This is a genomic window from Lachnospiraceae bacterium oral taxon 096 (assembly GCA_018141845.1).
Lineage (GTDB): Bacteria > Bacillota > Clostridia > Lachnospirales > Lachnospiraceae > F0428.
In genome coordinates, this window is the sequence record CP073340.1 from 1106374 (window position 1) to 1164044 (window position 57671).

At 38.7% G+C, this 57671-nt stretch carries 47 protein-coding genes, 1 tRNA gene and 2 pseudogenes (2 of these 50 only partly in view); 41 read left to right on the plus strand and 9 right to left on the minus strand.

Features of this window, described 5'->3' with window-relative positions:
• The 14 genes from rfbA to J5A74_05595 form a co-directional block, all read left to right on the plus strand.
• A protein-coding gene (gene rfbA / locus J5A74_05530; GenBank protein ID QUI96747.1) for a glucose-1-phosphate thymidylyltransferase RfbA crosses the window boundary here: on the plus strand, positions 1 to 131 show its 3' end. Its footprint begins 772 nt before the window's first position; 131 of the gene's 903 nt are visible here — the last part of the coding sequence; its start codon lies off the left edge, out of view; it ends in the stop codon at positions 129 to 131.
• Positions 132 to 135: 4 nt separating this feature from the next.
• Positions 136 to 480, plus strand: coding sequence for a transporter (locus J5A74_05535; protein QUI96748.1), 345 nt, complete (start codon positions 136 to 138; stop codon positions 478 to 480).
• Complete coding sequence (locus tag J5A74_05540; GenBank protein ID QUI96749.1) at positions 470 to 814, plus strand: EamA family transporter; 345 nt, start codon at positions 470 to 472, stop codon at positions 812 to 814. Before J5A74_05535 ends, J5A74_05540 begins: the two co-directional genes overlap by 11 nt.
• Before the next feature lie 30 nt (positions 815 to 844).
• Positions 845 to 1768: a glycosyltransferase family 2 protein gene (locus J5A74_05545; protein QUI96750.1), complete on the plus strand. Its 924-nt coding sequence runs from the start codon at positions 845 to 847 to the stop codon at positions 1766 to 1768.
• Positions 1769 to 1784: 16 nt separating this feature from the next.
• Positions 1785 to 2522, plus strand: coding sequence for a hypothetical protein (locus J5A74_05550; GenBank protein QUI96751.1), 738 nt, complete (start codon positions 1785 to 1787; stop codon positions 2520 to 2522).
• Positions 2523 to 2542: 20 nt separating this feature from the next.
• The gene (locus J5A74_05555; protein QUI96752.1) at positions 2543 to 3961 is read left to right on the plus strand and encodes an MBOAT family protein; all 1419 of its coding nucleotides are present in this window, start codon (positions 2543 to 2545) and stop codon (positions 3959 to 3961) included.
• Between the two features lie 10 nt (positions 3962 to 3971).
• Positions 3972 to 5153, plus strand: coding sequence for a hypothetical protein (locus J5A74_05560; protein QUI96753.1), 1182 nt, complete (start codon positions 3972 to 3974; stop codon positions 5151 to 5153).
• 17 nt (positions 5154 to 5170) lie between these two features.
• A complete protein-coding gene (locus J5A74_05565) occupies positions 5171 to 6895 on the plus strand; it encodes an HAD-IIIC family phosphatase (GenBank protein QUI96754.1) in 1725 nt (574 codons plus the stop codon).
• Between the two features lies 1 nt (position 6896).
• Positions 6897 to 7139, plus strand: a complete 243-nt coding sequence (locus J5A74_05570; protein QUI96755.1) for an acyl carrier protein — start codon at positions 6897 to 6899, stop codon at positions 7137 to 7139.
• A gap of 191 nt (positions 7140 to 7330) precedes the next feature.
• The gene (locus J5A74_05575; GenBank protein QUI96756.1) at positions 7331 to 8671 is read left to right on the plus strand and encodes a hypothetical protein; all 1341 of its coding nucleotides are present in this window, start codon (positions 7331 to 7333) and stop codon (positions 8669 to 8671) included.
• Positions 8672 to 8693: 22 nt separating this feature from the next.
• Entirely contained in the window at positions 8694 to 9788 is a 1095-nt protein-coding gene (gene glf / locus J5A74_05580) for a UDP-galactopyranose mutase (protein QUI96757.1), read from the plus strand.
• Between the two features lie 138 nt (positions 9789 to 9926).
• Positions 9927 to 10847, plus strand: a complete 921-nt coding sequence (locus tag J5A74_05585; GenBank protein QUI96758.1) for a nucleotidyltransferase — start codon at positions 9927 to 9929, stop codon at positions 10845 to 10847.
• Positions 10848 to 11060: 213 nt separating this feature from the next.
• Entirely contained in the window at positions 11061 to 12242 is a 1182-nt protein-coding gene (locus J5A74_05590) for a glycosyltransferase (GenBank protein ID QUI96759.1), read from the plus strand.
• Positions 12235 to 13125 (plus strand): TIGR01212 family radical SAM protein, encoded by an 891-nt coding sequence (locus J5A74_05595; GenBank protein QUI96760.1) that lies wholly within the window; start codon positions 12235 to 12237, stop codon positions 13123 to 13125. Before J5A74_05590 ends, J5A74_05595 begins: the two co-directional genes overlap by 8 nt.
• Positions 13126 to 13169: 44 nt before the next feature.
• Here J5A74_05595 and J5A74_05600 read toward each other — a convergent pair whose 3' ends face one another.
• The 4 genes from J5A74_05600 to J5A74_05615 form a co-directional block, all read right to left on the minus strand.
• Positions 13170 to 14195 carry an acyltransferase family protein gene (locus J5A74_05600; protein ID QUI96761.1) on the minus strand — a complete coding sequence of 342 codons (1026 nt, stop codon included), beginning with the start codon at positions 14193 to 14195 and terminating at the stop codon, positions 13170 to 13172.
• A gap of 65 nt (positions 14196 to 14260) precedes the next feature.
• Positions 14261 to 16009 carry a glycoside hydrolase gene (locus tag J5A74_05605; protein ID QUI96762.1) on the minus strand — a complete coding sequence of 583 codons (1749 nt, stop codon included), beginning with the start codon at positions 16007 to 16009 and terminating at the stop codon, positions 14261 to 14263.
• Positions 16010 to 16026: 17 nt separating this feature from the next.
• The gene (locus J5A74_05610) at positions 16027 to 17205 is read right to left on the minus strand and encodes a cell wall-binding protein (GenBank protein QUI94916.1); all 1179 of its coding nucleotides are present in this window, start codon (positions 17203 to 17205) and stop codon (positions 16027 to 16029) included.
• Positions 17206 to 17278: 73 nt separating this feature from the next.
• Positions 17279 to 19072, minus strand: a complete 1794-nt coding sequence (locus J5A74_05615) for an NTP transferase domain-containing protein (GenBank protein ID QUI94917.1) — start codon at positions 19070 to 19072, stop codon at positions 17279 to 17281.
• A 310-nt stretch (positions 19073 to 19382) separates the two neighbouring features.
• Here J5A74_05615 and J5A74_05620 point away from each other — a divergent pair, with 310 nt between their 5' ends.
• The 9 genes and pseudogenes from J5A74_05620 (at position 19383) to holA (ending at position 29654) form a co-directional block, all read left to right on the plus strand.
• Entirely contained in the window at positions 19383 to 21008 is a 1626-nt protein-coding gene (locus tag J5A74_05620) for a cell wall-binding protein (protein QUI94918.1), read from the plus strand.
• Between the two features lie 80 nt (positions 21009 to 21088).
• Entirely contained in the window at positions 21089 to 21259 is a 171-nt protein-coding gene (locus J5A74_05625; GenBank protein QUI94919.1) for a hypothetical protein, read from the plus strand.
• Positions 21260 to 22117 carry a DegV family protein gene (locus J5A74_05630; protein QUI94920.1) on the plus strand — a complete coding sequence of 286 codons (858 nt, stop codon included), beginning with the start codon at positions 21260 to 21262 and terminating at the stop codon, positions 22115 to 22117.
• A gap of 22 nt (positions 22118 to 22139) precedes the next feature.
• On the plus strand, positions 22140 to 23633 hold the full coding sequence (locus tag J5A74_05635) for a sensor histidine kinase (GenBank protein ID QUI94921.1): 1494 nt from the start codon (positions 22140 to 22142) through the stop codon (positions 23631 to 23633).
• Positions 23617 to 24540: a GerMN domain-containing protein gene (locus J5A74_05640; protein QUI94922.1), complete on the plus strand. Its 924-nt coding sequence runs from the start codon at positions 23617 to 23619 to the stop codon at positions 24538 to 24540. The genes J5A74_05635 and J5A74_05640 overlap by 17 nt, the downstream gene beginning before the upstream one ends.
• A 30-nt stretch (positions 24541 to 24570) precedes the next feature.
• The gene (locus J5A74_05645) at positions 24571 to 26835 is read left to right on the plus strand and encodes a DNA internalization-related competence protein ComEC/Rec2 (GenBank protein QUI94923.1); all 2265 of its coding nucleotides are present in this window, start codon (positions 24571 to 24573) and stop codon (positions 26833 to 26835) included.
• A gap of 134 nt (positions 26836 to 26969) precedes the next feature.
• A pseudogene (gene tnpA, locus J5A74_05650) lies at positions 26970 to 27392 on the plus strand (IS200/IS605 family transposase).
• Complete coding sequence (gene tnpB / locus J5A74_05655) at positions 27392 to 28489, plus strand: IS200/IS605 family element transposase accessory protein TnpB (GenBank protein ID QUI94924.1); 1098 nt, start codon at positions 27392 to 27394, stop codon at positions 28487 to 28489. Before tnpA ends, tnpB begins: the two are co-directional and overlap by 1 nt.
• A 190-nt stretch (positions 28490 to 28679) precedes the next feature.
• Positions 28680 to 29654 (plus strand): DNA polymerase III subunit delta, encoded by a 975-nt coding sequence (gene holA, locus J5A74_05660; GenBank protein ID QUI94925.1) that lies wholly within the window; start codon positions 28680 to 28682, stop codon positions 29652 to 29654.
• Positions 29655 to 29702: 48 nt separating this feature from the next.
• Here the strand turns inward: holA and rpsT are convergent, their stop codons facing one another.
• Positions 29703 to 29966 carry a 30S ribosomal protein S20 gene (gene rpsT, locus J5A74_05665; protein ID QUI94926.1) on the minus strand — a complete coding sequence of 88 codons (264 nt, stop codon included), beginning with the start codon at positions 29964 to 29966 and terminating at the stop codon, positions 29703 to 29705.
• Between the two features lie 206 nt (positions 29967 to 30172).
• Here rpsT and lepA point away from each other — a divergent pair, with 206 nt between their 5' ends.
• Both lepA and J5A74_05675 read left to right on the plus strand, forming a co-directional pair.
• Complete coding sequence (gene lepA, locus J5A74_05670; GenBank protein QUI94927.1) at positions 30173 to 31981, plus strand: translation elongation factor 4; 1809 nt, start codon at positions 30173 to 30175, stop codon at positions 31979 to 31981.
• A gap of 20 nt (positions 31982 to 32001) precedes the next feature.
• Entirely contained in the window at positions 32002 to 33174 is a 1173-nt protein-coding gene (locus J5A74_05675) for an oxygen-independent coproporphyrinogen III oxidase (protein QUI96835.1), read from the plus strand.
• Here the strand turns inward: J5A74_05675 and J5A74_05680 are convergent.
• On the minus strand, positions 33149 to 34420 hold the full coding sequence (locus J5A74_05680; protein ID QUI94928.1) for a GHKL domain-containing protein: 1272 nt from the start codon (positions 34418 to 34420) through the stop codon (positions 33149 to 33151). The genes J5A74_05675 and J5A74_05680 overlap by 26 nt on opposite strands.
• Positions 34413 to 35090 (minus strand): response regulator transcription factor, encoded by a 678-nt coding sequence (locus J5A74_05685; protein QUI94929.1) that lies wholly within the window; start codon positions 35088 to 35090, stop codon positions 34413 to 34415. The genes J5A74_05680 and J5A74_05685 overlap by 8 nt, the downstream gene beginning before the upstream one ends.
• A gap of 118 nt (positions 35091 to 35208) precedes the next feature.
• Between J5A74_05685 and J5A74_05690 the strand changes: the two genes are divergently transcribed.
• The 5 genes from J5A74_05690 (at position 35209) to J5A74_05710 (ending at position 41022) form a co-directional block, all read left to right on the plus strand.
• The gene (locus J5A74_05690; protein QUI94930.1) at positions 35209 to 36921 is read left to right on the plus strand and encodes a carbohydrate-binding domain-containing protein; all 1713 of its coding nucleotides are present in this window, start codon (positions 35209 to 35211) and stop codon (positions 36919 to 36921) included.
• A gap of 79 nt (positions 36922 to 37000) precedes the next feature.
• The gene (locus J5A74_05695; protein ID QUI96836.1) at positions 37001 to 37924 is read left to right on the plus strand and encodes a tRNA-dihydrouridine synthase family protein; all 924 of its coding nucleotides are present in this window, start codon (positions 37001 to 37003) and stop codon (positions 37922 to 37924) included.
• A gap of 84 nt (positions 37925 to 38008) precedes the next feature.
• A complete protein-coding gene (locus J5A74_05700; GenBank protein QUI94931.1) occupies positions 38009 to 38653 on the plus strand; it encodes a TetR family transcriptional regulator in 645 nt (214 codons plus the stop codon).
• 3 nt (positions 38654 to 38656) lie between these two features.
• Entirely contained in the window at positions 38657 to 39817 is a 1161-nt protein-coding gene (locus J5A74_05705; GenBank protein ID QUI94932.1) for a TolC family protein, read from the plus strand.
• 8 nt (positions 39818 to 39825) lie between these two features.
• Positions 39826 to 41022 (plus strand): TolC family protein, encoded by a 1197-nt coding sequence (locus tag J5A74_05710; protein QUI94933.1) that lies wholly within the window; start codon positions 39826 to 39828, stop codon positions 41020 to 41022.
• 56 nt (positions 41023 to 41078) lie between these two features.
• On the opposite strand, the pseudogene J5A74_05715 reads toward J5A74_05710, so the two are convergent.
• Positions 41079 to 41556, minus strand: a pseudogene (locus tag J5A74_05715) (DUF2798 domain-containing protein).
• A gap of 176 nt (positions 41557 to 41732) precedes the next feature.
• Here J5A74_05715 and proC point away from each other — a divergent pair.
• The 8 genes from proC (at position 41733) to metA (ending at position 49919) form a co-directional block, all read left to right on the plus strand.
• Positions 41733 to 42530 (plus strand): pyrroline-5-carboxylate reductase, encoded by a 798-nt coding sequence (gene proC / locus J5A74_05720; GenBank protein QUI94934.1) that lies wholly within the window; start codon positions 41733 to 41735, stop codon positions 42528 to 42530.
• 11 nt (positions 42531 to 42541) lie between these two features.
• Positions 42542 to 43090, plus strand: coding sequence for an NUDIX hydrolase (locus J5A74_05725; protein QUI94935.1), 549 nt, complete (start codon positions 42542 to 42544; stop codon positions 43088 to 43090).
• Complete coding sequence (gene uvrB, locus J5A74_05730) at positions 43080 to 45074, plus strand: excinuclease ABC subunit UvrB (GenBank protein ID QUI94936.1); 1995 nt, start codon at positions 43080 to 43082, stop codon at positions 45072 to 45074. The genes J5A74_05725 and uvrB overlap by 11 nt, the downstream gene beginning before the upstream one ends.
• Before the next feature lie 34 nt (positions 45075 to 45108).
• Positions 45109 to 45182 (plus strand) — tRNA-Arg (locus J5A74_05735).
• 72 nt (positions 45183 to 45254) lie between these two features.
• A complete protein-coding gene (gene queA / locus J5A74_05740; protein ID QUI94937.1) occupies positions 45255 to 46322 on the plus strand; it encodes a tRNA preQ1(34) S-adenosylmethionine ribosyltransferase-isomerase QueA in 1068 nt (355 codons plus the stop codon).
• Positions 46309 to 47028, plus strand: a complete 720-nt coding sequence (locus tag J5A74_05745) for a pseudouridine synthase (protein QUI94938.1) — start codon at positions 46309 to 46311, stop codon at positions 47026 to 47028. The genes queA and J5A74_05745 overlap by 14 nt, the downstream gene beginning before the upstream one ends.
• A 4-nt stretch (positions 47029 to 47032) precedes the next feature.
• Positions 47033 to 48988 (plus strand): NAD-dependent DNA ligase LigA, encoded by a 1956-nt coding sequence (gene ligA / locus J5A74_05750; GenBank protein QUI94939.1) that lies wholly within the window; start codon positions 47033 to 47035, stop codon positions 48986 to 48988.
• Positions 48989 to 49007: 19 nt separating this feature from the next.
• Positions 49008 to 49919, plus strand: a complete 912-nt coding sequence (gene metA / locus J5A74_05755) for a homoserine O-succinyltransferase (GenBank protein QUI94940.1) — start codon at positions 49008 to 49010, stop codon at positions 49917 to 49919.
• 121 nt (positions 49920 to 50040) lie between these two features.
• Here metA and J5A74_05760 read toward each other — a convergent pair whose 3' ends face one another.
• A complete protein-coding gene (locus J5A74_05760) occupies positions 50041 to 54294 on the minus strand; it encodes a 2-hydroxyacyl-CoA dehydratase (GenBank protein QUI94941.1) in 4254 nt (1417 codons plus the stop codon).
• A gap of 167 nt (positions 54295 to 54461) precedes the next feature.
• Between J5A74_05760 and J5A74_05765 the strand changes: the two genes are divergently transcribed.
• From J5A74_05765 to recA, 3 genes are all read left to right on the plus strand, one after another.
• Complete coding sequence (locus J5A74_05765) at positions 54462 to 55265, plus strand: hypothetical protein (GenBank protein ID QUI94942.1); 804 nt, start codon at positions 54462 to 54464, stop codon at positions 55263 to 55265.
• A 93-nt stretch (positions 55266 to 55358) separates the two neighbouring features.
• Positions 55359 to 56795: a pyruvate kinase gene (pyk, locus tag J5A74_05770; GenBank protein ID QUI94943.1), complete on the plus strand. Its 1437-nt coding sequence runs from the start codon at positions 55359 to 55361 to the stop codon at positions 56793 to 56795.
• Between the two features lie 454 nt (positions 56796 to 57249).
• Positions 57250 to 57671: the start of a recombinase RecA gene (recA, locus tag J5A74_05775; protein ID QUI94944.1), read on the plus strand. Its footprint extends 619 nt past the window's final position; the window shows 422 of its 1041 coding nt (coding positions 1-422); its start codon is at positions 57250 to 57252; its stop codon lies off the right edge, out of view.

The following is a 57671-nucleotide window of genomic DNA, read 5'->3' on the forward strand; positions in this document are numbered from 1 at the left end:
ATCGCCATGGTTGGATTAGTCGTGAAGAATTAGAGATTGCTGCAAGGCGATATGGAAAATCACCATATGGAAAGTATTTGCAAAAAGTTGCTGATGGTAAAGTTTTAAGTTCTAGTATGAGGGGAGAATAGATAGTTGCAAAAATTAAAAGTGTTTGTGCAGCTACATATATTACTCTTTATCTATTCTCTAGGTGCGGTTTGCTCAAAAATTGCAGGAACACAAAGTTTTTTATCGGTAAAGTTTATTATTTTTTATGGCTTGGTTCTTATCGATTTGTTTGCCTATGCATTATTTTGGCAACAAATTTTGAAAAAGTTGCCATTAGTCACAGCTTATGCAAATAAAGCCATCACAGTTGTTTGGGGATTGTTATGGGGAATGTTAGTTTTTAAAGAAAAGATTACGGTATTTAATGTAGTTGGGGCATTGGTTATTATTTTTGGAATATATATGGTGGTGGCAGCAGATGAACATTGATATTCGATATATAGGGCTATTTTTATTTTCAGTATTCATCTCTTCGGTATCACAGGTGATTTTAAAAAAGAGTGCCAATCGAACATATGCAAGTAAATTACAGGAGTATTTAAATATTCCTGTAATGCTTGCGTATGCTTTGTTTTTTGGCTCGTCACTGTTAACGGTACTTGCGTATAAGTTTGTGCCGCTGTCAATGGGACCAATATTGGAAGCAAGTGGATATGTATATGTTGCAGTATTGGGAGCTCTATTTTTAAATGAAAAATTGAGCACAAAAAAAGTAATAGGTATGGCGGCAATTATTTTAGGAATTGTTCTCTTTAACATATAAATTTATAGGGAATAGAGAGGAGAAGGAAAAATGAAAATTTCATTTGTTATTCCTTGTTATCGTTCTCAGAAAACTTTGGCAGGTGTTATTCGTGAAGTTCAGGAAACGATGGCTACTCTTAATGGGTATACATATGAGATCATCTTAGTAAATGATGCGTCACCAGATGACACATTTAGTGAGATTAGAAGATTGTGCAAGGAAAATGATAATATTATTGGCATTGATATGGCAAAGAATTTTGGTCAACATTCTGCATTGATGGCTGGATTTCATGAGGTTAGTGGTGAAGTTGTCGTTTGCCTTGATGATGATGGACAGACACCGGCAAATGAAGTTGGAAAGTTGCTAGATAAGATTAATGAAGGATATGATGTGGTGTATGCAGAGTATTCCAACAAAAAGCATTCAAAGTTTAGAAATTTGGGTAGTCATCTCAACAGTGTTATGACAGAGCATCTTTTGGAAAAGCCTAAAGACTTATATATATCAAGTTATTTTGCAGCACGGAAATTTATTATTGATGAGATCTTAAGATATGACAATGCATATCCGTATGTTACAGGATTAGTACTTAGAACCACAAGAAAAATATGTAATGTAGAGGTAAGACATCGAGAGAGGGAAGTTGGGGAGTCGGGTTATTCGTTGAGTAAGCTATTGGGGCTTTGGCTCAATGGGTTTACCTCTTTTTCTGTGAAACCATTGCGTTTAGCAACATTTAGTGGATTGTTTGCAGCATTTTTAGGTCTTTTATTTATTATTGTCACAGTAATTCGAAGGCTAGTTGATCAAAGTATTCCTATTGGATGGAGTTCGACAATTTCAATTATTTTATTAATGGGCGGAATGATTTTGTTTGTTTTAGGAATTATTGGTGAATATATTGGACGTATTTACATCTGTATCAATCATTCTCCACAATATGTAATTCGTGAGAAGATTAAACATTAGGAAGAGGGTGGGGAATATGGAAAAAATTGAGCAACCATGGGAGAAGAAAAATCTAGGTGTCCACAGTGTTGAATTTCGTTTTGATGGAACAGAAAGCATAGAGAAAATAGGAAGAGAGATTCTGGGAGAGATAAATTTTGATTACCAATTGTGCAGGGTGCCTGTTGGACGAATGGATATTGTGTATCTTCTACAAGATCATGGTTTTCGATTTGCAGAGACAAGTTTTGAGTTATCTGCAGATTTAAAAAATCTTGCTTTGCCAAAGGCATATGAAAGATATGAAGAGTATATTTGCTATCGTAAAATTGAAGATGGGGAAGAAGAGAAGGTATATGAGGCAATCCGTCAGGGAATATTTGACACGGATAAGGTGTATTTAGATCCTTTTTTTAAAAAAGAGCAATCAGGCATTCGTTTTGCTAATTGGTGCCAACAGGAAATTGAGTCGGGAAAATCTACTTGCTATATTGTAGAAAATAATGGTATGGAGATTGGATTCTTTCTCTTAAAAGAAATTTCGAATAAAGTTTCTGATTCATTACTGGCAGGATTGTATGATGCTAAAAAGAGTCTTGGACTTGGATTTTCTGTTTTGTATTATCCAATGCTAAAGGCAAAGGAAGATGGAAAGAAGAGAATTATTGCAGCAGTATCTTCTAATAATCCAGCATCCTTAAGAATGCATTTGGAGTTGGGATATAAAGTTAAAAATATGAGTTATGTATTGGTTAAGCATATTAAAAAGGAATAAGAAGTTTTTGGGGGAAGATAATGGCAATCACAAGTACCATTTTTCTATTTGTGTTCTTACCAGTTGCTTTAGGAGTTTTCTACATTGCAGATGATAGGGCTAAAGAATATATTTTAGTGGCATTGAGTTTATTTTTTTATGCTGTTGGGTCCTTAAAATATTTTGAATTATTTGTAGTAGCTGTATGCATTACTGTAGTGTTAGGAAGACTGATTGCAAGAGCAAAAGAGAAGAAATTGAAAAAGGTTCTAGTTACAGTAGGAGTACTGGTTAATCTTTCGATTTTAATCTATTATAAGTATATGGATTTTGCAATTTCTACAATTAATGATTTAGCTGGCTCTACATTAGCACTAAGAAATTTAGCTTTACCATTAGGAATTTCTTTTTTTACATTTAAAGCAATTTCTTATTTATGTGATGTATATAGTGAAAAGGTGAAATTAGATCATGAACCAGTGAGAGATGTACTGTATCTATCGTTTTTCGGACAAGTTCTATCTGGACCATTAGCAAGGTTTGGAGATTTCAAGAATACTTTTATAGGGACTGAAGAAAAGAATCACCTATTTAGTGATGGAGTGTTTCGCTTTTTAATTGGATTTAATAAAAAAGTTTTATTAGCAAATGTATTAGCTAATATTACAAATGAAGTTTATTCTACAGATTTTTCATTATTTACACCAGCTTTTGCATGGTTAGGGGCTATTTGCTATTCATTACAACTTTTTTTTGATTTTGCAGGATATTCTGATATGGCGATTGGACTCTCAGAAATGTTTGGCTATCATTGTATGGAAAATTTTAATTATCCATATATGACAGAATCTGTAGCAAAGTTTTGGAGAAGATGGCATATTTCATTGAGCCAGTGGTTTAGAGACTATATTTATATTCCATTAGGCGGATCTCGAACAAAGAGCAAAGGTCGAGTGTATATTAATATGTTGGCTGTATGGTTAGCAACAGGGATATGGCATGGAGCAGCATGGAATTTTGTTGTTTGGGGATTAGGATTTTTCATTTTAATTGCATTTGAGAAAGTGACAGGTTTTCCAGATACCTTTAAATCAAAGGGAATGAAGATTGCATATCGCATTTTCACCTTGTTCTTTATCAATTTCGAATGGGTAATATTTAGGGCAAAAGATTTAAAGACAGCTGTAATTTATATACAAAATATGTTTATGTTCCAAAAACATACGATTTCTGACTTAAGAACTATGTTTATAATTAAAGATTACTTTTGGATTATTTTATTTGCTATTGTATTATCATTCCCAGTAGTGCCAAATTTGAGAAAAAGGTTTGAGGGAAAAGAGGAACTTTGTAGGATTTATGATGCAGTTATTGGAATTTTAGTCATTGTGTTATTTATATGGGCGATTACATTTGCAGTTGTTGGACAAAATAATCCGTTTGCTTATGCAAATTTCTAGGAGAAAGATAATGGAAAAATGGAATACAAAAAAGGCCATGTCTAGTCTATTTGTACTTGGACTGGGGATAGCATTTATTCGTTCAGGTGGCTATAGTACAATACAAAAAATTGCAGATGCAGCTGTTCACAAGGATGTCAATATTAATGCTATAGATTCTGATTTTACAAGCAATTTGTGGATACAGCATGAACTTATTGATATTAATGGAATTATGGAAAAGTTAATGGGAATGCGTGGATATTACAGCAACATGGGTATGTATGTTGCAAAAGGAAACTACATTGTTTCTTCATCTCCGGAAACTTCTACAGATTATGAATATAATCAAATAAGTGCGTTAGCTGATTTTTTGAAAGAGCATGATATTCATTTGCTTTATGTTAATGAGCCAACAAAGTATGTGGATGATAATTTCTTTAAGGAAAATTTTGGTGTTGATTCTTTTAGCAATCGGAATATGGACAAATTTCTTGGAAGAATTAGAGAAAAAGGCATACCGACGATTGACTTGAGAGAAAATATTAGAGAAGAAGGATTGAATATCAAAGATTTCTTTTATAGAACAGATCATCATTGGACTACAAAGGCAACGCTATGGGCAGTGAAAATTATAGCGGATGGTCTTAATAAATATTGTGGCTATTCTATTGACACTTCTATATATAATGTAGATAATTATGACATGGTTGAGTATAAAAAGGCTTGGTTGGGAGAACAAGGGAGAAAAGTTTCTGGAGCATATGTTGGACTAGATGATTTTACAGAAATTAAACCAAAGTTTGAGACGAGTTATACTTTTAAATTTCCAGATGGAAATAAAGATGGAACATTTGATATGTTTGTAAATGAAGCTTTATATGATAAAAAATCGAATGTTTACTCGGTAGGAAGTTGGCATTATTCTTATAATCGTCTTAATTGCATTAATCATAATGTTAATTATGGAAAGGTTTTGCTCCTTGGAGATTCCTACGAACAGACGACAGAGCCCTTTTTATCTTTAGGGATAAAGGAAGTCGATAGTCTAGTTATGCGTGAAGTTGATGACTCATTTGATTTGAAGCAGTATATATTGGATAATCATTATGATACTGTAATTATTGCTTATGCACAATTCATGGTGGGGGCACATGATGATTCAACATCCGCAAATTATAAGATGTTTTCTTTTGATAAAAGCATTCAATAGGCAGAAAGGAAGGAATTATGTATTCGTTTAATGAACTGAGAAAAGCAGCGAAGCAGGTTGTGGAAGGTAAAGAAGTGAGAGTGGCCATCCTTGGAAATTGTGCGACACAGTTTTTTGCAAAGTCACTTCTAGGTTATGCGAAGCTTTCAGGAATTAATGCCAATGTGTTTGATGCAGATTATAATCAAATTGAGGCACAACTTTTAGATGTGGATTCAGAATTATATCATTTTTCACCTGATACAATCGTATTGTGGCTGGCAACAGAGAAATTGTATGAAGAGTTCTTAGATATGCCATTGTCAAATAGGGCACATTTTGCTGATATTTACATTGAAAAAATTAGAGGATATTGGGAACTTATTGAGAAAAATTCAAAAGCCAAAGTTATCCAAATGAATTTTACTGAGATTGACGACAAGGTTTTGGGAGAATATTCAGCAAAAGTGGACATTAGCTTTATTTATCAGATAAGAAAGTTGAATTTTTTACTGGAAGAGGCTATGAGAAGTGATGCAAATGTTTATCCTGTAGACTTGTTGGCAATACAAATTCGGATTGGAGCAAAGAATTTCTTTGACGCACCGATGTATTATAGTGCAAAATTGAGTGCTTCGATGAATGCACTGCCTTATATTACAAAGGCAGTTGTTGATGTGCAGAAGTCTATTCTTGGAAAAATAAAGAAGTGTATTATTCTTGATTTAGACAATACTCTTTGGGGCGGTGTCATTGGAGATGATGGAATTGGCGGAATTGAAATTGGTGAATTGGGCAAAGGGCATGTGTTCACGAATTTTCAGCGTTGGTTAAAGCAATTAAAAGAAGCAGGAATTATTTTGGCAGTATGCAGTAAGAACACAGAGTCTGTAGCAAAAGAGCCATTTGAAAAAAATGAAGAGATGGTTTTGCATTTAGATGATATTTCTGTGTTTGTTGCAAACTGGGAGGACAAGGCAACCAATATTAAGTTGATTCAGGAGACTTTGAATATTGGTATGGATTCTATTGTATTTGTGGATGATAATCCATTTGAGAGAAATCTAGTTCGCCAAATGATTAAGGATATTGAGGTGCCAGAGTTACCAGAAGATCCAGCACTTTATTTAGGCTATCTTCAGGAGTGTAATTACTTTGATTGTGCATCCTATGTGGGAGTAAAGTCAGATAGAACAAAGCTTTATCAGGCCGAATTTCAAAGAAAACAGTTACAGGTTCAGTATCAGTCAATAGATGATTATTTAAAGAGCTTGGAAATGATTGGCAAGGCTGAAAAGTTTATGCCAGAAAATTATGCTCGAATTGCACAGTTGACTCAACGCTCAAATCAATTTAATTTGAGAACAATGAGATATTCAGAAGCTGATATTCAGGCCATTGCAGAGAATGAAAAATTTTTGACGATGTCTTTGCATTTAAAGGATAAGTTTGGAGATCATGGTTTAGTTTCTGTGGTGATTTTAGAAAAGAAAAATGAACAAGAAGTTTTTGTAGATACTTGGTTGATGAGCTGTCGTGTGTTGAAACGAGGTATGGAGGAGTATGTTGTTAACAAGATTGTTAAGTTAGCAAGAGCGCATGGATTTAAGAAAATTACTGCAGAATACATTCCTACTCCAAAGAACGCTATGGTAGAGAAGATTTATGAAAAGATGGGATTTACTAATGTGGGAGAAAATAATTACGCATTAGATGTGGACAGCTATAAAGATCAAGTAAGTTATATTAATGAGGAGGAGTAAGATGACAAGAGAAGAAGCTTTTGAAAGGGTAGTGGATATTTGTAGGGATGTATTTGAAAATGATGATTTGGAATTAAATGATGAGTCAAATGCAAATACAGTGGATGAGTGGGACAGCTTGACTCATTTGAACTTAATTAACGATATTGAGGAAGAGTTTAAGATGAAGTTCACCCTTGATGAATTTTCAAATAGTGCAAATCTTGGAGAATTGGTAGATGCCTTGATGAAGCATCTTAACTAATTTTGTGGAATGATTATAGTTATCAATAAATACTCTAGCTATGGTTATAGTCGGGGTATTTATTGGTTTTAGGGAGTTTGGATAAAATGAAAGCTAAGGGTTATTCAAGGAAGGCGATAGTTGTATTTTGCTTATTAGTTTTTGCGTTCTTTTTCTCACTACAAGATGTGACTTCAATCTTTAGTCACAGAGTGAATTATAGTGACAGTGGGGTGTATCAATATATTGGAAGTTCTTTGTTGCGTGGTGAAGTGCTTTACAGAGATAATTTTGATCACTTTGGACCAGTACTATATATAATTAATGCGCTGGGGTTTGCTATTGCTAAGATTCATGGAGTATGGCTGATTGATTTTTTGGCTATGTTTATTATTGAATTATTGGGATATAAAATTACAGAACATTTTTTAAAGGAAAAGTTGGCACTAATTGTGAGCGTGAGTGTGCTGTCTGGTTTGAGTTGGGCATTTTGGATTGGAAATACACCTGATTATCTTGGCTTAGCCTTTATCTTAGGATTTGTCTATTGTAGTATAGATTTATATATTGAAAAAGAGCTAAGTAAGACGAGACTTGCTCTTTTGGGGCTTTTGTTTACATTGGTTTTTTGGACAAAACAGGCACTTGTTTTTGGAATATTTCTATTTTACATTTGGGGAGTAATCCAATATTGGAAAAAAAATAAAAAATTAATGTTGACTCAAATTTTTATTCCTGGTGGAGTTTGGGCTGTGTTGTCAGGAATAATTTTGGTGTGGCTAAAGGGTGTACATGGAGCCTATGATATGATCCAACAGTACTTTAAGTTTACTTGGCAGGGATTTAAGGTGGATGTATTGCATAGTCATATTTTTGGAACATTTTGGTTCTTTTTTAATCGTCCAGATATTCTTTTACTTTTCTATTTTATAATCGTTTATATTGTTATAGAAGTGTTCTCGAGAGAGAGTAAGGAATCTAAGGAGAAAGATTTACTAAAGACAGTATTAGTGATTTTAGTTTTGCAAATGTTTTTTGTTGCATTACCTGGAAGAAAATATGTGCAATATAGTAGTGTTTACTATGTATGGCTTTTACTTGCTTATACATTAATTGTTCAACGAGTAGTGAAAGGATCAATTAAAATTGTAGCAGCGGTGCTCGTATTTATTTTGCTTGTTCCAAATGGAGTCATTGCCTACCGCAGTCAAGTGTCAAACTGGAAAGATGTAGGAAAAAGTCAAGAGGTCGTCGCTTTTATTCGTGATAATACAGCTGAGGGAAGCAAAATTGCTGTTGCTTCTCCAGATCATGCAGGGTATTATTTGGCATCAAAGAGAAACTCTGCTACGAAGTATCCATATATTCATCCATCAATGTTTGACCATGAAGATGGAATTTGGAAGGAATATCGAAAGGAATTGGAAGAAAAGAATGTGGAGGCCATTGTGTGGTTTGATCAGCAAGATATCCATCGCTATTTACCCAATATTGAAAATAATTATCAGTTCGCATATACTGGTGATGGAGTGACAATTTATTTAAGAAAATAATATGTAAGAAGAAGGAGACAACATGTACGATTATTTAGTCGTTGGTGCAGGATTGTTTGGAGCAATCTTTGCAAGAGAGGCAAAATTAAAGGGAAAATCAGTATTGGTCATTGACAAAAGACCAAATGTCGCTGGAAATGTTTATACAGAAGAAATTGAGGGAATTAATGTACATCAATATGGAGCACATATTTTCCATACAAATAATCAGAGAGTGTGGGACTACATCAATCAATTTGCTCAATTTAATCGCTTTACCAATGCACCAGTAGCAAATTATAAGGGAGAGATTTATTCCTTGCCTTTTAATATGTACACATTTAATAAGATGTGGGGCGTGGTGACTCCACAAGAAGCTGAGGCAAAGATTGAAGAGCAGAGAAAAGCAGCAGGTATTACTGAGCCAAAGAATCTTGAGGAACAGGCAATTAGCTTGGTGGGAACAGATATCTATGAAAAGCTCATTAAGGGTTATACAATGAAACAATGGGGTAGAGATTGCAAGGATCTGCCAGCATTTATTATTAAGAGATTACCTGTTCGATTGACTTATGACAACAACTACTTTAATGCACTTTATCAGGGAATTCCAATGGGCGGCTATACAAAGATGGTCGAGAACATCCTAGAGGGTGTGGAAGTTAGATTAAATGTGGACTACTTAGAGCACAGAGAGGAATTGGATGTATTGGCTAAAAAGGTGATCTACACAGGTCCAATTGATGCCTACTTCGATTATCAATTGGGAGCACTTGAGTATCGAAGTGTGAGATTTGAGACGGAAGTATTGGATATGCCAAACTTTCAGGGCAACGCGGCTGTCAATTATACGGACGCAGAATCACCTTATACAAGAATTATTGAGCACAAGTGGTTTGAGTTTGGTACACAGCCAAAGACAGTGATTAGTAAGGAATATAGCTCGGAGTGGAAGCTTGGAGATGAGCCATATTATCCAGTTAATGATGAGAAAAATTCAAAGCTATATCAGCAATATAGAGATTTGGCTGAGAAGGAACAAAAGGTTCTATTTGGCGGAAGACTTGGAGAGTATAGATATTATGATATGGATGCAGTGATTGATTCAGCACTGCGTTTTTGTGAGAAAAACTTATAAAATTCATAAGATGGCGTAATTCTTAAGAATTTATTGTTTTGCCACAAAAACTGACAAAATGTGAGGCAAAGGTGTTATAATAGTAGGACACTTTTAGACGCAAATGTGAATGATAGAGAGATATGGAGGCATAATAGTATGGAGAAAACAGCATTAGTAATTATGGCAGCTGGAATTGGAAGTCGCTTTGGGGGCGGTATTAAGCAATTGGCACAGGTAGGACCAAGTGGAGAGATCATTATGGATTACTCCATTCATGATGCATTGGAGGCAGGATTTAATAAGGTCGTATTTATTATTCGAAAGGATCTTGAAAAGGACTTTAAGGAGATTATTGGCAATCGAATTTCAAAAATTGTTGAGGTCGAGTATGCCTATCAGGAACTTGATGACATCCCAGAAAAGTTTAAGGGAAAATGGGATAGAAAGAAGCCTTGGGGAACAGGTCAGGCCATTCTTGCAGCAAAAAATGTCATTCATGAGCCATTTGTCGTTATCAACGCAGACGACTACTATGGCAAGGAGTGCTTTGTAAAGTTACATGATTATCTAGTTAATCAGATGGATGTCAATGAAAATCCAATGGATCTTTGTATGGCAGGTTTTAAGTTGGCGAATACACTCAGTGACAATGGCGGTGTGACTAGGGGAGTTTGCCACATCAAGGACAATAAGCTCTCTGAAGTGACGGAGACCTATGAAATTCAAATGGTGGATGGAAAGTTGAGTGCAAAAGATGATGATGGTCAGGATGTTGAGGTAGAACTTGACAGTGCTGTTTCGATGAATATGTGGGGCTTACATCCAAAGTTTATTGAGGTGCTCGACAAAGGATTTGAGGTCTTTCTTGAGAAGTTGCCAGAAAGCGATATCAAGAAAGAATATCTCTTGCCTAGAATTATTGACCGCATGTTAAAGTCAGGGGAAGCTACTGTTGAGGTGCTTCGCACAGATGACAAGTGGTTTGGTGTGACTTATCAGGAGGACAAGCAGATTGTAATTGACTCCATTCGAGAGCTGATCAGTAATGGAGTTTATAAGGAAAAGTTGTTTAGTTAGGTGATAAGAGATATCTATATAGATAGAGATAATAAAAATATTTATATAGGGTGTTTTTAGGGAGTACTAAGGGGACGGATATATCTACACATCTGTCGTTTACTTTAAATAGACAATAGATATAGATAGGAGACAGCTTGATGCATTGTATGTATCAAGCTGTTGTGTAACATAGGAGTAAGAAAAACAATTGTAATTTTGGGGAGATTTGTAATGAAAAATTGTTTAGTTATTCTTCCAAGACAGATTTTTCCTATTGTTAGTGGATATTCTAATAAAAATTATAATCTTTTAATGGCGCTTGCAAAAAAATATAAAGTTAGAGTAATTATTATAACTACGGATGATATTATAGAGGAAGAGAAAAAGTTTTATATAGAGCAAAATATCAATTTCACTAGTGTTAAGCTTTCTAGATGGAAGATGATTTTTCATATATTGATTGCATTTTGTAAGAGAGAACCACTGCAAATAGGTTACTATTATGATAAAAGTGTTCAACAAGTAGTAGATCAATATGCAAAAAAATCTGATATTTGTATTGCTGCTTTGGTAAGAACTTGGAAATATCTAGAAAAATATTGTGTTCAAAAAGAAAAGATTGTTGTTTTTGATATGGTAGATTCTATTGCTTTGAATTATAAGAATTCAAAGGAGAAAGTGGGATCATTTTTTTGGAAATTTATCTATGGGATAGAAGAAAATAGATTATTAGTTTATGAGAACAAGGCTATTCAATTGAGCCAAGTGACTTATTTATTTAATGCAAAGGAATATCATTATTGGAAAGATTCGGGAAATGTTTCCTTGTTGCCTCACGGTGTAGAAGACAAGCTTTTTACTTATGAAAAAGTAGATCGTAAATATTTTGGATCAGTTGCTTTTATTGGAAAAATGAACTATCAACCTAATATAGATGCTATGCTTTGGTACATTCGACATATTCATGTAAACATTGGAACTAGGGTTCCCCTAGTTATTGTTGGTGCTTATCCGACTAAAGAACTAGAGGAGGAAGCAAAAAAAATTGGAAATGTAACGGTGACAGGTTTTGTAGAAGATCCGTATATTTATTTGAATTCTGCATTAGCAGTGATTGCACCTATGCAGACAGGTGGAGGAATTCAGAATAAAGTATTAGAGGGTATGGCTCTTGGAAAAGTAACTATTGTAACGAGTTTGGCAGCTGACTCTATGGTAGGAATAGAAGATGGAAAGCATTTATTGATAGCGAATTCACCTGAAGAATTTCAAAAAAAAATTTTGGAAGTAGCGGATTCACCAGATAAATTTAGACAAATTGGAATGAATGCTAAAGATCTGATTAAGTTAAAATATACTTGGGGGACATATGCAAAAAAATATATTGAAGGTATTGAAGAAGTAGATGGATGAAAGAATAAGTGTCAATACTTGGCTGAAGCATCACTATGGCGTGAAGGTGTATAAATTGGCACTTTCTACGGGATGCACCTGTCCAAATCGGGATGGCACCCTCTCTACGGGAGGTTGTATCTTTTGTGATGGCGCAGGGGCATTTGCACAGAGGGGCGATATTAAAGAGCAAATCAAAGAGGCAAGGGACCTCGTGTCAAAGAAGGTAAAGCCAGGAACAAAGTACATCGCCTATTTTCAATCCTTTACCAATACTTATGGCAAGCCGCCAGAAGAATTAGAAAAGATGTATAGGGAAGCGATTGAGCCAGAGGATGTTGCGGCCATTTCGATTGCGACAAGACCAGATTGTTTGTCAGAGGAAATAATGGAAGTGCTTGTTCGCATTCATCGTGTTAAGCCTGTATGGATTGAGCTTGGCTTGCAGACCATACACGAGCAGACGGCAATATACATCAATCGCCAATATTCTCTAAGTGTATTTGATGATGCAATGAAAAGATTAAAGGCCAGAGGAATGACGGTGATTGTCCATCAGATGCTTGGTCTTCCGGGGGAGACAAAGAAAATGATGGTGGAGACATCAAGATATATTGGAAAAAGTGGAGCAGATGGAGTTAAATTACATCTATTACATATTTTGGCGGGAACAAAGATGGCCAGAGAGTGGAAAAAAGGAAAAGTTTCGGTATTATCACTTGAGGAATATATTGATATTTTAATTGATTGTCTTTATGTATTGCCAAAAGAAGTGATTCTTCATCGCTTGACTGGAGATGGGCAGAAAAAGGATCTTTTGGCACCACTTTGGAGTGGAGATAAGAAGAGAGTCATGAATACAGTGAAAAAGGCATTAGAAGAGGCAGGGATTATCATTGTGTAATCTCTGCCTCTTTGCTGTTCTCTTTTAGTTTTATTTTATATATTCTATGGTCGCTTTCCAGAGAGAATGCGATAGAATCGTGGGCAGATATGCCTACAAATTTCTGCACAGAGATTGGCTAAAAGAAAGATATAAATAGGCATACCCAGATATAAAATTCCAGCAAAGAGCTGAGTGTGAGGCAAAAATCTTGCTCCAATTTTATTAATTATGCGAATGAATGAAAAGTGAATGGCATAGATGAAGAATGAACGCTGAAATAGGTTGGGAAGAGTATGGGAGGATGGACAAAATAGGCTGAGCCATATTCCAAATGCACCAAAAAAGCGAGAGAGAACAATACAGAGTACACTGGAAAGAGCCTCTGATAAGTAAAAGGTAAATATGCCTAAAAAAATGAAAAATAGACCAAAGACGAAGCGAGATATCGAAATTTTTTCTTCAATAAATTCTTGGGCATGAAGTGCCCCATATCCTGCCACAGTGTAGTACCAGATGGCATCTTCATTGATATAAATAATATTAATTTTATAGTAAATGACGAAACTCAATAGAATAATAAAACATATTCCCACAATGCGATTTTTAATTCCTATATAGAGCAGTGGAGAAATCCCAATCAATAATAGGAGTTGAAAGACAAACCAAAAGACATAGTTGTAGCGGTAGTGCAATAAAATACTTGGCAATTCATGGATAGAAAAAGAGATTTTTCCCTTTCCCACAATTTCAGTCCAAAAGGGAAGACGGCTGGCAATAAAGTAGCCGAGGTAGTAGAGTCCATTCCATACAATATAGGGAATAAAGACAGAAAAAAAGCGTCGCTTCCACTTCAATGGCAATTTTTTTATTGTGAAATCTCGAAAAAATAGATATCCAGAGACCATAAAAAAGCCAGCGACTGCCATTTGTCCAATAGAAGCAATGGTTTCCTCAAGTCTAGCAATTGTGCTGGTGTGGTCATTGATACCTATAAATAGCTCAACATTGAGTGCGTGATTATAGATGACAATAAAACTAAGCAATGTCATCATCAAATATATCTTTGTGTGAAAATATGTCTTGTCCATGTTAGTATCATAGCACTATGTGAGAAAAAAAACAAGGAGACGGAAAAACCGTCTCCGATAATAATTTATTTTTTAATACCTGGACCATGAGAAGCATCATCTGTGTAGGCACCACCATTATATCCTGTTGCGGCACTGGTTGAAGTGATGATATCTGAACCAGGACCAGAGATAACAGAGGTTGAAGATTCGCTTTCTGTGTTGGTCTGTGCACTGCTTGTGTCATCCGTTGCCTGTTCCGTACTTGCTTGTGTACTACTTTCTTGCGAATTGTTGTCCTCAGTAGTAGTTGATGTTGTCGTACTTTGCGTGCTAGTTGTGTCATTAGTTTGAGCAGTCGCAGTATCAACTTGGAAGGCATTATCTGCACCACCAGTTGTGGTAGTATCATCAATGTGAATGCTGGCCGACTTAACATGCCCACCACCTGTGCTAACCAAAAGGGCATTTCCGCTGTAGCCAGAAAGTGCACCGCTTGCATTGGCATAGTATTGAGCACCATTTAGGGTGACCATAGTATTACTTAACATATGTCCGTCATTGGCAAGATAATAGACTTTGCCATTGGACTTGATGGTACCAGTCAGCATTTTTCCTGAGTTGTCCATAAAGTACCAAAGACCGCCGACCATATACCAGCCACTGCGCATGGCACCTGAGGCATCGAGATAGTACCAATTTCTACCATCTTTGATCCAACCAGTTTTCATTGCACCACTGGAAGATAGATAGTAGTAATTTTTTCCATCGTTGACCCAACCGGTTTTCATCTTTCCATTTTTTAGCATATAGTACCAAAGATTTTTGTCTTTGACCCAACCAGTGACCATCGCACCACTGGCGTTCGCATAGTACCAAGAATTTGCATCTTTAATCCAACCAGTTTTCATCACACCACTGGAATCTAGATAATACTTTTTGTTTCCAGTGGCAATCCAGCCGGTGAGCTTTGTTCCACTAGAGCCAAGATAGTACCACTTATTCTGATCAAATACCCAAGTGTTTTTTTGTGGTTGATAATTCTTGTAGTAGTATTGCTTTCCACCAATATTTCTCCAAGTGGTAGCCAAAGTCTTTCCCTCAAAACTCTTGTATTGAAAATCGATGTCGACATCCCCTTGAATACCCGCAACCTTTGCTGTACTGCTGGCTTGCCACATCACAGGGGTGGCAAAGGTGTGCTTGATATTGTAGCGAGCAACCCAAATGGGATATTTTTTGGGAATATTGCTGTCGAATTTATTGGAAATCCAGTAGTCATTGGCATAGATAATCGGATAATAGCCTGCGGCTTTAATCTTATTGCAAAAGGTGTCGATAATCTGAGTCAGTTGACTTTTGGAGAGACTGCCCTGTGTGGCATCATCCTCAATATCGTAGGCGATGGGGTAGGAAATAGGATAGTCCTTGACCAAGTTGAGCACAAAATCCGCCTCTTTTGCGGCTTCTGTGGTATTGGTTGCACGGGAGTAAATATAGGCTCCGAGTTTTACACCATTTTGTGCTGCATTTTTTGCGTTGGCATGAAATTGCTCGTCAAGTCCGGTCTTTGCCTTAGTGCCAATCATAACAAATTGAATGTCATCCTTTGAAGCCTTTGTCCAATCAATCGTGCCCTGCCATTTGGAAACATCAATGCCTCTGGCAATAACTCCATTTAAGGAAGAGCCGTCATACATTAAATAACTGCCATCATTTTGCTTTTTCCATGCATTGGCGGGATCGACGGCGGCCTGCGAGGAGATTGTTGTGGGAAAAGATAAGATAGCGGCAAGAACCATTGCACTTAAGCAAAATTTATTTTTTTTGTACATGGTATTCCTTTCTGCTTTTATCTTGGACCATCTGTGCGTCCCTCTTGTAGTCCGCCATCACGATTTACATTGCTTGGCTTTGATGAGGCAACAGGTTTTGATGGACTGGCTTTTGTTGTTTCCTTTGCCACTGTAGTTGCAGCAGTTGATGATTGAGCCACTGCAGTTGATGATTGATCTACTGCTGTTGATGTTGCGGAGGCAAGATTCGTTGGCCCTTGGTTGCCAATGACATTGCCAGGATTTGACTTAGCATCAGCCTTGGTCTGGGCAGTAGAAGAACCACTGGTTGTCTCTGCAGTAGTCGTCTGTGCAGCACTTGTAAATGGCTCTGGCACAGTAGCAGCAGATGAACTTGCCTTTCCGCCAGTGTAAACACCATTTTTATCAAAGGTGTAACTCTCGTTTCCAATCTTGACGGTCGTATTGATGGCCATTTTTCCGTCACTATCTTCTCTTAAGTAGTAGAATTTGTTGCCTGACTTTACCCAGCCTTTCATCAAGAAGCCACTAGAATTAAAGTAGTACCAACCATCACCAACTTTTTTCCATCCCTTAGTCATTCGTCCAAGATGTTTGTCACTTTCATCGAGATAGTAGCGATTGGTGCCGACATTGATCCAGCCTGTCTTCATCACGCCAGCATTGTCCATAAAGTAGTAATTGCCATCAATTTCCTTCCAATCGGTGACCATTTTTCCGTCTTTGGCAAAGTAGTACCACTTATTATCAATTTTTTTCCAGCCAAAAGTACAGCGACCGTCAGCCTTAAAGTAGTACCAATGATTGTCCATATTTCGCCAACCAACAGCCATTGCACCATTGCTTCGCATATAGTAGTAGTTGCCATCAATTTTTAGCCAGCCAGAAGAGACCATTACGCCATCTGAAAGATTGTAATACCAAGTATTTCCATCTTTAATCCAACCAAGATTCATCAAACCACTGCTCTTAAAGTAATACCATTTTTTATTGATGTCCTTCCAACCGATGGACATATTTCCAGTGTCAAGATCCATATAGTAGTAGCCATCTCTTGTCTGTATCCAGCCCTTATGTTTTGTTCCATTTGTGTCGTAATATACCCAAGACTTGTCCTCATTGACCCAGCCACTCGCTGCGAATGCATTCCATGTAGGGGCAATGGTCAAGATACCGGTAAGTGCAAGTGTTGCCATTTGCTTTAACTGTCTCATCTATACCTCCTAAAATTTCATTGCTATCAGTATGTATAGAGAGATTATAACATAATGTGTGTGAAAAAAGTTCTTACATTTTCAAGACATCGTTATGATAATGGAAATAATCCTTGGCATAGCGATACATCACCAGTGTGTAGTCACTAAAATTTTCTCCTTGATGGGACTTATAAATAGCCCAAAGTGTCCATAAAAATCCGCCAAGGGCCATATAGGCATAGAGTGTGGCATATTCCTCACGATTTGGCTCTCGCTCGAGGTAGACACGAAGAAGTTCATCGGATTGTTTTCTATTAAAATAGGAATAAATACAACACATCGCAATGTCAATGAGTGGGTCAGCTTGACCAGCATATTCCCAGTCAATGAGCTTGACTTCTTCGATATCACCTTTCTTTACAAAGAGAAAATTGTCACAAACACTGTCAACATGACTGAGCACCGATGGTCTTGGGCTGTTGGAAATATCCTGAATAAGTTGCATCATATTCTTTTTAATTTTTTTGTAATCTTCAAATGGAATTTCTTGACCATAGCTTGTGCAAAGATTTTCATAAAATAAAATTCTTTCCTCAATATCAAAGGAATGATTGGATTGCAATTTTGCACGGTGTAATTTGCGAAGGAGTGCCATAGCCTTTTTTTGATCTTCAATGTCGGAAAAGTTTGCTGTTCTTGATTGTTCGTAGTAAACAGAAATCTTATATCCTGTGACTTCATTGAAGTAGACAATTTCTTCTGTAATCTGCAGTGGTGCTACGGTGGCATAGTTGTTGTGCTCGGCTCTTCGGTCGATGAGCATATCGGTTCCAGGCCCAGGAATGCGACAGATGTAGCGTTTGTCTTTCACTCGAAATAAAAATGATTGATTGGTCATACCTGCTTTGAGACAGCAAATATCGGTGATTTCTGATTGTGAAACATGAAAAACTTTGCTAATGAGATTCATGGCCATATTGTCAGAGTGATCCTGATAAAATGGATCAAAGGCGCGCAATTCTTCCAAGCTTTCAAACTCGTAGACTTGATCTTTTGGCTGGCGATTGATATAGATTTCTGGTTTTCCCGTCTTTACCCAGTCTAAAAGCGTGTGCTCCCAGTAGTGCTCCTTTGTCGATGGGCGGGCATAGTCGGCACCAAGTTTTGGCAAAAATTGGGCGAGAAACTCTTTTGTAAAATATACAGGGCCATACATGGCATAGCTGTCACTTCCACCAATTTGAATATCACAAATTCTTCCTTTCTTTGTGGTCGATAGACACCATTCTTCGGTAGTTCCTTCCATGTAAGAGGCAGAGTACCAGCTAGTCGGTTCATAGGTGTGATACATATTTTCTCTCATCCAGTTGTCACAGGAGAGGATATAGACATTTTTTCCCTCAATGGCCGAGCGAGCATTCCAAAGTGTAGCCAAGGTATTTTTTGTGGCATATTCAGGATTGTAAAGAAGTTTTACACCATAGGCATCGATAAGATATTCAAATTTTTCCTTTAGATAGCCAACAGCGATGGTGATATCGGTGATGCCCACGGCGTGGAGTTGTTGAATTTGTCGCTCAATCATTCGCTCACCAAAGACTTTTAAAAGACCCTTTGGTGTTTCATAGGTTAGGGGGACAAAGCGAGAACCAAATCCAGCAGCAAGAAAAAGGGCAGCATCCACACGGTAATTTTCTAAGAAGTCGAGTCCCTTTTGGGTGAGGGGATAGCCATAATCTTCTTTTGTAATATAGCCAAGGTCAAGGGCCTTAGCCATAGTAGTGTTAATTGTGCCCAGGGAAAGAGAAAGTTTTTTCGCAAGATCTCTTTGGGATTGTGCAGGTTGTTCGTAAAGATTACGACAAATTAATACTAAGCGTTGCATAAAATTCCTCCATTAAAAAAATGATGATTATATGTTTATTTTAAAACTTTTAAAAAGTAGTTTTGAACATTATATCACAAAAAAACTTTATTTTACAGTGATAAAGTAAAAGTTTTGTAAGAAAATGTCTATAGAAAAGATATAGAATTTTGGTAAAAAATAGTTTATACTAGGCACAAGTTCGAGGGAAAGAAGAAGGAGATTGTAAAATTTGGTTGATAAATCTACTTTTTAGTAGTATGATACCCTTGAACGCAATTAGGGTTTAACTAAAGCGGATTTCAAAATTTAAAAGGAGAGTGCATTTATTATGAGAAAGCAGACTAAAATCGCTGCAGTAGTTTCAGCAGCAGCACTTCTTGCACTTGGTGCATCTATGACTTCTTTCGCTGCCACAGGTTGGCAAGAGGAGAACGGAACATGGGTTTACTATGACAGAAGTGGAAATCAGGTAACAAATACATGGGCAAAATCAGGAGATAACTGGTTCTACCTCAATGATAACGGCGAGATGGCTGTAGACACATTGATCGAGGATGACAATGATCGTTACTATGTAGATGCTAACGGTGCTATGGTTACTAACCAGTGGGTTGCTCTTGACAATCAGGATGCAGGTGATGATGCTAACCAGCCAAACGCTTGGTGGTATTATTTCGGATCAAACGGTAAGGCATATAAGACAACTTCAACAGGAAGAGTATCTCTTAAGACAATCAATGGTAAGAAGTATACATTCAATGAAGATGGTCAGATGCTCTACGGTTGGGTAAACGACAACGGTGAGATGGTTAACTCAACAGATGAGGCTTCAGAGTTCCAGGATGGTCAGTATTACTTCGGTGATGAGACAGACGGAGCTATGGCTACAGGTTGGAGAGAGATCTCAATCTATGATGACAACTCTGTAGATGAGCAGCCAGGAGATGGTTTCTGGGATGAGAACCAGACAAGATGGTTCTACTTCAAGTCCTCAGGTAAGAAGACTACAGACGAGAAGGGCAAGACAATCAATGGCAAGAAGTATGGCTTTGATCAGTATGGTCGTATGTTAGCTGATTGGCATACATTTGCTACAACTTCAGACGCTACTGTTGCTAATGGCGGTTTACAGGGTAATAAGACATACTCTGAGACATTTAAGTACTTCTCAACACCAGAGGATGGTGCTAGAAAGACTAAGGGATGGTTCAAGGTTGTTCCAGGTTACTTCTTAAATAAGTCAGACTATGATGATGGTTCAAACTCATGGTTCTATGCAGATGGCGACGGAAACATCGTAGCAAATGAGATTAAGACAATCAATGGCAAGAAGTATGCATTTGATGAGTATGGTCAGATGGTAACAGGTCTTCACTTCTTCCAGATGAGCGGAACAAAGGACATCGTTTCAATCCTTGACAAAAAGGACTACGATACAAATGACGAGTACGACAAGTTCTACAATAATCATGCAGCAGATATTGCTAATGGTACAATCGCAGCTTACTACTTCGGTAACAGCGATGACGGATCTATGAAGACAGGTGCTCAGAATGTTGATCTTGATGGCGAGTCATACAAGTTCCAGTTCAAGACATCTTCATCTACAAAGGGTCAGGGTACAGTTGGTGTAGACAACCACAAGTTGTACATAGCTGGTAAGCTTGCAAAGGCTTCAAATGATGATAAGGTAACAATCTTCCAGTACAAGACTGATGGTACAATCATACCTTGGGATACAGCAGACTTCATCAGACACTTCGGAGCAATTGATACTGCTCACACAAATGACAACCACACAACATATGCAATCACAACAACAGCTGCTGATGGCGACTTCTACGCAATCAACACAACTGGTGGTATGATTAAGAGTGGTTCTAAGAAGGATGGAGACGACTACAAGATCCATACATCAAACTACAAGGTTGATTCAATCGAGATTGACAACTAATATATAGATTAGAGAGATAAATTCTAATTGCGGGCAGGAGGGCGTGAGCTCTCCTGTTTTTGCATAGGAAGGAGATAGAAATGGGAAATGTGCTGAGAATTGTTGTGCTGGTTGCCTTGGCAGGGGTGGCCTGTTTGATTTATGCAAAGCATGCCTATAGCAATAAGGATGAGGATATGAAGCCGATGAGTGAGAGAGAGGCGTTTGAAAAATTAAAGGATAAAGTAAAGGACGAGAAAAAGGATAAATAGATGAAAATAGCAGTAGTGACAGATAGTAACTGCGGACTTGTTCCAGCACAGGGGGAGAAATATGGCGTTTATATTTTGCCAATGCCATTTCAGATTGGAGAAAAGGAGTATTTAGAGGGAGTGAGCTTAGAGCGAGCAACTTTCTTTGAAAAACAAAAGGGAGGAGAAAATATTACGACCTCTCAGCCATCTCTGTCGATGTTAATGGAACTATGGGATAAGCTATTAGCGGAGTACGAGGCGATTATTCACATTCCAATGTCTTCGAGTCTTTCTTCCGCTTGCCAAAATGCAATTGCTCTAGCAAGGGATGAAAATTATGTAGGGAAGGTCTTTGTAGTTGACAATCATCGAATTTCCTATTCCCAGTGGGCATCCGCATTAGATGCAAAGAAATTAATTGAGAGGGGAGTTTCACCACAAGAAATCGTTCGGATTTTGGAAAAGGAAAGTCTAGAGGCAACAATTTACTTGACTGTGGATACATTGAAGTATCTTAAAAAGGGTGGGCGAATCACTGCGGCGGCAGCAGCGATTGGCACGCTCTTAAGAATTAAACCTGTGTTGACTATACAGGGGGCAAAGATTGATTCTTTTAGTAAAGTGCGCACAATGCGACAGGCCAAGGAAGTTATGTTTGAAGCAGTGCAAAAAGATGTGCAAAGTCGATGGGTGTCAGAAAAAGAGGTGGATTGGTTTGTGGCACACAGCGATTGTCTTGAACTTGCACAGGAATTTTCAGAAGAAGTCAGTGAAAAGTTAGGGAAAAAGAAGGTGATTGTATTTGATCTTGCACTTTCTGTTGCCACTCATGTTGGACCTGGAACTCTTGTGCTCGGAGCAGTAAAGAGAATATAACAGAAGATGGCAGGGTGAAACAATGGAAAAAAAGAGGGGATTTTCTCTGCCAGCGATTCATTTTCGACCATTATTGATTATCATTCTAGTGGTGATGAGTTTTGTACCTGGAGTGATTTATGGTCGTGTGCTATTGGGAAGCTTTGGAAAGGCAGAGATTGAGGAAAGAAAAATTTCATTACAAAGTCAGGCATTGATTTTGTCAAATAATTTAATGCGTTCGGCCTATTTCGCTTCTGGGGAGGAAAACGAGGGGCTTGATCGCTCCATTGATAATTTTGCAGATATCTACAATGGTCGAATTGTCATTGTGAATAAGGATTTTCGCATTGTCAAGGATACCTTTAATATTGCAGAGGGCAAGATTAATGTTGCTGAGGAAGTGTTGCGCTGTTTTCGAGGAGAAAATACAAGTAAATATATCGAAGGAAAGAATTACATCATACAGACAACCCCAATTTATGCGGGACCAGATAACAAGGATATTGAAGGGGTTATCTTAGTGACCTCTTCGACAGAGGGAGAATTTAATATTTTAAACAATACGAGCGAACAAATGTTGATGTTAGAAATTACAATATTTGCAGCAGTATTTGGTCTTAGTATTATTATTGCGGCGATGTTGACTCGACCATTTAAAAATTTAAGGGAAGATTTACAAAAAATTTCTGAGGGAGATATGGATCAGGAATTGCATATCAACCAATATACAGTGACAAGGGATATTTCTGATACTATCAATGCGACTTATGCTAAACTTCGGGCATTGGATCAATCGAGAGATGAATTTGTGGCCAATGTCTCTCACGAGCTAAAGACACCGATTACCTCCATTCGAGTTTTAGCTGATTCCATCAACAGCATGGAAGAGGCACCTGTGGAGTTGTATCAGGAATTTATGAAGGATATTTCAGACGAAATTGATCGAGAGGCAAAGATTATTGATGATCTTTTGTCTTTAGTCAAGCTTGATAAGGCCGCAGATACGCTGAATACAGAGCAGGTGGATATTAACGCATTGCTCGAACAAATTTTAAAGAGGATTAAACCGATTGCTCTAAAGAGAAATATTGAGGTTACATTAGAATCGATTCGGGATGTGGTGGCTGAAGTCGATGAAACAAAGTTATCCTTGGCACTCAATAACTTAGTAGAAAATGCAGTAAAATATAACAATGAAAAGGGTTGGGTCAAAGTTGTATTGGATGCAGACCATAAGTTTTTCTATGTCAAGGTGAGTGATTCAGGTGTGGGCATTCCGGAGGAATTTCAGGATATGGTCTTTGAACGCTTTTATCGAGTGGACAAAGCGAGATCGAGGGAGACTGGAGGAACAGGACTGGGTCTTGCCATTACAAAGAATATTATTTTGCGTCACAAAGGCATTATTAAAGTGACCAGCAAAGAGGGAGAGGGCAGTACTTTTTCTATTCGTATCCCTCTAAAGTATATTAAAGAAGAAAAGCCAAATGTGATGGGCAAACAGAGGGGAGAAAAGAATGAAAAAAAGAAGTAAATGGATATTTTATGTGCTTTTTATTCTCTTTTTTGTCTTTATTGGCTGTGCGAAGAAGGAAAAAGTAAAAAACGAATTGCCAAATGATGAATTCCGAATTTATTATCTCAATTCTTCGCAGACAGCACTCACTTCTATTGTATACAAACCTGAGGCGACAAAAAAAGAAGATTTAGTAGAAGAATCTCTGACACAACTATTGAATGTGCCAGAGGGCCAACAGGACTTGGCGAGCGTCCTTCCACAAAAGGAAATTTATCAAAGGTATAAGCTAGATGGAAAGACATTAACTTTATACTTTAGTGATGAGTATGCCAAAATGGATAAGACTAGGGAGATTTTATGTCGTGCAGGGCTAGCGAAGACGCTGACACAGATAGATGGAATTCAATTTATTAGCATCTATGTGGGAGATCAACAAATTACAGCAAAAAATGATGTGACTACTTTTTCAGGAGATGATTTTTTAGATAGTGTTTCTAATGTCAATTCCTATGAAAGGGCAAAGTTAAAACTCTATTTTTCTGATGAAAAGGGCGAAAAATTGGTGGAAGAAACGCATGAAGTGTTTTATAATATTAATACACCAATGGAAAAGGTAGTGATCAATGAATTGATGCATGGTCCAACCAATGCAAAGAATAAAAAGACCATTGCCGCAGACACAAAATTGATTAATACTTCCATCAATGATGGAATTTGTTATGTCAACTTTGACACAAATTTCTTGACAGCCATCCCAAATCAAAAAGATTATGTCACAATTTATTCCATTGTCAATTCGCTCTCTGAGATATCGGGAGTTTCAAAGGTACAGATTTCAGTGAATGGTTCACAAAATTATAAATATCAAGATGATATTGACTTGAGTACCCTATTTGAGCGAAATATGGAATATATCAATTAACCCAACATATATAGATATATAGAGGAACAAATGAAGAGACCTTGGTTACTTATTGCAGCATCAATTGTGCTTGGAGAGCTGATGTGTTTTGGAATAGGTAAGTGGGTGAGCATAGTGGCGATCATAGCTTTGATCGTCTCTTTTGCGTACAAAAAATGGAGAGGATATAGTATTTTTTGCCTCACATTTTTGCTTGGTGTGTGCTCGATGAGTTGTGTGAAGCACTCTCACACAGAAAAAATTTTGGGAGAGCAAAAAATTTATCTTCGAGTACATAAAATTGAAGAGAAAGAGGAAAAAATTCTTTTTTATGGTCGCCATGTATTAGTTTATGCGGACAAGAGGAAGGTGGGGGAAGATATTTGTATTGGAAATTTAATTTCCTGTAGGGGAGAATTTTCTCCGCCACAGCCAGCATCCAATCCAGGAAGCTTTTGTGCCGATCTCTACTATAAATCTATAGGAATTGAAAAAATTGCCTTTATAGAGGAGGTAGAAATTGTTGACCATTGGGTAAATTGGCCGAAACAATACCTTTTTGATATCAAACGACAAATGATAAAGAAGATGCAAAGCTTTGCTTCTGAGGAGGTTTCAGGCTTTTTGGAGGCTGCTCTACTGGGGGAAAAGTCCGATCTTTCTCCCCAGATGTATCAGCTTTACAGAAAAAATGGGATTGCTCATCTTCTCGCCATTAGTGGGCTACATATCTCTATTCTTGGAATGAGTTTGTATCAATTACTGCGAAAGAGATTGAGGTGGAATTTCCTTTGCAGTGGTCTTTGTGCCTCATTGATTCTCTATCTATATTCGGAATTTACTGGGGCGAGTGTGAGTGTTCTTCGGGCAAGTAGTATGTTGGCGTTATTCTTTGTTTCGCAGTATCTTGGGCGAAGCTATGATTTACTGAGTGCGATGGCCTTCTCTGCTTCTTGGATACTTTTATTTTCTCCCTATCAACTTTTTCAATGTGGATTTTTATTATCTTTTTTGGCAATATTGGCCATTGGAGGGCCAGCAATGAGTATCCATCGATTGCTTCAGGACAGCAAAAAGAAGGAGATGGCACAGGCTTTGGTTGTAAGCCTTTCTATACAAATTGTGACAATGCCAGTGATTGCCTATTTCTTTTTTTCCATTCCACTGTATGGAGTGCTCATTAATTTATTGGTGATTCCTTTGATGGGCATGATTATCTGGTCGGGGATTTTTTCTCTGTGTCTTTCAGCATTTTGTATCCCACTGGCCAAATTTATGATCTATCCTGCTTCAGCAACTCTATTTTTTTATCAATGGATTTGCAATTTATGCGAAAAATTGCCAGGACACAGCCTTCTTGTTGGACGACCATCTATGGCAAGGATTTTGATTAGTTATGGAATTATGTTTTTTTTGGAGTGCTTCATGATCTTTTTCCATCAAAAAAAGAAGGTGTTTGCTCCTTGGAAAGTTCTTAGTGTAGAAGCTATGATGATGCTCTTTTTTCTCTTATTTTTGCGTCATCCCTATCCAAAGCACACACAGGTGACCTTTCTTGATGTGGGACAGGGCGATGGGATATTTTTGCAAGTGGGAGGGGAAAATATCTTTGTGGATGCTGGCAGCAGTTCAAACAAAAAGCTAGGTGAATATGTTCTCTGTCCATTTTTAGGGGCAAATGCAGTGCATCACCTTGATGCAGTGTTCTTGACACATGCGGATATTGACCATATTAATGGTATTTTGTGGCTGATCGAAAATAGTGATATTGCAGTGGAAAAAATTTATTTGCCTGAACCTGCGAGGGAGGACGAGCATTATGACAAAATTAAGGCACTGGCAAAAGATCGGCAGATTCCCATTTTATATTGTGCAGCAGGGGATGAGTTTTTGATTGGAAGGGGAAAATTTACCTGTCTGTCGCCGAAAAGAGGAGAAAAAATTGAAAATGTTAATGCACAGAGCATTGTGTTGTGGTATCAAGAAAAAGATTTTTCTATGATGTTGATGGGGGATGCCAGAATAGAGGAGGAAGAGGAAATTTTACATTCCAAGGAGATTTGCCCAGTTTATGTCTTAAAGGCGGGGCATCATGGTTCAAAGACCTCGACAGGTGATCATTGGCTTAGGGCATTAAGACCGAATACTGTAATTTTGTCTTATGGAAAGAAAAATCGCTATGGTCATCCCAGCAAGGAAGTGCTCAAGCGACTGGAGGAGGCAGGAACCCGAGTTTTTTCTACGCAAAAAAGTGGGGCAATACGATTGGAGACAGATGGAAAAAGAATGAAGATTCGAGGATACAAAAGGGAGTAAATTTATCCAACGTGTCGTAAAACCCTTTGCTTTAGCTATGGGGATATAAGACACTTCCATCCAATTTACGCAAGTAATTGAAGAGGGAACAAAATACTCTTGCATTAGATTTAAAAATTGTATATCATACAAATATGAATACTATATATAAATCTAATAACAATATCATCTATTCTTGCAAATATCATGTTGTGTGGTGTCCTAAGTATAGACACAAAATTTTAACAAATGGAATCGATACCCGATGAAAGGAACTTCTTCTTGAGTATGCTGCAAATATTTCTGTAGACATCATGGAAATGGAAATCATGTCAGACCATGTACACCTACTCATGGAGGTAGCTCCTCAGTTCGGTATTCACAAAGCGGTTAAATCATTAAAAGGATATACTTCAAAAGTTTTGAGAAGTGAATATCCATCATGAAAAACAAGAATACCGTCATTGTGGACCAACCGCTATTTTGTATCAACTATTGGTGGTGCTTTGCTTGATGTGATCAAGCAGTATATCGAAAATCAGAAAACATCGCAAAGACAAAAGGATAAACTTGGATAATGCAAAAAGGAATCAAATTTAGAATTTACCCAAACAAGGAACAGCAAAATTTAATCAATCAGACTTTTGGCTGTTGTAGACTGATCTACAACAAAGGACTTGCTATGCGCAATGAAGCCTATGATAGCGGCAATAAAATTGGCTATGTTCAGACTTCGGCTATGCTGACGGAACTCAAAAAGTGTGAAGACTTTGCTTTTCTTAAAGTGGTAGATTCTATTGCATTACAACAGTCTTTGCGTGACCTCGACAGAGGTTTTGTAAACTTTTTTCAGAAACGTGCAGCACACCCAACATTCAAAAGTAAACATAACAGACATCAGTCGTACAGGACGGTAAACCAAGGTAATCATATCCGTATTGCAGGAAAATACATCAAACTCCCTAAACTTGGCTATATCAAAATACGTCAGTCGATGGAAGTAGGAAAAATTAACAATGTAACGATTCAATGTACTCCTACAGGAAAGTATTTTGCAGTGCTTAATGTGGAATTTGAACCACAGCCAAGCCCCAACAATGCTGGCTCTATAGGCATTGATGTTGGTATTAAAGATTTTTACTCTGACAGCAACGGAAAGGTCGTGTCCAACCCAAAATATCTTGAAAAATCAATGCGTAAACTCATTCGTGAACAACGTATGCTGTCGAGAAAACAAAAAGGCTCTAACAACCGCAATAAGCAGCGTGTCAAAGTTGCCTTAGTCCACGAAAAGATTACAAATCAGAGAAACGATTTTTTACAAAAACAGTCTACCCTGCTGATTCGTGAAAACCAAACCATCTGCATTGAAGATTTGAAAGTAAAGAACATGATGCGTAATCATAAACTGGCACAGCACATCGGTTCTGCATCCTGGAGGAAGTTCTTTGATATGCTCAAGTATAAGTCTGCCTGGTATGGAAATGATCTAATCAAAGTGCCAACGATGTATCCAAGCAGTCAGACTTGTTCTTGCTGTGGGTACAAGAATTCGCTGGTAAAAAATCTAGCAGTCCGAGTATGGGAATGTCCAGACTGCCATACCATACATAACAGGGATACCAACGCAAGCATAAATATTTTAAATAAAGGACTGCAAATGCAGTCGGCATAAGCCTATAGAAAACTGCACCGTAGGGCATACGGAAACAGTATAATCTAGCTTGTGGACACTGTGTAAGACATTGCGATACCGCATGGTATCACACAATGCAGTAGTGGTTGAAGCAAGAATCCCTCTGCTTTAGCTGTGGGGAGTGTCAAGTTAAGATGACAGGAGAAAGGAACAAGGTAGAGGAAGAATTGTGATTGAGGAAGAGTTAAAATCTGGGCAATTAAAGAATAGTTACCTTTTGTTTGGAGAGGAAAACTACTTAAAAATTTATTACAAAAACCGCTTAAAATCAGCAATTATTGGCGAGGATGAAGTGAATTTTTCTTATTTTGAGGGAAAAGGTATTGATGTAGATGAAGTGATAGCGATAGCAGAAACTCTGCCATTTTTTGCAGAAAAGCGATGTGTTATCATGGAAAACAGTGAGTGGTTTTTGAATGGAAATGAAAAAATGGGAGGGTATATAGAAAATCTTCCAGAGACAACCTGTCTCATCTTTATTGAGGGAGAGAAAATTGACAAGAGAAAGAAATTGTACAAAAAGCTGTCCTTGCTTGGCACAATCTGTGAATGCAAGCGGATGGAGCCAAGAAAGTTGCGAGATTGGACAAGAGCACTGATGGGGCGGATGGGAAAAAATATTCGTGCGGCAGATTTAGATTTATTTTTGAGTTATGTGGGCAATGATTTACAACATATTACAACAGAGGTTGAAAAGCTGGTGGCTTATATTGGGGAAGCACAGGTCATTGAGCGAAGTGATATTGAGGATATTACGACTGTCGGTGTGGAAAATAAGATTTTTGATATGCTCAGTGCTATTGTACAAAAAAAGATTGGGGTGGCAATGCACTACTATGAGGATTTGCTTATTCTGAGGGAACCTCCAATGCGAATTTTGAGCTTGTTAAGTAAACAATTTAATCAACTTTTGCAGGTGAGACAGATGCAGGGAATGGACAAATATAGCATTGGAAATGCAATGAATTTACAGCCCTATATTGCAGAGAAATTGATGAGACAGGCAAGTGCATTTTCAAAAGAAGAGTTACAGAGAATACTCAATGGCTGCCTAGATATGGAGATGCGAGTAAAGACGGGGTTAATGCCCGAACAGATTGCAGTCGAATTATTGATTATGAGCAAAGAGCAAATCAAAGGATAAAAAAAGGCCACAGGTCATGACGGTAACCTGTGGCAAAAAATATTACTTCTACTGAATGCTATTTACAGACTTAGAAAGTCTAGAAACCTTGCGAGCAGCAGTATTCTTGTGATAAACACCCTTGCTTGCTGCCTTGGTGAGCTCAACGATAGCAGCCTTTAAAGTTGCCTGTGCGCTCTCCTTATCCTTAGCAATGACAGCGGCATCAACCTTCTTTACTGCAGTCTTTACCTTAGACTTGATTGCTTTATTTCTCTCTGTTCTCTCTGCTGCGATGAGCACTCTTTTCTTTGCGGATTTGATATTAGCCAACCCTCTACACCTCCAAAATAATTTCTTTGTTTTATAGTTATAATAATTAAAGTGTTAGCATCGAAGTCTGGACACGGACAGTTCAATGTAAACATACTTAAGTATTTTATGCTAAATATGCGGTATTGTCAAGGAGTAAATATTGCAAGTATGATAGAAAAATGGTATTCTATAAAAGTTAATAGTTTAAATAAAGAGGTATACACATGATCGACCAGAGTAAAATTAGAAATTTTTGCATTATTGCACACATTGACCACGGTAAATCTACTCTTGCCGACCGAATTATAGAAAAGACGGGACTTTTGACCAGTCGTGAGATGCAAGAGCAAGTCCTTGACAACATGGATTTGGAGAGAGAGCGAGGCATCACGATTAAAAGTCAGGCAGTCAGAACAGTCTATCGGGCAGAGGATGGAGAAGAATATATTTTTAACTTGATTGATACCCCAGGACATGTCGACTTTAACTATGAGGTATCAAGGGCACTGGCGGCCTGCGATGGTGCAATTCTTGTTGTGGATGCTGCACAGGGGATTGAGGCACAGACATTGGCCAATGTCTATTTGGCTCTAGACCATGATTTGGAAGTATTTCCAGTGATCAATAAGATTGATTTGCCGAGTGCAGATCCTGACCATGTTGCAGAAGAAATTGAGGATGTCATTGGGATTGAGGCAGAGGATGCACCGAGAATTTCAGCCAAGGTGGGACTAAATATTGAAGATGTCTTGGAGGCGATTGTCAAAAAGATTCCTGCACCAAAGGGAGATAAAAATGATCCACTAAAGGCATTGATTTTTGATTCTGTCTATGATTCCTATCGAGGAGTGATTGTCTTTGTTCGAATTAAGGAAGGTTCTGTAAAGAAAGGCGATACCATTCAAATGATGGCAACAGGAGCGGTTCAAGATGTTGTAGAAGTGGGGTATTTTGGTGCAGGACAATTTATTCAATGCGATGAATTGAGTGCAGGGATGGTTGGCTATATTACCGCGAGCATTAAAAATGTCAAGGACACTAGAGTTGGTGACACCGTGACATTAAAAAATAATCCTTGTAAGGAAGCACTTCCGGGCTATAAGAAGGTGACTCCGATGGTTTATTGTGGTCTCTATCCAGCTGATGGTGCAAAGTACAATGACCTTCGAGATGCACTAGAAAAGTTACAATTAAATGATGCATCTCTATTTTATGAGCCGGAGACTTCTCTTGCCTTGGGCTTTGGTTTTCGCTGTGGATTTTTGGGTCTATTGCATTTAGAGATTATTCAAGAGAGATTAGAGAGGGAATACAATTTAGATCTTGTCACAACAGCACCAGGTGTAGTTTACAAGGTATTTAAGACGAATGGAGAAGTCATCGAACTGACCAATCCATCGAATCTCCCAGATCCAAGTGAGATTGAGCATATGGAAGAGCCAATTGTCTCGGCAGAGATTATGGTGACGAAGGACTATGTTGGAGCGATTATGACGCTTTGCCAGGAAAGAAGAGGAGTCTATCTTGGCATGGAGTATATTGAGGAGTCTCGAGCAGTTCTTCGCTATGATTTGCCACTCAATGAGATTATTTATGATTTCTTTGATGCTCTAAAGAGTCGGTCAAAAGGATATGCTTCTCTTGACTATGAGTTAAAGGGCTATCAGACCTCTTCTCTTTGCAAGCTCGATATGTTAATCAATAAGGAAACGGTCGATGCTCTCTCCTTTATTGTTCACTCCGATTCGGCCTATGAGCGTGGAAGAAAGATGTGTGAGAAGTTAAAGGAGGAGATTCCAAGACATCTCTTTGAAATTCCTATTCAGGCTGCTGTGGGCGGAAAGGTCATTGCCAGAGAGACAGTAAAGGCGATGAGAAAGGATGTCCTAGCTAAGTGCTATGGAGGAGATATTTCAAGAAAGAGAAAGCTTTTAGAGAAGCAAAAGGAAGGAAAGAAGCGTATGCGCCAGATTGGAAATGTGGAGATTCCGCAAAAGGCGTTTATGAGTGTCTTGAAATTAGATGAAGAATAAGAGGTGAGAGAGTGGGCGATATGGGTGGACTTGGTCATAAAAAGGGGATGGAGCTCTATGTTCACATTCCATTTTGTGCCAAAAAATGTAATTATTGCGATTTCCGCTCTGGTGTAGCCGATGATTTGACACAGAAAAGTTATGTCGATCAGTTGTGTGAAGAAATTCGCAGTCAGGGAAAGATGTACTGTGATGATTTTTATATCACAACAATTTTTATTGGTGGTGGTACACCCTCGATTTTAAAGGGAACTTGGGTGGGCAACATTATGAGTGCCATCTATGAAAGTTTTTCTGTCAATGCTTTGGCCGAGGTGACTATTGAATGCAATCCAGGAACAGTAAATGTCGATAAATTAAGAATTTATCGACAAAATGGGATCAATCGAGTTAGTTTTGGATTGCAGTCGGCGGACAATGAGGAATTAAGACTATTGGGCAGAGTTCACACTTTTGAAGATTTTTTGGATAGCTATCAAATGGCCAGAGAAGTTGGATTTACAAATATCAATGTTGACTTGATGAGCGCACTTCCAGGTCAAAGTGTGGAGAGCTGGAAGGAGACACTTCGGAAGGTAGTGCGACTAAAACCAGAACATATCTCATCGTATTCATTGATTATTGAAGAAGGAACGCCATTTTTTACGGCCTATGGCAATCGAGAGGGGCAAAAAAATCTCCCGTCCGAAGAAGAAGAGCGGGAAATGTATTATTTCACGAATCAATATCTTCGTGCTCATGGATTTGAACGCTATGAAATTAGCAATTATGCAAAAAAGGGATTTGAGTGCAAGCACAATGTGGGCTATTGGACGGGTGTCCCCTATCTAGGACTTGGTCTTGGGGCATCGAGCTATGTCTACAATCGAAGATTTCACACCGAAGAAAATTTTGATGCCTATATGAAAATTTTGATGAACAGGGATATCACACCCCTATATCAAGACATTCAAGAATTAGGTACTCGTCAGCGGATGGAAGAATTTATGTTTTTGGGGCTTCGTCTGACACGGGGCGTGAGTGCGGCAGAGTTTATGGAGAGATTTGGTTCCAATATGTTTAAAGTCTTTGATATGCCAATTCGAAAGAATGTGATCGCAAAATTATTGGAAGTTCAAGATTCAAGACTTTATTTAACTGAAAAGGGACTTGATTTGAGCAATCGAGTTATGAGTGATTTTTTGTTCGACTAGAAAAGATTAAGGAGAAGGTAGTACCTTGTTCTTTGGAACTTTCTACCTTTATCTTTGCTTGGTGGTTGTGGAGAATTTGTTTTGCAATGGCAAGACCTAATCCATAGCCACCTTCTTTTTTGTTTCTTGAGCCATCTATTCGATAGAAGCGATCGAAGAGATGGGGGATGGCCTCTTTGGGAATGGGACTACCTGTATTTTTAAAGTCAATGATAATCTCCTCTTTTTGCTGTTTCGCCGTGATGGAAACTATACCGGGAGTGGAGGAATATTTGCAGGCATTGTCAATAAAAATCGTAAAGAGTTGTTGCAGTTGAGCAGGATGACCAAGGATGAAAAGATTGTTTTCAATATTTTCTTTTATGGTTATCTTTTTTTCAAAGGCAAGAGCCTCAAAGCTTAGACATCGCTCCCATAGGATAGAAGAAATGTCGACACTTTCCATAGGTAGATTTTGTGTCTTTGCATCTTGGCGAGCTAAAAATAAAAGGTCTTCAATGAGCTTTTTCATGCGAAGAGCCTCCGTCTTTGTGCGCAGAATCCAAGGCTGTTGCTCTGGCAACATAGGCATAGAATTAAGAACATCTAAATTGGCTAAGATGACAGCAATAGGTGTGCGAAGTTCATGGGAGGCATCAGAGGTAAATTGCTTTTGTTGTCTCCAAGCATATTCAATGGGAGACAGACTCCATTTTGACAGATAAAAGCTAAGAATTCCAAAAAGAATCAGTGCGATGCCAAGAATGATGAGAATGTTTAAAATCAATTGTCTTGTGTTGTGAATATTGACACTGATGTCTGTAAAGATAAGGTAGAGATTTTCATCTTTGTGTGCATACATATACTGAAGGGAGTGACTGGTATAGTAGCTGTGATATTCCAATAGATTAGGCAAATTTATCTTTTTGATGAGGGCGTTAGCTGTTTCATTGTCAATAGAAATCCCCTGTTCTTCCCTGTTTATGATATCCCCGTCGCCATCAAGAACAAAGAGTAGGCAAGGAAGGGGAGTTTGAAATTGATGGTCTGGAGGAATAACTTGGAAGTCAGAGTCGTGATGTTCTAGTTGATTGGGCATTCTTTCTCCCGCCATATTTTGTTCCAGTTGATGCTTTAAGAAATTCTCTGTATTTGTTGTCTGTGTTCTTATATTGGAAAATAAAATAAATCCGAGCACAACAAGCAATATAGCTGTGACAAAGGCCATGTTAATGAGAATAAATTTTTTTTGTAGTTTTTTAATCATTTTTCACCTCAAGTCGATATCCCAGCCTTCGCAATGTGTTGATGCTCACTTTTGTGCCAATGAATTGAAATTTTTTTCTGAGGAAGGAAATGTAGGCTTCAACATTGTTTGCTTCAGCTTCTGATTCATTGCCCCATACTTTGTCAATCAATACTTCTTTGCTGATGACAAGATTAGGATGGACAAGAAGGATTTTTAAAATAGAAAATTCCTTAAAACTTAACTGAATGCTCTTTGTATTGCAAGAGAGTATGGCTGTGTCGAGATCTAAATTGAGGTCACAAAACGAGAGGGTGTTGATAATGACATCGCCCTGACGCCTTGCATTGGCACGAATTCTTGCGAGCAATTCTTCCTTGACAAATGGCTTGGTGATATAGTCATCTGCACCACTATCTAGTCCAGTGATTTTGGAGTGGATATCATCTTTTGCAGTGAGCATAATGATAGGGGAATTGTTTTTATTTTGTCGCAATTTTTTGACAAGTGAAAAACCATCAAGTTTTGGCAGCATAATATCGAGTAAAATGAGATCATAGTTGTCATGTAATGCGTAGTCAAGACCATCTTCTCCATTATAGGCAATTTCGGTCTGATATTTTTGCTCATTTAAGATTTGAGCAATGGCAAGAGCGAGGCTTTCATCATCTTCTACAATTAATATTTTCATGATATTCTCCTTTCCTAAGTTTATTTTACCAAAAAATTTTAAATTATGGAAAAAATTTCAGCTTCATTTCAGTTAGAGAAGGTATGCTATAGCCATAACAAGACAGGAGGTAATGGATATGAAAAAGTATCGAAAGAAAATATATGTATGTTTGACATTGAGTGCACTGGCATTGGCCACAGGTTGTAGCAATAAGGCGATTAAGGCGAATGCGGAAAATACAGAAAATGTAGTCAGCAGTACACAGGCAGAGAATACAGGCGAGGCAAGTGCACAGACACTGGTAGAAAAGGCAAAAATTACATTTTCCGACAGTGGGGCACAAATTGAAGGTAGTGGTGCAAGTTATGCAGATGGCACATTGACCATTACTGAGGCGGGAAGCTATACACTTGGGGGAAGTAATTCCAATGCACAAGTGGTTATTGATGCATCAGAAGGAGAAGTTACGCTTGTTCTCAATGGTGTGAACTTACAGAGTCAGACCACAGCAGCTATTTATGCAAAGAGTGCAAAAAAGGTCAATATTACCTTGGCCGATGGTTCAAGTAATACCTTAGTGGATGCAAAGACTTATACTAATACAGAAGATAGTGATGAACCTGATGCAGCAGTATTTGCTGATTGTGATTTGAGCTTTGACGGATCGGGTACATTGGAAGTGACAGCAAATGCAAAGGATGGCATTAAGAGTAAGGACAACTTGACCTTTACTTCAGGAACTTACACCATTACATCGGCGAACAATGCCATTAAGGGAAAAAATAGCATTGCTGTAAAGGATGGCATATTTACCATCAATGCGACAGGAAAGGGAATGACAACAGAGGGAACATTGGATATTGATGCTGGAAAAATTGATATTCAAAATTCAGAGGAAGGTCTGGAAGGAAAACAGGTGACAGTCAATGGTGGAGACATTAATATTGTGGCCACAGATGACGGCATCAATGCAAGAACAAAGACAGACAGCGATCAGGAGAGTATGCAGGCACAGGAGGATACTTGGTTTAAACTAGAAGGTGGAAATATCACGGTGGATGCCACTGGTGATGGAGTGGATTCCAATGGAGATATTTATATCAATGGTGGTACAATTATGGTCTATGGTCCGACAAGTGATGGCGATGGCACATTAGATTATGATGGCACAGCAACCATTACAGGTGGAACTTATATGGGCATTGGTTCTAGTGGAATGGTACAAAGTTTTGGCGACACTTCCACTCAAAATAGTTTGGAAGTCAACTATTCTACCACACAAAAAGCGGGAACAGTGGTCAAGATAACGGATGAAAGTGGAAATGTGATTGCAAATATCACAGCAAAGAAAGACTTTAGTAGTGTCTTGATATCTTCAAGTGATTTGAGCGAAGGAAAGAAAGTGACGATTCAGACAGGAGAAGACAAGCAGACAGCGACCATTTCAGGAAAGACAACAACTGTTGGCGAAAAGAGCGAAAGGGGAGGAGCACCAGGACAAGGTGCACCAGAGGGAAACCCACCGAGTGGCAATTCGTCAAAGGGAAATCCACCAGAGGGAAATCCCCCAAGTGGTCAGCCACCAGAGGGAAATCCACCGAGTGGCAAACCACCAAAGGGAAACCCACCGAGTGGCAAGCCACCAAAGGGAAACCCACCAAGTGGCAAGCCACCAAAGGGAAACCCACCAAGTGACAAGCCACCAAAAGGGAATCCACCGAGTGGCAAGCCACCAAAGGGCAATCCACCAAGTGGTGATTCATCAAAGGGAAGTCAATCCAGTGGTGATTCGTCAAAGGGAAATCAATCCAGTGATGACTCATCAAAGGATGATGCGGTGCAATCTTAAATAGAATATGCTATAATCAGATGCTGTTACAGGGAAAAGCCCTTGTAACAGCATTTTTTGTTGATAGAAAGGAAAGATGATGAAGGTTTATATGGCTCCACTTGAGGGCATTACCAGTTATATATTTCGAAATGCATTTGCAAAGTACTATGGAGGAATAGATCGATATTTTACACCATTTATCACACCACATCCTAAGAAAGGATTTTCACTATCAGAAAAGCGAGATATTTTGCCAGAAAATAATACAAAAATCACAGTGATACCGCAGATTCTAACGAATCAAGTGGATGATTTTGTTAATCTTTCAAGAGAGATTGCTGAATTTGGCTATGATGAGGTCAATCTCAATTTAGGTTGTCCATCAAAGACAGTGACCTCAAAGAAAAAGGGCTCAGGAGCTTTGGCCGATGTAGAGGAGCTTGAGCGATTTTTAGATGGGATTTTTTCTAGATGTGAGCAAAAAATTTCAATTAAGACAAGAATTGGTGACAGTGATGAAAAGGAATGGGAGAAAATTTTAGAAATTTATGAGAAGTACCCACTGAGTGAATTGATTGTTCATCCAAGGTTGCGTGTTGATTTTTATAGGGGAGAGATTCATTGGTTGGCTTGGAAAAGGGCAATGCAATCAGAGAAAAAGTTAGTCTACAATGGAGATATTTGTACAAAAGATGACGCAAAAAGTATATTTCAATTTGGTGTGGAGACCTTGATGATTGGAAGAGGATTATTAAAAAATCCAGAATTAATATCAGAAATTCGAGGAGAAAAAGGAAAAAAGGAGATGAATCGCAGTCGATTTAAACAGTTCCACGATGAAATTTATCTTGGCTATGCACAGATAATGTCAGGGGATACACCAACGCTTTTTAAAATGAAGGAATTGTGGGGGTTTTGGATTACAAGTTTTGCAGGAAAAGAAAAATATCTGAAAAAAATTAGAAAAGTCCAGAATAGAGCAGAGTATATTCAAATAGTAAGTGAATTATTGGAAGTTTAGATGAATATTTTTGATAAAGTTATGGACACAATGGCTTTTTTTTTGTAGTATGGATATAATGTTATATAAAGAAGGAGAGAAACTATGCCAAGTGCACGATTTTTAAAATTAAAAGGACCAAAGAAAATAAAGATTTTAGAGGCAGCAATGAAGGAATTTTTGATGCATCCTGTGACTATGGTTTCCATTAATCAAATTATTAAGAGCGCAGGAATTTCTCGAGGCAGTTTTTATACATATTTTGAAGATAAGGATGACCTTTTTCAATATGTTGCAGAGGACTTTGTTCGAAGAATTGTAGATCGAGTGATTACTGTGATAAAGGAAAATGGTGGAAATTTATTTCTTTCTGCAAATATGTTATTTGCAGAAGGGCTGGAGAGAGAAAAGACGAGCACCTATGCTCAGCTCTATCTTGAGGTATTTAAGGATTATACATTTGTTCGCTTGATGAATGAGGAGGGGGCAAGAAGTAAAGAAAATCTAGAAAAGTGGGAGGAACTTCACAGAGAAATCTACATTTTAAGTAAACCTGTCTATAGCTTTGCTTCTTTGGAGGAATTTACAAAGATTTTTGACATGATTTTTGTATTGTTTCTTCAATCTCTGATCGCAGTGAAATCAAGGAGAAGAACAGAAATAGAGGCTAAAGACATACTTAGCCGTCAGTTAGATATCATTGAAATGGGGGTTCGCTGTGATATCGAAAGGGAGAGAGAGAGGGTGTAAGATTTGATAAAGAAGATATTGGCAGTTACATTGATATCTGTTCTATTTGCACAGAGTCCGATGGCAAGTTTTGCCGAACCTGTATTTTCAAGAAGTCAAGAGGAATGGGCAAAACTTAGAGACAATCGCTTGGAATATGGGGAAATTGAAGGGTTGCTTGAGGAATACAATGGCACGATCTTGCAAAACAAGATTGACTATCGATCCTTTCAAAAGGAATATGGAAAGACCAATGAAGAAGTAGTTAAGACCTATCGGGATATGGCGAAGGAAATTGAGAAAAATTTACAAGAGCCAGACCCACAAGATGCCAATTATGTATCTGCAGCAGTGGCTCTTGCTTCGGCAAAGGCACAGATTAGTAGCTTGAATAAGTCGGCAGATAATGCACTAGAAGATGCTGAGATTAAGTGGATTACATTGGAGTCAGCAAAAAAGACATTGGTTCAAGTTGCACAAAATGATATGATTAGCTACTATACAAATCTACTTGTGGTGGAAGATGCCAATTTGACGAAACAACAGGCACAAAATGCTCTTCATCTTGCAGGAATAAAGCTTCGTGCGGGAACGGGGGTAAAGTCAAGTATTCTTTCGGCACAGGAGGATTTACTAAAGGCTGAGCAAAGCATTACTAAGGCAACAGATGATGCAAATAATGTCAAGAAAAAGTTGATGGTGATGTGTGGTTGGTCTTACAATGGAAATCCAGAGATAGGAAGTCTTCCCGATGTCGAATTTTCAAAAATTGAGAAGATGAATCCAGCTAATGATCAGGGCTTGGCTTTTCAGAATAATTACACTCTGCGTATAAACTTAAAGAAACTAGCCAATGCCAGTGAGGACAGTCAAAAGGAGAGTTTGCAGACTGCAATTAAAACCAATAAGCAAAATATCTCCACAGCATTAGTTGTTGACTATCAAAATGTTTTGGCTGCGAGGGATGCCTATCATTATGCAAAGGCCAATGTGGATGTACAAAATGGCTTGCTTTCTCAGATGCAGACGAAACTTCGCCTTGGGGTAGCCAGTGCCTATGAGATGAGTGCACAAGAAATTAGCAAAAAGCAGGCCGATGTGGCACTTGCACAGGCAAAGATCTCCCTATTTTCTGCAATGGAAAATTATCAATGGGATGTCAATGGCTTGGCAAAGGCAGAATAGGAGCTTTGATGAAAAAAATAGGATGTTTTGTACTGACTTCATTAACTTTTTTGATTGGGACATCATTTCCAAGTTCTGCCTTTGTGAGCGCACCGAGAAATCCGGCAGAGAGAAACATGACACAGGCCATGCTCAATGGCTATGACGAGGCTACTTGGGCAAAGTTAATGGACAATCGCTTGGAGTATGCCGAGATTGATGATTTGGTGCACAATTTTAATCCAGAAATTTCTGCTGCTTGGAAAAATTATCAGGATCGTCGATTAGAGATTATTCAAAATATAGATAATTTGTCTGCTGTCAAGCGAAATATGGACAATCTCTTAGAAGAGGCAAAGACGAACGAAGATGTGGAAGAGATGGCCATCTATGCGGCACAGAGTATGGGGCTAAAGGCAGTGATTGACGGAATGAAAAAGTCAAAGGAAAATTTAGAAAAGCCAATTTCTTCCAGCAATGCTTCACTTCGAACGGCACAGGCACAGATGAGTGCCAGTGTAAGAACATTGATGATTAATTATAAGAATTTATTGTTACAAAAGGAATTGCTTCGACAAACAATTGAGTTGAGTCAGACACAGCTTACTGCAGAACAGGTCAAGGTAAGATATGGCACGGGAATTTTGAGTGATGTACAAAAATTACAGGTGGATATTTTACAGACACAGTCTCGTATTTCCGAGTTGACAAGCAATGAGTTGCAAATGAAGAGGTCATTGATCCAGATGTGTGGATGGAATCCGAGTGCAAATCCAGAGATTGGAGATGTTCCACAGGTGGATGAGCAGGCACTATCGAGCTTACATCCTGAGATAGATATTAAAAAGGCGATTGGCAACAACTATACCCTTATTGAAGAGCGTCATGGGAAGCATCCGCTCAATCAAACAGGGAGAACAGCTTGGGAGACAAGAGAAGCACAGATGGAGGCAAATTTACATATCAATTTGCAAGAACTCTATCAAAAAGTAAGAGATGCAAAGAATAGTCTTGACCAAGCAAGACAGGGTTTAGAAAATATAAATGCACAACTTGCCACAGCACAGGTTTCTTATCGATTGGGAGCAATCAGTCAATCACAATATGCTGAAATTCAAATTCAACAAAAACAAAAGGAATTGGAAATTTCGGCTGCAAAGATGAACCTTTTGTTGGCAGTCAATGCATATTATGATGCTGTCAATGGAAATGCAAAAGTGGAATAATTGTAGAAGGAGAGTTTTCAAGTTATTGGTTTGAAAACTCTCCTTTATGATATAGTCTAAAAATTAGTTGATTGCTCTTTTTTGCTAAAAATAATTCTGAAGATAAGGCGAACCAGCGGACCACAGTAAAAGAGTTGATATAAGATGGCCACAGGGAAATTCAATGCCCAAGTTTTTATCCAAAATGCAAAACTCATTTGATTTCTGCTAAAGAGAAGACAGGCAATAAAACTCATTATTGGACACATTATACAGCAGATACAAATAGAAATAGCATAAGTAATGATTTGTGGTCTATCCGATGGGCGAACAACCATAAAGGCAAGTTGATGAGCTAGCTAGTTTCCCAACAATAAAAAACTCAAGAATAAATGCGATGGGGACCATAATGGGAAGTTCAGCGAGAGCATGAAAAAAGGTCATATTGGTCAGATTGCCCATATTTCTTGCAATGTTGTATACGACCATTCCGTAGACCATAATACTTGCTATAATCAATGTAAAAATGGCATCTTGAAATTTGTTTTTTGGCATAAAAAATCCTCCTGTGATACATGTGTTGTTCGTTATCATCCTGGAGGAGTGTGCGTTTCCAATTGTTGACCATTTTATTTTGTCAGAAAATCTTAGCATTTTTTAGGTAAAAAGTAAAGTTTTTTTTCAAAGACAGTTGCGTTATAATAAAGAAAAATAAAGAGAGTGAGGACAAAATGAAAAAGATTGGATTTATTGGCATGGGGAATATGGGCTATGCCATTTTACAGGGTGTGCTTTCAAAGTATGCAAAGGAGGACTTAATTTTTTCTTCAAAGTCGCAGGAAAAGAAGGAAAGAATTAAGACAAAGACAGGAGTTGATTATACAGAGGACAACGCTTCTTTGGCGAAAAATTGTGAAATCTTAGTTCTTGCCATTAAGCCACAGATGTATGATACCGTTTTTTTGGAGATAGCAAAGGATATGCCAAGTGGACAAGTAGTGATTTCCTTAGCTCCAGGGAAAAGTATTGATGAATTAAAGTCAAAACTTGGCGATGACAAGAGAATTGTGCGGGCAATGCCAAATACTCCAGCACTTTTGGGCGAGAGTATGACAGGAATTTCTTGGATTGCCGATGAATTTTCCAAGGTGGAGAAAGAGGGGCTGATTGCTCTATTTGATTCTTTTGGAAAGAGTGTGGTTGTGGAGGAGAGTTTGATGGATGCTGTGGTTTCAGTCAGCGGATCATCACCAGCCTTTGCGTATATGTTTATTGATGCACTTGCCGATGCAGGAGTGAAATATGGACTAAAAAAGTCAGAGGCGATTCAAATGGCGGCACAGACTTTACTGGGCAGTGCCAAGATGGTACTAAAGAGCGGAGAGCATCCAGTAGTATTGAAGGATAAGGTTTGTTCGCCAGGGGGAACGACCATTGCTGGTGTGGCCGCATTGGAGGAGTCAGGATTTCGAGCAAGTATTCTTGCAGGGGCAGAGGCCGTATATCAAAAGTGCACAAAGATAAAGTAGTGGAGGGAAAAATGATCGAGAGGTTAAAGAGAGATCTTGCCTATGAGGGCAAGATTATTAAGGTATATAAGGATTTGGTTCGTGTCAATGGAAGAGAGACGGTGTGGGATTTTATTCACCACAATGGGGCAGCAGCTGTGGTTGCTGTCGATGAAAAAGGTAGACTTTTGATGGTTCGACAATACAGAAATGCACTCAATCGCTTTACTTTGGAGTTGCCAGCAGGTAAGGTAGATCGTGTAGATGAACCAAGAAGAGATTGTGCATTTCGAGAACTGGAGGAGGAAACAGGTAGAAAGGTAGAAAAGCCAGAGGATTTGGAATTTTTAATTCGAATTGACACCACAGTGGCTTTCTGTGATGAACAAATTGACATCTTTGTGGCAAAAAATATGAAGGTGACGTACCAGCATCTTGATGAGGATGAGGAGATTCAGGTGGAAGCATGGGAAGTGAAGGATCTTTTAGATTTAATTTATAGAGGAGAGATGAAGGACTCAAAGACGGTCTCTGGAATTTTGGCCTATGCAATCAAAGAGGGAATCACCTATGCTCAATAAGCAAAGTGGAGAAGAAAAGTCATTTGTTTTACATTCCGAATACCAGCCAACAGGGGATCAGCCCCAAGCCATTGCGGCACTTGTTAAGGGATTTGATGAAGGCAATCAATTTGAAACTTTGCTCGGTGTGACGGGCTCAGGAAAGACATTTACAATGGCCAATGTGATTGAAAAATTGCAAAAGCCAACACTAGTGATTGCTCACAATAAGACTTTGGCTGCCCAGCTTTACAGTGAGTTTAAACAATTTTTTCCTGAGAATGCAGTGGAGTATTTTGTTTCCTACTACGATTATTATCAGCCAGAGGCCTATGTGCCTTCGACGGACACCTATATTGAAAAGGATTCGGCGATCAATGAGGAAATTGATAAGTTACGCCATTCGGCAACGGCAGCACTTTCGGAGAGAAAGGATGTCATTATTGTGGCTTCGGTCTCTTGCATTTATGGTCTTGGAAGCCCAATTGACTATCAAGAAATGGTACTTTCTCTTCGTCCAGGGATGGAGAGAGAAAGAGATGAGGTTATTCGAAAATTAATTGATATTCAATATATGAGAAATGATATTGATTTTCATCGAGGTACTTTTCGAGTGCGTGGAGATGTACTTGAAATTTTTCCAGCAGCATCGAGTAAAGAGGCATATCGAGTGGAATTTTTTGGCGATGAAGTTGAACGCATCACACAAATTGATGTGGTTACAGGAAGGGTGGTGAGCGAACTCAGCCATATTGCCGTATTTCCTGCGTCGCACTATGTGGTTGCACCTGAAAAGATTGCAAAGGCAGCGGATGATATATTGGCAGAATGCAAGGAACAGGTTCAATTTTTTAAAAGAGAAGAAAAATTGATTGAAGCACAAAGAATTGATGAGCGGACACATTTTGATGTAGAAATGTTAAGGGAAACTGGATTTTGTTCTGGAATCGAAAATTATTCGAGACATTTGACAGGCTCTGCCCCTGGGGAACCACCCTATACTTTAATGGATTATTTCCCAGAGGACTTTTTGATTATTGTGGATGAATCGCATATTACCATTCCACAGATCAGAGGTATGTATGCGGGAGATAGATCAAGGAAGACAACCCTAGTAAACTACGGATTTCGCCTGCCAAGTGCACTGGATAATCGTCCACTTGAATTTTCGGAGTTTGAATCAAAAATTAGTCAAATGCTCTTTGTTTCAGCGACACCAAATGTCTATGAGAGCGAACATGAGTTATTGCGTGTGGAACAAATTATTCGTCCGACAGGATTGCTTGATCCAGAAATTAGTGTTCGACCAGTGGAAGGACAGATTGATGATTTAATTGGTGAGGTCAATAAAGAAGTAGAAAAGAAAAACAAAGTATTAATCACAACATTGACAAAAAAGATGGCTGAGGATTTGACAAATTATATGAAGGAAGTGGGGATTCGTGTTCGCTGCTTGCATTCTGATATTGACACTTTGGAGAGGGCACAGATTATTCGGGATATGAGATTAGATAAATTTGATGTCTTAGTGGGGATCAATTTGCTTAGAGAGGGGTTAGATATTCCGGAAATTACATTGGTGGCGATTTTGGATGCAGACAAGGAAGGTTTTTTGCGAAGTGAAACCTCACTGATTCAGACGATTGGTCGTGCGGCAAGAAATGTGGATGGCCATGTCATTATGTATGCAGACCATATCACGGCATCAATGCGTCGAGCCATTGACGAGACGGCAAGAAGGAGAGAAATTCAAAGGCAGTACAATGAAGAACATGGTATCACACCAAAGACGATTCAAAAAGCTGTGCGAGATGTCATTGCTATATCAAAGGCGGCAATAAAGGATAAAAAGAGTTGGGAGAAGGATCCTGAGTCAATGAGCCGAGAAGAATTAGAAAAATTGACAAAGGAGCTAGAAAGAAGGATGTTAAAAGCTGCAGCAGAGTTAAACTTCGAGGAAGCTGCGATGTTGCGAGATCAAATTGCTGAGCTAAAAAAGAGCTAGAAAAATTGTAGCAAATATTGTATAGTAGGGGGAGGTGCTCGTAGCGAAGTTGGATATCGCATCAGACTCCGACTCTGAAGGCCATGGGTTCGAATCCCATCGGGCACACTGAAATAGAGTAGAAACAGAGCAAAAGGGTATGTGCTGGTGGGCATATACCTTTTTCATTACGGAGGAATTATGGAATTAAGAGATTTTTGGTATGATTTGCCAGAGGAATTAATCGCACAGGATCCATTAGAAGACCGCTCTTCTTCGAGATTAATGGTACTTGACAAGGAGACAGGAGAATGTGTGGACCGACATTTTTATGAAATTAAAAAGTATTTGCGAGCAGGGGATTGCCTTGTTATTAATGACACAAAAGTTATTCCCGCAAGACTTTTTGGCGTAAAGAAGGGAACAGGAGCTAAAATTGAAGTATTGCTGTTGAAAAGAGGGCAAGATGATATCTGGGAAACCCTAGTAAAACCTGGAAAAAAGTGCAAGATGGGGACAGAGATTGAATTTGGAGAGGGACTTCTTGTTGGCAAGGTTGTGGGCATTGTGGAGGAGGGAAATCGCTTGATTCAATTTCACTACAATGGAATTTTTGAAGAGATCTTGGATCAACTTGGGCAAATGCCACTGCCACCATATATCACACATCAATTAAAGGATAAAAATCGCTACCAGACAGTGTACGCAAAACATGATGGCAGTGCAGCGGCCCCTACAGCAGGATTGCATTTTACAAAGGAATTGCTAAAAGAGATTGAACAGATGGGCGTAAAAATTGCCCGTGTAACCTTACATGTAGGACTTGGAACCTTCCGACCAGTAAAGGAGCAAGATGTTTTAAAACATCATATGCATTCTGAATTTTATATGGTCTCTGAGGAGGCTGCGAATTTAGTGAATGAGACAAAGAAATCGGGAAAAAGAGTAATTTGTGTGGGAACAACGAGTTGCCGAACCATTGAGAGTGCTAGCACAGAGGAAGGAATTTTACAGGCAAAGAGTGGTTGGACAGAAATTTTTATCTATCCAGGGTATCGCTTTAAAGTTTTGGACTGCTTGATTACGAATTTCCATTTGCCAGAGTCCACATTGGTGATGCTAGTCTCTGCACTTGCAAAAAGAGAGAATGTCCTATCGGCCTATGCGGCTGCAGTGGAGAGAAAGTATCGCTTCTTTTCCTTTGGAGATGCAATGTTTGTGACCGACCACCAAAATTTTGTAGAAAGTAATGAAGATGAGAATCAATAAATATTTGAGCGAAATGGGCATTTGTTCAAGGAGAGAGGCCGACCGCTTGATTGAGGCGGGGAGAGTAAAAATTGATGGAAGACTGGCCAAGATGGGGGAAAATATTGAGGGTGAGAATCAAGTGTATGTCGACGAAAAGAGAGTGGGACAAGAGAGTGATATAAAAAAGGTGAAGCCCATTTTGATTGCGATCAATAAGCCTGTGGGCATTGTCTGCACAACCTCAACAAAGGATCGGGCAAGGAATATTGTGGAGATGGTCGGGTTTTCTCAGCGAATTTATCCCATTGGGCGACTGGACAAGGACTCTAGGGGATTGATTTTAATGACCAATCAGGGAGATTTGGTCAATAAGATTATGCGAGCAGCAAATTTTCATGAAAAGGAATATATTGTTCAGGTCGATCAGCCACTGTCAGAGGAATTTCAAAGACAGATGGAAATGGGGGTTTGGCTGAGTGAACTGCGTGTGCGCACAAGGAAATGTAGGGTGAAGATTCTTTCAAAGGATACATTTTCCATTGTTCTGACTCAAGGATTAAATCGCCAAATTCGAAGAATGTGTGAGGAACTTGGCTATCAGGTTAGGGATTTACAGCGTGTGCGAATTATGAATATTTTATTGGGCAATCTCTTAGAGGGCAGTTATCGTGAACTTTCTAAGACAGAGCAGAGTCAATTGAAAAAAATGCTGCAAAGGGGATGAGAGAATGGATAAAATGCAAAGAATGAAGGCACTTGTGGAAAAATTAAATCAAGCTGCCTATGTCTATTATCAAAAGAGTGAAGAAATGATGAGCAACTTGGAGTATGATGCACTCTATGATGAACTTGTTTCACTGGAAGAGGAGACAAAGACGATTTTATCGAGTTCGCCGACTCAGCGTGTGGGGTATGAGGTAGTATCTGCACTGCCAAAAAGAGAGCATAAAACTCCTATGCTCTCTCTAGACAAGACCAAAAGTATTGATGAGTTAAAGACATGGTTAGGGGAGCAAAGTGCATTGCTTAGCTGGAAGATGGATGGACTTACCATTGTCTTGCACTATAAAGATGGACAACTTGAGGAGGCCATTACTAGGGGAAATGGATATATTGGTGAGGAAATTACCAATAATGCTAAGGCCTTTGCCAATGTTCCCCTTTGCATTTCCTATACGGGTGACTTGGTTTTGAGAGGAGAGGCCATTATTCGCTATTCTGATTTTCATAAAATCAATGCACAAATTGAAGATATTGATGCCAAGTATAAAAATCCGAGAAATCTTTGTTCTGGATCAGTCAGACAGCTTGATGCAAAAGTGACGAAGGAGAGAAATGTTCACTTCTATGCCTTTTCTTTAGTACAAGCGGATGGCATTGATTTTCACAATCAGCGAAAGTTGCAATTTGATTGGTTAAAGGAGCAAGGTTTTAGTGTAGTTGAGCATGTGTTGGTAAATAGAGATACTTTAGAAGAAAAAGTGAAAGAGTTTTCTGAGCGGATTGTAGACTATGATATTCCGTCGGATGGGTTAGTGCTTTTGCTTAATGATATTGCCTATGGAGATCGTCTGGGAACGACAGCAAAGTTTCCAAGAAATGCAATTGCTTTTAAGTGGAGCGATGAGCAAAAAGAGACAACACTTCGCTATATTGAATGGAGCCCATCAAGAACAGGGCTAATTAATCCTGTAGCTGTGTTTGAGCCTGTGGAACTAGAGGGGACGACGGTCAGCCGTGCCAGTGTGCACAATGTAAGTATTGTGGAGGAGCTTGGACTTGGAGAGGGAGATATCATTACAGTATATAAGGCGAATATGATTATCCCACAGATTGCAGATAATCTGACAAGGAGTAAAAAAATCGTGATTCCAAAGACCTGTCCAGCCTGTGATCAAGAGACAAGGATCAAAAATGACAATGGCATTAAAACCCTATACTGTATAAATCCTGATTGTCCAGTCAAACAAGTAAAAGGTTTTTCGTTGATGGTTAGTCGAGATGCCTTAAATATTGATGGTCTTTCGGAGATGACATTGGAAAAATTTTTGGCTGAAGGGTATCTTCACGAAAAAGCTGATATCTTTCATCTTGAGCAATATAAAGAAAAAATTGTTTCTCTCGATGGATTTGGTTTACGATCTTATGACAAGCTAGATCAGGCAATACAAAGGGCAAGAAAGACCACAATGCCAAGGCTAGTCTATGCACTGGGGATTGCAGGAATTGGTGTCGCCAATGCGAAAGTTATTAGCCGACATTTTGATGATGACATCCATCGCTTTATGAATAGTACAATGGAAGAGTTGACAGAAATTGATGGAATTGGAGAGGTGTTAGCGAAGGCGATTGTTGATTTTTTTGCCAATCAAAAACATCGAGAGAGTCTAGAAAAATTGTTGGTCGAGCTAGAGATTGAAAAGACAAAAAAGGAAGGCAAAGGAGAAAAATTTGCTGGAATGACCTTTGTAATCACAGGAAGTGTGGAGCATTTTAAAAATCGAAAGGAAATGCAGGAAATAATTGAAGCAAATGGTGGCAAGGTTTCCTCTTCTGTATCTGCAAAGACAAATTATCTCATTAACAATGACAAGGAGTCATCGTCAAGCAAAAATAAAAAGGCTAAGGAGTTGAATATACCGATTTTATCAGAAAAAGATTTTTTAGATTTATTGGAACAATAGAGAAAGTGAGGAGAATATTATGCCAATTAAAATTCAAAAGGGATTGCCCGCACAAAAAATTTTAGAGGAAGAGAATATCTTTGTGATGGACGAAGACCGTGCGATGACGCAGAATATTCGTCCATTACAGATATTGATTTTAAACTTGATGCCATTGAAAGAGGAGGCCGAGACACAACTACTTCGTGCACTGTCCAATACACCGCTTCAAGTCGATTGCACATTTTTAATGATGCAGACGCACAAGAGTAAGAATACCAGTCAAAGTCATCTAAATAAATTTTATGTTCATTTTGATGATATCAAGGAAAAAAAGTTTGATGGTATGATTATTACAGGGGCACCGATTGAGCAGTATGAGTTTGAAGAAATTCATTATTGGGAAGAATTGTGCAAAATGATGGAGTGGAGTAAGAAACATGTCACTTCAACATTACATATTTGTTGGGGAAGTCAGGCAGGATTATATTATCACTATGGCATTAAAAAGTTTCCGATGAAACAAAAGTTATCGGGAATTTACACCCACGAAGTTTTGCACAAAAAGACACCGCTTGTTAGAAGTTTGGATGACTATATTTGCTGTCCGCATTCGAGAAACACAGAGGTTCACGAAGAAGATATTGTGGCTTGTAAGGATTTACAAATTCTTGCAAAGAGCAAAGAGGCAGGAGTGTTGTTGATCATGAACAATTCGGGAAGTCAAATCTTTATTCAGGGACATCCTGAATATGATCGTTACACCTTGGCACAGGAGTATAAGAGAGACACCAATAAGGGAATGCATCCCAAGATTCCGATTCATTATTTTCCAAATGATGATCCAAATGAGCGTCCTGTGCTTAGCTGGAGAAACTTTTCCAATACATTGTATGCGAATTGGTTGAATTTTTATGTCTATCAGAACACGCCTTATGATTTGTATTCTTAATAAAAAAGGGGGAAGTGTGCTTTTTTGCATATGATTTTAGTCATTTATACACAATAAGTGTAAAAAGGGAGATGCGAAAAAACTCAATCGAGTTTTTTCACATCCCCTTTTTTTATTAAATTTAGGCAGTGACTTCGCTGTTTTTTGCCAAATTCTTATTGGCTGTAGCTAACATTAACTTAATGCGGTTGAGCTGATTTACCTCAGACGCACTTGGGTCATAGTCGACCGCAATAATATTGGCTTCCGGATGAGAGCGACGAAGCTCCTTGATTACACCCTTGCCAACGACATGGTTTGGCAGACAGCCAAATGGCTGTGTACAAACAATATTTGGTGCACCTGTTTCAATAAGTTCAAGCATTTCACCCGTCAAGAACCAGCCTTCTCCTGTCTGGTTTCCAATGGAAACATATTCCTTAGACATATCAGCAAGGTGTCGGATGTTTGAAGGAGCAACAAAGTGCTTGCTCTTTTCAAGGGCCACCTTGGCATCCTTTCGAAATCCTTCGAGAAGTTTAATTCCCCAATTGCAAAGAAATGCTGTCTTTTTGGACATTCCAAGGTGCTCGGCCTTAAAGTTAGCATTGTAGAAGGAGTAGAGAAGGAAGTCCAGTAAATCAGGGACAACGGCCTCAGCTCCCTCTCTTTCGAGAAGTTCTACAATGTGATTATTGGCAAGTGGGGAAAATTTGACTAAAATTTCTCCAACCACACCGACCCTAGGTTTTTTAATATTGAGCCTTGGCAATTCGTCGAATTCCTTGACAATGGCACGGATATTTTTCTTAAATTCACCGAAGGAAGGACTCTTCTTTGAGACAGATTGAATCGCCTTCGCTCTCCATTTTTGGTGTAATTTATCCGTTGATCCTGGCACAGCTTCATATGGGCGGGTTGCATAGACAACACGCATAAAGAGGTCACCGTAGACAATAGCCTGCATGGCTTTAATCATCATTGGAAGGGTGATTTGAAATCCCTCATTGGTTTCCATTCCATTGGCGTTGACAGAGATAACAGGGATTTGTTCCATGCCTGCCTTTTCGAGGGCACGGCGGATAAATCCAATATAATTACTTGCTCGACATCCACCACCTGTCTGACTCATAAAAATGGCTGTGTGATTGAGATCATATTTGCCAGATAATAGTGCTTCCATAATCTGCCCAACAACAATGAGGGATGGATAGCAGGCATCATTGTTGACAAACTTTAATCCACAGTCAATGGCAGAGCGTCCTTCATTTTGCAAAACTTCGACATGGTAGCCAAAGGCATTGAGTGCATGTTCAAGAATATCAAAGTGAATTGGACTCATCTGTGGACATAGAATCGTGTAGTCCTTTTTCATATCCTTTGTAAATGTCTTTCTGTGGTAGGACGCACTCTTGATGTGGCGTTCAATATTTCGCTTTTCTCTCACACGCATAGCAGCAATGAGAGAGCGAATGCGGATTCTTGCGGCACCGAGGTTATTGACCTCATCAATCTTTAGTACGGTATAAATCTTTCCTGAACCAACCAAGATATCAGAAACCTGATCTGTGGTGACAGCGTCAAGACCACAGCCGAAGGAATTGAGTTGAACAAGGTCAAGATCATTTCTTTGTTTGACAAGAGAAGCAGCTGCATAGAGTCTTGAGTGGTACATCCACTGGTCACTGACAATGACAGGTCTTTCAATTGGTGCAAGATGGGAGACAGAATCTTCTGTGAGCACCGCAAGACCAAAAGAAGTAATCATGTCAGGAATACCGTGGTGAATTTCAGGATCCACATGATATGGTCGACCAGCAAGGACAATGCCATGTTTTTTATTGTCTTTTAACCATTGTAAGGTTTCCTCTCCCTTGATTTCAATATCTCTTTTTGCCTGTAAGAGTTCATTCCATCCAGCATGAGCAGCAGCCTTGACTTCTCTTTCTCCAATACCAAATTCATCCGCCATCACCTTAATTAATTGCTTGGTGAGCACTTCTTCATTTGTAAATGCCATAAATGGGTTTAAAAAGCGAATATTTTGCTCAGCAATTTCTTCCACATTGTTTTTAATATTCTCAGCATAAGAGGTAACAATTGGACAATTATAGTGATTTCCAGCATCTGGTGTCTCATTTCGTTCATATGGCACACATGGGTAGAAAATGGTTTTAATGCCCTTTCGGATTAACCATGATACATGACCATGAGTGAGCTTTGCAGGATAGCACTCGGATTCACTTGGAATAGATTCAATGCCCATCTCATATAACTTCTTTGTTGACATTGGAGAGAGCTGAGTTCTAAAGCCAAGTTTCTTAAAGAAAATAGCCCAAAATGGGAAGTCCTCATACATGTTGAGTACTCGTGGAATACCAATGACGCCTCGTTCAGCCATGGCCTCAGGTAGAGCAGGGTAATCAAATATGCGGTGATATTTGTAATCAAAGAGATTCGGAATATCATTTTTTACCTTGTCATGACCTAGACCTCTTTCACAGCGGTTTCCAGAGATAAATTCTCTTCCACCACCAAAGTTATTGATGGTGAGCACGCAGGCATTGTTACATCTCTTGCAGCGACTCATCGTCGTATCATATTGAAGAGAAATCATTTTTTCCAGAGGAATCATACTGGTTTCTTTGTTTTCATGTCTTTCTCTTGCAATGAGTGCAGCACCAAAAGCACCCATAATTCCAGCAATGTCAGGTCTTGTTGCTTCACAGCCTGAAATCTTTTCAAATGCACGAAGCACTGCATCATTGTAGAAAGTACCGCCTTGAACGACGACATGTCTTCCAAGGTCAGAAGGGTCAGTGATTTTAATGACTTTGTAGAGAGCATTTTTAATGACAGAGTAGGCTAGGCCTGCAGAGATGTCGGCAACGGTTGCCCCCTCTTTTTGGGCCTGCTTGACATTGGAATTCATAAATACTGTACAGCGAGTTCCAAGGTCCACAGGATTTTTAGCAAACAATGCTTCCTTTGCGAAATCAACAATACTGTAATTTAATGATTTTGCAAAGGTTTCAATAAATGAACCACAACCTGCAGAGCAGGCTTCATTTAGCTGTACAGAATCTACAGTGTTATCTTTGATTTTAATACATTTCATATCCTGACCACCGATGTCGAGAATGCAATCAACATCTTTGTCAAAGAAAGAAGCTGCATAGTAATGAGCAATCGTCTCTACTTCTCCCTCATCGAGCATAAAGGCAGCTTTTAATAGGGCTTCGCCATAACCTGTAGAACAGGAGTAGGCAATCTTTGCCTTTGGATTGATTTGATCTTTGACCTCATCGAGGGCACGGATGGCTGTGGCAAGGGGAGAGCCGTTATTGCTTGAGTAAAACTTCCAAAGGAGAGAACCTTGATCGTCAATGAGAGCAATTTTGGTTGTTGTAGAACCAGCATCAATACCAAGATAGATGTTTCCCTCATAGCTTGCTAGGTCCGCAGTCTTTACCGCATTGCCAGAGTGACGAGTTTGAAATACCTTGTATTCTTCCTCATTGTGGAAGAGTGGATCCATTCGAGTGATCTCATGTTCCATGGTCACGCCTGTGCGAAGCTGATTGATCAGGCTGCCAATCGGAATGGAGGCTTGATCTTTTGCATTTAGTGCACTGCCGATGGCTGCAAACAGATGTGAGTTTTCAGGTGCAATGATATATTCGTCAGTTAAATTTAAGGTGCGAATAAAAGCATTTCTTAATTCGGGCAGAAAGTGAAGTGGGCCGCCGAGAAATGCAATATGTCCACGAATTGGTTTTCCGCAGGCAAGTCCAGAGATCGTCTGATTGACCACAGCCTGAAAGATGGAGGCAGCTAAGTCCTCTCTCGTTGCTCCCTCATTGATGAGAGGTTGGATGTCTGATTTGGCAAACACACCACAACGTGCGGCAATTGGATAGATGGACTTATAATTTTTGGCAAATTCATTCAGTCCTGTGGCATCTGTTTGAAGAAGAGAAGCCATCTGGTCGATAAATGAGCCCGTACCACCAGCACAGATACCATTCATTCTCTGGTCAAGACCACCTGCAAAGTAGATAATCTTTGCGTCTTCACCACCAAGCTCAATGGCAACATCCGTCTGTGGAGCGTAATGTTCAAGGGCTGTGGCGACAGCGATAACCTCTTGGACAAAGGTCATATCAAGATGTTTTGCTAAAGTCAAGCCACCCGATCCGGTGATCAAAGGAATAAGTTCCATATCTCCAAGTTTTTCGTAGGCCGTATTTAAAAGTGTGGCAAGAGTGCCCTGAATGTTTGCAAAATGTCTCTGATAGTCAGAGAACAATACATTTTTATTCTGGTCAAGGATGGCAATCTTTACTGTGGTAGAGCCGACATCAATGCCCAGAGTATTCTTTGTTAATTCTGTCATTGTAACCTCATTTCAATGATTCTTATTTTTAAAAATAGGAATCAATACTAATATTATCAGTTTATGTTGCAAACGCAATTCTAACACATTCGATTTGATTTTACAATTGGGCAGGATGTGATACAATAGGGAAGGTTACAAACGGCATAGAAAAGAAAGGGAGGAATATGAGTTTTTTTAACAAATTTGAGCACAAATTTTCCAAATATGCTATTCATAATTTGATGTATTATTTCGTTGTATTATATGCCATTGGCTTTGTTATGAGTATAGTGAATATTCAAATTTATTATGAATATTTGGCACTCGATGTGCCAAAAGTTTTGCATGGACAAATTTGGAGACTCATCACTTGGATGATCTATCCACCGAGCAATAATATTTTATTTAGTGCTTTGATGTTGTGGATGTATTTTAGTCTGGGAAATACATTGGAAAACATTTGGGGAGCATTTCGATTTAATGTCTTTATGTTGATGGGGGTGTTCTTTCATATTTTGGCAGCGTTTATTCTCTACTTTGGTTTTGGACTTCGCTATGCGATTACACCAGATAATTTAAATATGTCGATTCTCTTAGCTTTTGCGTTGACTTTTCCAGATATGGAATTTTTTATCTATTTTGTATTGCGCATTAAGGCCAAGTATTTGGCACTATTTTATATTGTGATTGGTCTATATAATTTTATTCGTGGAAATCAGGTGACAAGGGTGACACTATTTTTGTCAGGACTTAATTTTATTATTTTCTTTGTGATGACAAAGATGTGGAGAGGGATCACACCAAAGCGAGCAGTCCAAAAAGAAAATAAGACAAAGATAAAAGTTCCATCTCGTACAGTACATAAATGTGCTGTATGTGGAAGAACAGAGAAAGATATGCCCGATATGGAATTTCGATATTGTTCAAAGTGCAATGGGAATTATGAGTATTGTGCGGAACATCTGTATACACACAAGCATATCGAATAAAAATATCTCTATTGATGGTAGCGATTTTTTGCAAAGTATTGTATAATACAATTGTTACATCAATGACATTATTTTTTGAAAGAGGACGCGAAAATGAAGAAAACAAAAATTATTTGTTCAATGGGACCAAATACCAATGACAAGGAATTGATGAAGAACATGGCACTCAGCGGTATGAATATCGCAAGATTCAACTTCTCACATGGTGACTATGAGGAGCATTTGGGAAGATATAAGATCTTGGAAGAGGTCAGAAAAGAGACTGGGCTTCAGATTGCAGCTCTTTTGGATACAAAGGGACCAGAAATCAGAACAGGTGTTTTGGTAGATGGCAAGAAGGTTACACTTGAGCAGGGACAGACCTATGTTTTGAGCATTCATGAGTGTGTCGGTGACAACAAGAAGGGATTTATCAACTATGCAGGTCTTGCAGAGGATATTGCTCCAGGAAATACAATCTTGATTGATGATGGTTTGATCGAGCTTCGTGTAGAATCTGTAGAGAATGGCGACATTACTTGTACAGTATTAAATGGCGGCGAACTCGGAGAGAGAAAGGGAGTCAATGTACCTGGTGTATCAGTTAAGCTTCCACCTCTTACAGATAAGGATAAAGAAGATCTTCGCTTTGGTGCAGACCTTGGATTTGAGTTTATTGCCGCATCATTCGTAAGAAATGCTGCAGCAATCCGTGAGATCAGAGAGATCGTCGCAGAGAAGAATGCCAATATGAAGATTATTGCTAAGATCGAGAACCAAGAAGGTATCGACAATATCGATGAGATTCTTGAACTTGCTGATGGTATCATGGTAGCCAGAGGTGATATGGGTGTTGAGATTCCAGCAGAGAAGGTTCCAGCTATTCAGAAGATGTTGATTCAAAAGTGCAATCTTGCTTGTAAGCCAGTTGTTACAGCAACACAGATGCTTGATTCTATGATTAGAAATCCTAGACCTACAAGAGCTGAGGTTGCCGATGTAGCGAATGCAATTTATGATGGTACAGATGCAATTATGCTTTCTGGAGAGTCTGCGATGGGTAAGTATCCATTGGAGGCATTGCAGACAATGGCTAGAATTGCTGAGGAGACAGAGAAGCATTTGAATTCAGAGGCTTATAAGACAAGACATATCGATGCTGTTTCTGAGAAGAATATTTCTAATCAGGTAAGTTATTCTGCAGTTGCTACAGCAGATGCTCTTGGTGCAAAGGCTATTGTTGCTCCAACAATCAGTGGTTTTACAGCTCGTATGCTCTCTAAGTGGAGACCAAGTGCAACTATTTATGGACTTTCACCAAGTGAGAAGACCATTAGACAGATGCAGCTCTATTGGGGTGTTGTTCCAGTACAGTCCAAGAGATCAGATTCTACAGATAACTTGTTAGAGGAGTCTGTTGAGATTGTTAAGGAGTTGGCTCACCTTCAGTCAGGAGATATCGTGGTTACAACAGCAGGTATCGTACAGGGCAAGGCCGATCATCTTCCAGTGTCAGAGACAAATTCAATGCGTGTTGTTACTGTACAGTAATTGCTTTATCAATATTTTATTCAAGGGGCTTTCAACTTTGTTGGAGGCTCCTTCTTTTTTATATTTGGGCAAAACGAAGCACCCCCAAATCTTTCGATTTGGGGGCGTAGGTTTTAGGATTTCGGGATTTTCATAAACTGTGGAGTGCTTCGCACTTTTTATGATGAACTCAGTATAGCACAGTTTTGTGTAAAAAAATTGAAAAAATAATAAAGGAAATATGAATACTTTCTTAAGAATAGGAAGAATATAATTGTTAATTTGCATAAAATATGATAATATTGCAAATATAATCATTTCAGTGTAGAAAATCTTTGATAGATTCAAGCATATCTTTGTCATTTCGACAATTTACCAATCAAGCTAGGAATAGACATTGACAAGGCAGAGAAAGTGTATTATTATATAGTTAAATAGAACATATGTTCGTATATGGCTGTGGGAGGATAAAGTAATGAATACAGATGATAGATTAAAGGCATTAGATGCTGCAGTGACACAAATTGAAAAGGCCTATGGCAAGGGCTCGATTATGAGACTGGGAGATTCAGATATCAATATGAATATAGAGACAGTTCCTACAGGTTCTTTGAGCTTGGATCTTGCCCTTGGTCTTGGTGGAATTCCAAAGGGGAGGGTTGTAGAGATCTATGGTCCAGAGTCTTCAGGAAAAACGACGGTCGCCTTACATATGGTGGCGGAAGTGCAAAAGAGGGGCGGAATTGCGGGGTTTATTGATGCAGAGCATGCCCTTGATCCAGCCTATGCAAAAAATATTGGCGTGGACATTGACAATTTATATATCTCACAGCCAGACAATGGAGAACAGGCTTTGGAAATCACGGAGACAATGGTTCGCTCTGGGGCAGTAGATAT

Excerpts from the sequence above, each read along its gene's own strand:
- J5A74_05540 (QUI96749.1), top strand. The coding sequence starts at position 470 with ATGAACATTGATATTCGATATATAGGGCTATTTTTATTTTCAGTATTC.
- J5A74_05545 (QUI96750.1), top strand. The coding sequence starts at position 845 with ATGAAAATTTCATTTGTTATTCCTTGTTATCGTTCTCAGAAAACTTTG.
- J5A74_05550 (QUI96751.1), top strand. The coding sequence starts at position 1,785 with ATGGAAAAAATTGAGCAACCATGGGAGAAGAAAAATCTAGGTGTCCAC.
- J5A74_05555 (QUI96752.1), top strand. The coding sequence starts at position 2,543 with ATGGCAATCACAAGTACCATTTTTCTATTTGTGTTCTTACCAGTTGCT.
- J5A74_05560 (QUI96753.1), top strand. The coding sequence starts at position 3,972 with ATGGAAAAATGGAATACAAAAAAGGCCATGTCTAGTCTATTTGTACTT.
- J5A74_05565 (QUI96754.1), top strand. The coding sequence starts at position 5,171 with ATGTATTCGTTTAATGAACTGAGAAAAGCAGCGAAGCAGGTTGTGGAA.
- J5A74_05570 (QUI96755.1), top strand. The coding sequence starts at position 6,897 with ATGACAAGAGAAGAAGCTTTTGAAAGGGTAGTGGATATTTGTAGGGAT.
- glf (QUI96757.1), top strand. The coding sequence starts at position 8,694 with ATGTACGATTATTTAGTCGTTGGTGCAGGATTGTTTGGAGCAATCTTT.
- J5A74_05585 (QUI96758.1), top strand. The coding sequence starts at position 9,927 with ATGGAGAAAACAGCATTAGTAATTATGGCAGCTGGAATTGGAAGTCGC.
- J5A74_05590 (QUI96759.1), top strand. The coding sequence starts at position 11,061 with ATGAAAAATTGTTTAGTTATTCTTCCAAGACAGATTTTTCCTATTGTT.
- J5A74_05595 (QUI96760.1), top strand. The coding sequence starts at position 12,235 with ATGGATGAAAGAATAAGTGTCAATACTTGGCTGAAGCATCACTATGGC.
- J5A74_05600 (QUI96761.1), bottom strand. The coding sequence starts at position 14,195 with ATGGACAAGACATATTTTCACACAAAGATATATTTGATGATGACATTG.
- J5A74_05605 (QUI96762.1), bottom strand. The coding sequence starts at position 16,009 with ATGTACAAAAAAAATAAATTTTGCTTAAGTGCAATGGTTCTTGCCGCT.
- J5A74_05610 (QUI94916.1), bottom strand. The coding sequence starts at position 17,205 with ATGAGACAGTTAAAGCAAATGGCAACACTTGCACTTACCGGTATCTTG.
- J5A74_05615 (QUI94917.1), bottom strand. The coding sequence starts at position 19,072 with ATGCAACGCTTAGTATTAATTTGTCGTAATCTTTACGAACAACCTGCA.
- J5A74_05620 (QUI94918.1), top strand. The coding sequence starts at position 19,383 with ATGAGAAAGCAGACTAAAATCGCTGCAGTAGTTTCAGCAGCAGCACTT.
- J5A74_05625 (QUI94919.1), top strand. The coding sequence starts at position 21,089 with ATGGGAAATGTGCTGAGAATTGTTGTGCTGGTTGCCTTGGCAGGGGTG.
- J5A74_05630 (QUI94920.1), top strand. The coding sequence starts at position 21,260 with ATGAAAATAGCAGTAGTGACAGATAGTAACTGCGGACTTGTTCCAGCA.
- J5A74_05635 (QUI94921.1), top strand. The coding sequence starts at position 22,140 with ATGGAAAAAAAGAGGGGATTTTCTCTGCCAGCGATTCATTTTCGACCA.
- J5A74_05640 (QUI94922.1), top strand. The coding sequence starts at position 23,617 with ATGAAAAAAAGAAGTAAATGGATATTTTATGTGCTTTTTATTCTCTTT.
- J5A74_05645 (QUI94923.1), top strand. The coding sequence starts at position 24,571 with ATGAAGAGACCTTGGTTACTTATTGCAGCATCAATTGTGCTTGGAGAG.
- tnpB (QUI94924.1), top strand. The coding sequence starts at position 27,392 with ATGCAAAAAGGAATCAAATTTAGAATTTACCCAAACAAGGAACAGCAA.
- lepA (QUI94927.1), top strand. The coding sequence starts at position 30,173 with ATGATCGACCAGAGTAAAATTAGAAATTTTTGCATTATTGCACACATT.
- J5A74_05675 (QUI96835.1), top strand. The coding sequence starts at position 32,002 with ATGGGTGGACTTGGTCATAAAAAGGGGATGGAGCTCTATGTTCACATT.
- J5A74_05680 (QUI94928.1), bottom strand. The coding sequence starts at position 34,420 with ATGATTAAAAAACTACAAAAAAAATTTATTCTCATTAACATGGCCTTT.
- J5A74_05685 (QUI94929.1), bottom strand. The coding sequence starts at position 35,090 with ATGAAAATATTAATTGTAGAAGATGATGAAAGCCTCGCTCTTGCCATT.
- J5A74_05690 (QUI94930.1), top strand. The coding sequence starts at position 35,209 with ATGAAAAAGTATCGAAAGAAAATATATGTATGTTTGACATTGAGTGCA.
- J5A74_05695 (QUI96836.1), top strand. The coding sequence starts at position 37,001 with ATGAAGGTTTATATGGCTCCACTTGAGGGCATTACCAGTTATATATTT.
- J5A74_05700 (QUI94931.1), top strand. The coding sequence starts at position 38,009 with ATGCCAAGTGCACGATTTTTAAAATTAAAAGGACCAAAGAAAATAAAG.
- J5A74_05710 (QUI94933.1), top strand. The coding sequence starts at position 39,826 with ATGAAAAAAATAGGATGTTTTGTACTGACTTCATTAACTTTTTTGATT.
- proC (QUI94934.1), top strand. The coding sequence starts at position 41,733 with ATGAAAAAGATTGGATTTATTGGCATGGGGAATATGGGCTATGCCATT.
- J5A74_05725 (QUI94935.1), top strand. The coding sequence starts at position 42,542 with ATGATCGAGAGGTTAAAGAGAGATCTTGCCTATGAGGGCAAGATTATT.
- uvrB (QUI94936.1), top strand. The coding sequence starts at position 43,080 with ATGCTCAATAAGCAAAGTGGAGAAGAAAAGTCATTTGTTTTACATTCC.
- queA (QUI94937.1), top strand. The coding sequence starts at position 45,255 with ATGGAATTAAGAGATTTTTGGTATGATTTGCCAGAGGAATTAATCGCA.
- J5A74_05745 (QUI94938.1), top strand. The coding sequence starts at position 46,309 with ATGAGAATCAATAAATATTTGAGCGAAATGGGCATTTGTTCAAGGAGA.
- ligA (QUI94939.1), top strand. The coding sequence starts at position 47,033 with ATGGATAAAATGCAAAGAATGAAGGCACTTGTGGAAAAATTAAATCAA.
- metA (QUI94940.1), top strand. The coding sequence starts at position 49,008 with ATGCCAATTAAAATTCAAAAGGGATTGCCCGCACAAAAAATTTTAGAG.
- J5A74_05760 (QUI94941.1), bottom strand. The coding sequence starts at position 54,294 with ATGACAGAATTAACAAAGAATACTCTGGGCATTGATGTCGGCTCTACC.
- J5A74_05765 (QUI94942.1), top strand. The coding sequence starts at position 54,462 with ATGAGTTTTTTTAACAAATTTGAGCACAAATTTTCCAAATATGCTATT.
- pyk (QUI94943.1), top strand. The coding sequence starts at position 55,359 with ATGAAGAAAACAAAAATTATTTGTTCAATGGGACCAAATACCAATGAC.